The sequence below is a fragment of the Alcanivorax limicola genome (genome assembly GCF_019931215.1).
GTDB classification, from domain to species: Bacteria; Pseudomonadota; Gammaproteobacteria; order Pseudomonadales; family Alcanivoracaceae; genus Isoalcanivorax; species Isoalcanivorax limicola.
Map to the genome: position 1 here is coordinate 516,679 of NZ_JAIOUB010000003.1, position 56,819 is coordinate 573,497.

General features: G+C 62.2%; 50 protein-coding genes and 2 tRNA genes (2 of these 52 only partly in view). 29 read left to right on the forward strand and 23 right to left on the reverse strand.

All coding sequences use genetic code 11. The features are described 5' to 3' along the window. From purC to K8B33_RS12490, 4 genes are all read left to right on the forward strand, one after another. Positions 1-328: the 3' end of a phosphoribosylaminoimidazolesuccinocarboxamide synthase gene (purC, locus tag K8B33_RS12475; RefSeq protein WP_223426964.1), read on the forward strand. Its footprint begins 389 nt before the window's first position; 328 of the gene's 717 nt are visible here — the last part of the coding sequence; its start codon lies beyond the left edge, outside the window; its stop codon occupies positions 326-328. A gap of 94 nt (positions 329-422) precedes the next feature. After that, entirely contained in the window at positions 423-1,598 is a 1,176-nt protein-coding gene (locus tag K8B33_RS12480; RefSeq protein WP_223426967.1) for a phosphoglycerate dehydrogenase, read from the forward strand. Positions 1,599-1,693: 95 nt separating this feature from the next. Next, positions 1,694-2,230, forward strand: coding sequence for a hypothetical protein (locus K8B33_RS12485; RefSeq protein ID WP_223426970.1), 537 nt, complete (start codon positions 1,694-1,696; stop codon positions 2,228-2,230). Positions 2,231-2,720: 490 nt separating this feature from the next. Next, complete coding sequence (locus K8B33_RS12490; RefSeq protein WP_223426973.1) at positions 2,721-3,422, forward strand: GntR family transcriptional regulator; 702 nt, start codon at positions 2,721-2,723, stop codon at positions 3,420-3,422. Between the two features lie 17 nt (positions 3,423-3,439). Here the strand turns inward: K8B33_RS12490 and cysZ are convergent, their stop codons facing one another. Next, positions 3,440-4,225 (reverse strand): sulfate transporter CysZ, encoded by a 786-nt coding sequence (cysZ, locus tag K8B33_RS12495; protein ID WP_223426975.1) that lies wholly within the window; start codon positions 4,223-4,225, stop codon positions 3,440-3,442. Positions 4,226-4,614: 389 nt separating this feature from the next. Between cysZ and smc the strand changes: the two genes are divergently transcribed. Genes smc through K8B33_RS12520 form a run of 5 tightly spaced genes read left to right on the forward strand, consistent with a single transcriptional unit; the run spans position 4,615 to position 12,692 of the window. Continuing rightward, the gene (gene smc / locus K8B33_RS12500) at positions 4,615-8,109 is read left to right on the forward strand and encodes a chromosome segregation protein SMC (protein ID WP_223427149.1); all 3,495 of its coding nucleotides are present in this window, start codon (positions 4,615-4,617) and stop codon (positions 8,107-8,109) included. Between the two features lie 55 nt (positions 8,110-8,164). Beyond that, the gene (gene zipA, locus K8B33_RS12505; RefSeq protein WP_223426984.1) at positions 8,165-9,295 is read left to right on the forward strand and encodes a cell division protein ZipA; all 1,131 of its coding nucleotides are present in this window, start codon (positions 8,165-8,167) and stop codon (positions 9,293-9,295) included. Between the two features lie 15 nt (positions 9,296-9,310). Further along, positions 9,311-11,638: an NAD-dependent DNA ligase LigA gene (gene ligA / locus K8B33_RS12510; RefSeq protein WP_223426993.1), complete on the forward strand. Its 2,328-nt coding sequence runs from the start codon at positions 9,311-9,313 to the stop codon at positions 11,636-11,638. Then, complete coding sequence (locus tag K8B33_RS12515) at positions 11,635-12,243, forward strand: transglycosylase SLT domain-containing protein (RefSeq protein ID WP_223426999.1); 609 nt, start codon at positions 11,635-11,637, stop codon at positions 12,241-12,243. The genes ligA and K8B33_RS12515 overlap by 4 nt, the downstream gene beginning before the upstream one ends. Before the next feature lie 20 nt (positions 12,244-12,263). Beyond that, positions 12,264-12,692, forward strand: coding sequence for a hypothetical protein (locus K8B33_RS12520; RefSeq protein WP_223427152.1), 429 nt, complete (start codon positions 12,264-12,266; stop codon positions 12,690-12,692). A gap of 142 nt (positions 12,693-12,834) precedes the next feature. On the opposite strand, the gene metE is transcribed toward K8B33_RS12520, so the two are convergent. Then, positions 12,835-15,135, reverse strand: coding sequence for a 5-methyltetrahydropteroyltriglutamate--homocysteine S-methyltransferase (gene metE, locus K8B33_RS12525; RefSeq protein WP_223427000.1), 2,301 nt, complete (start codon positions 15,133-15,135; stop codon positions 12,835-12,837). 103 nt (positions 15,136-15,238) lie between these two features. On the opposite strand from metE, the gene K8B33_RS12530 reads away from it, so the two are divergent. After that, a complete protein-coding gene (locus tag K8B33_RS12530; protein ID WP_223427001.1) occupies positions 15,239-16,156 on the forward strand; it encodes a LysR family transcriptional regulator in 918 nt (305 codons plus the stop codon). A gap of 126 nt (positions 16,157-16,282) precedes the next feature. Here K8B33_RS12530 and K8B33_RS12535 read toward each other — a convergent pair whose 3' ends face one another. Continuing rightward, the gene (locus K8B33_RS12535) at positions 16,283-16,873 is read right to left on the reverse strand and encodes a TetR/AcrR family transcriptional regulator (RefSeq protein WP_223427003.1); all 591 of its coding nucleotides are present in this window, start codon (positions 16,871-16,873) and stop codon (positions 16,283-16,285) included. 49 nt (positions 16,874-16,922) lie between these two features. Between K8B33_RS12535 and K8B33_RS12540 the strand changes: the two genes are divergently transcribed. Further along, on the forward strand, positions 16,923-17,762 hold the full coding sequence (locus K8B33_RS12540) for an enoyl-CoA hydratase/isomerase family protein (protein ID WP_223427005.1): 840 nt from the start codon (positions 16,923-16,925) through the stop codon (positions 17,760-17,762). Between the two features lie 10 nt (positions 17,763-17,772). Here K8B33_RS12540 and K8B33_RS12545 read toward each other — a convergent pair whose 3' ends face one another. Beyond that, a complete protein-coding gene (locus K8B33_RS12545) occupies positions 17,773-18,624 on the reverse strand; it encodes an REP-associated tyrosine transposase (protein WP_223427008.1) in 852 nt (283 codons plus the stop codon). Positions 18,625-18,908: 284 nt separating this feature from the next. Here K8B33_RS12545 and K8B33_RS12550 point away from each other — a divergent pair, with 284 nt between their 5' ends. The 3 genes from K8B33_RS12550 (at position 18,909) to K8B33_RS12560 (ending at position 23,162) form a co-directional block, all read left to right on the forward strand. Next, the gene (locus K8B33_RS12550) at positions 18,909-19,961 is read left to right on the forward strand and encodes an OmpA family protein (protein ID WP_223427010.1); all 1,053 of its coding nucleotides are present in this window, start codon (positions 18,909-18,911) and stop codon (positions 19,959-19,961) included. Continuing rightward, the gene (locus tag K8B33_RS12555; protein WP_223427011.1) at positions 19,958-21,622 is read left to right on the forward strand and encodes an Lcl C-terminal domain-containing protein; all 1,665 of its coding nucleotides are present in this window, start codon (positions 19,958-19,960) and stop codon (positions 21,620-21,622) included. Before K8B33_RS12550 ends, K8B33_RS12555 begins: the two co-directional genes overlap by 4 nt. 166 nt (positions 21,623-21,788) lie before the next feature. Further along, positions 21,789-23,162 carry a hypothetical protein gene (locus K8B33_RS12560; RefSeq protein ID WP_223427012.1) on the forward strand — a complete coding sequence of 458 codons (1,374 nt, stop codon included), beginning with the start codon at positions 21,789-21,791 and terminating at the stop codon, positions 23,160-23,162. Between the two features lie 17 nt (positions 23,163-23,179). Here K8B33_RS12560 and K8B33_RS12565 read toward each other — a convergent pair whose 3' ends face one another. The 5 genes from K8B33_RS12565 to K8B33_RS12585 all read right to left on the reverse strand — a co-directional run bounded on the left by K8B33_RS12565 (position 23,180) and on the right by K8B33_RS12585 (position 29,498). After that, on the reverse strand, positions 23,180-24,400 hold the full coding sequence (locus K8B33_RS12565; RefSeq protein ID WP_223427013.1) for a fibronectin type III domain-containing protein: 1,221 nt from the start codon (positions 24,398-24,400) through the stop codon (positions 23,180-23,182). 178 nt (positions 24,401-24,578) lie between these two features. Beyond that, complete coding sequence (locus K8B33_RS12570) at positions 24,579-26,048, reverse strand: aldehyde dehydrogenase (protein WP_223427014.1); 1,470 nt, start codon at positions 26,046-26,048, stop codon at positions 24,579-24,581. Between the two features lie 152 nt (positions 26,049-26,200). Beyond that, positions 26,201-28,120 carry a sensor histidine kinase gene (locus tag K8B33_RS12575; RefSeq protein ID WP_223427015.1) on the reverse strand — a complete coding sequence of 640 codons (1,920 nt, stop codon included), beginning with the start codon at positions 28,118-28,120 and terminating at the stop codon, positions 26,201-26,203. 2 nt (positions 28,121-28,122) lie between these two features. Next, a complete protein-coding gene (locus K8B33_RS12580) occupies positions 28,123-28,761 on the reverse strand; it encodes a LuxR C-terminal-related transcriptional regulator (protein ID WP_223427017.1) in 639 nt (212 codons plus the stop codon). 77 nt (positions 28,762-28,838) lie between these two features. Further along, positions 28,839-29,498: a glutathione S-transferase family protein gene (locus K8B33_RS12585; protein ID WP_223427018.1), complete on the reverse strand. Its 660-nt coding sequence runs from the start codon at positions 29,496-29,498 to the stop codon at positions 28,839-28,841. Between the two features lie 151 nt (positions 29,499-29,649). Here K8B33_RS12585 and K8B33_RS12590 point away from each other — a divergent pair. From K8B33_RS12590 to K8B33_RS12600, 3 genes are all read left to right on the forward strand, one after another. After that, positions 29,650-29,725 (forward strand) — tRNA-Glu (locus K8B33_RS12590). Position 29,726: 1 nt separating this feature from the next. Then, a tRNA-Gly gene (locus K8B33_RS12595) sits at positions 29,727-29,801 on the forward strand. 152 nt (positions 29,802-29,953) lie between these two features. After that, positions 29,954-31,072 carry an alkane 1-monooxygenase gene (locus K8B33_RS12600; protein WP_223427019.1) on the forward strand — a complete coding sequence of 373 codons (1,119 nt, stop codon included), beginning with the start codon at positions 29,954-29,956 and terminating at the stop codon, positions 31,070-31,072. A 19-nt stretch (positions 31,073-31,091) separates the two neighbouring features. On the opposite strand, the gene K8B33_RS12605 is transcribed toward K8B33_RS12600, so the two are convergent. After that, positions 31,092-31,766 (reverse strand): TetR/AcrR family transcriptional regulator, encoded by a 675-nt coding sequence (locus K8B33_RS12605; protein ID WP_223427020.1) that lies wholly within the window; start codon positions 31,764-31,766, stop codon positions 31,092-31,094. Positions 31,767-31,900: 134 nt separating this feature from the next. On the opposite strand from K8B33_RS12605, the gene K8B33_RS12610 reads away from it, so the two are divergent. Further along, positions 31,901-33,421: a flavin-containing monooxygenase gene (locus K8B33_RS12610; protein WP_223427021.1), complete on the forward strand. Its 1,521-nt coding sequence runs from the start codon at positions 31,901-31,903 to the stop codon at positions 33,419-33,421. A gap of 124 nt (positions 33,422-33,545) precedes the next feature. Further along, positions 33,546-33,794 carry a YheU family protein gene (locus tag K8B33_RS12615; protein WP_223427022.1) on the forward strand — a complete coding sequence of 83 codons (249 nt, stop codon included), beginning with the start codon at positions 33,546-33,548 and terminating at the stop codon, positions 33,792-33,794. A 60-nt stretch (positions 33,795-33,854) separates the two neighbouring features. On the opposite strand, the gene K8B33_RS12620 is transcribed toward K8B33_RS12615, so the two are convergent. From K8B33_RS12620 to K8B33_RS12630, 3 genes are read right to left on the reverse strand one after another with little or no spacing between them, the layout of a single operon-like run. After that, positions 33,855-34,244, reverse strand: a complete 390-nt coding sequence (locus K8B33_RS12620) for an MAPEG family protein (protein WP_223427027.1) — start codon at positions 34,242-34,244, stop codon at positions 33,855-33,857. Continuing rightward, a complete protein-coding gene (gene mnmC, locus K8B33_RS12625) occupies positions 34,241-36,181 on the reverse strand; it encodes a bifunctional tRNA (5-methylaminomethyl-2-thiouridine)(34)-methyltransferase MnmD/FAD-dependent 5-carboxymethylaminomethyl-2-thiouridine(34) oxidoreductase MnmC (protein WP_223427028.1) in 1,941 nt (646 codons plus the stop codon). Before mnmC ends, K8B33_RS12620 begins: the two co-directional genes overlap by 4 nt. Further along, on the reverse strand, positions 36,178-36,867 hold the full coding sequence (locus K8B33_RS12630) for a hypothetical protein (protein WP_223427029.1): 690 nt from the start codon (positions 36,865-36,867) through the stop codon (positions 36,178-36,180). Before K8B33_RS12630 ends, mnmC begins: the two co-directional genes overlap by 4 nt. 349 nt (positions 36,868-37,216) lie before the next feature. Between K8B33_RS12630 and K8B33_RS12635 the strand changes: the two genes are divergently transcribed. Beyond that, entirely contained in the window at positions 37,217-37,702 is a 486-nt protein-coding gene (locus K8B33_RS12635) for a hypothetical protein (protein WP_223427030.1), read from the forward strand. Between the two features lie 96 nt (positions 37,703-37,798). Here the strand turns inward: K8B33_RS12635 and K8B33_RS12640 are convergent, their stop codons facing one another. Both K8B33_RS12640 and K8B33_RS12645 read right to left on the reverse strand, forming a co-directional pair. Continuing rightward, the gene (locus K8B33_RS12640; protein ID WP_223427031.1) at positions 37,799-40,930 is read right to left on the reverse strand and encodes an error-prone DNA polymerase; all 3,132 of its coding nucleotides are present in this window, start codon (positions 40,928-40,930) and stop codon (positions 37,799-37,801) included. 242 nt (positions 40,931-41,172) lie between these two features. After that, positions 41,173-42,207, reverse strand: coding sequence for a hypothetical protein (locus K8B33_RS12645; protein ID WP_223427033.1), 1,035 nt, complete (start codon positions 42,205-42,207; stop codon positions 41,173-41,175). 171 nt (positions 42,208-42,378) lie between these two features. On the opposite strand from K8B33_RS12645, the gene K8B33_RS12650 reads away from it, so the two are divergent. Together K8B33_RS12650 and K8B33_RS12655 are read left to right on the forward strand one after the other, a co-directional pair. Continuing rightward, positions 42,379-43,719: a DUF2157 domain-containing protein gene (locus K8B33_RS12650; protein ID WP_223427035.1), complete on the forward strand. Its 1,341-nt coding sequence runs from the start codon at positions 42,379-42,381 to the stop codon at positions 43,717-43,719. After that, complete coding sequence (locus K8B33_RS12655; RefSeq protein ID WP_223427037.1) at positions 43,716-44,423, forward strand: GDYXXLXY domain-containing protein; 708 nt, start codon at positions 43,716-43,718, stop codon at positions 44,421-44,423. The genes K8B33_RS12650 and K8B33_RS12655 overlap by 4 nt, the downstream gene beginning before the upstream one ends. Here the strand turns inward: K8B33_RS12655 and K8B33_RS12660 are convergent. Both K8B33_RS12660 and K8B33_RS12665 read right to left on the reverse strand, forming a co-directional pair. Next, complete coding sequence (locus tag K8B33_RS12660; protein ID WP_223427039.1) at positions 44,403-45,098, reverse strand: pirin family protein; 696 nt, start codon at positions 45,096-45,098, stop codon at positions 44,403-44,405. The genes K8B33_RS12655 and K8B33_RS12660 overlap by 21 nt on opposite strands. 1 nt (position 45,099) lies before the next feature. Beyond that, complete coding sequence (locus K8B33_RS12665) at positions 45,100-46,086, reverse strand: helix-turn-helix domain-containing protein (protein WP_223427040.1); 987 nt, start codon at positions 46,084-46,086, stop codon at positions 45,100-45,102. A gap of 118 nt (positions 46,087-46,204) precedes the next feature. Between K8B33_RS12665 and K8B33_RS12670 the strand changes: the two genes are divergently transcribed. After that, positions 46,205-47,155 (forward strand): sterol desaturase family protein, encoded by a 951-nt coding sequence (locus K8B33_RS12670; RefSeq protein WP_223427041.1) that lies wholly within the window; start codon positions 46,205-46,207, stop codon positions 47,153-47,155. Positions 47,156-47,168: 13 nt separating this feature from the next. Here the strand turns inward: K8B33_RS12670 and K8B33_RS12675 are convergent, their stop codons facing one another. Next, positions 47,169-48,398 (reverse strand): saccharopine dehydrogenase family protein, encoded by a 1,230-nt coding sequence (locus K8B33_RS12675; RefSeq protein WP_223427046.1) that lies wholly within the window; start codon positions 48,396-48,398, stop codon positions 47,169-47,171. A 108-nt stretch (positions 48,399-48,506) separates the two neighbouring features. On the opposite strand from K8B33_RS12675, the gene K8B33_RS12680 reads away from it, so the two are divergent. Continuing rightward, positions 48,507-48,950 (forward strand): PaaI family thioesterase, encoded by a 444-nt coding sequence (locus K8B33_RS12680; RefSeq protein WP_223427049.1) that lies wholly within the window; start codon positions 48,507-48,509, stop codon positions 48,948-48,950. 592 nt (positions 48,951-49,542) lie between these two features. Here the strand turns inward: K8B33_RS12680 and K8B33_RS12685 are convergent. From K8B33_RS12685 to K8B33_RS12705, 5 genes are all read right to left on the reverse strand, one after another. Continuing rightward, complete coding sequence (locus K8B33_RS12685) at positions 49,543-51,141, reverse strand: Y-family DNA polymerase (RefSeq protein WP_223427051.1); 1,599 nt, start codon at positions 51,139-51,141, stop codon at positions 49,543-49,545. 1 nt (position 51,142) lies between these two features. Further along, positions 51,143-52,174 (reverse strand): hypothetical protein, encoded by a 1,032-nt coding sequence (locus tag K8B33_RS12690; protein WP_223427053.1) that lies wholly within the window; start codon positions 52,172-52,174, stop codon positions 51,143-51,145. Positions 52,175-52,243: 69 nt separating this feature from the next. Beyond that, the gene (locus tag K8B33_RS12695) at positions 52,244-52,717 is read right to left on the reverse strand and encodes a CYTH domain-containing protein (protein WP_223427054.1); all 474 of its coding nucleotides are present in this window, start codon (positions 52,715-52,717) and stop codon (positions 52,244-52,246) included. A gap of 36 nt (positions 52,718-52,753) precedes the next feature. Further along, positions 52,754-53,173, reverse strand: a complete 420-nt coding sequence (locus tag K8B33_RS12700) for a DUF4279 domain-containing protein (RefSeq protein ID WP_223427055.1) — start codon at positions 53,171-53,173, stop codon at positions 52,754-52,756. Next, complete coding sequence (locus K8B33_RS12705) at positions 53,170-53,700, reverse strand: lipocalin family protein (protein WP_223427056.1); 531 nt, start codon at positions 53,698-53,700, stop codon at positions 53,170-53,172. The genes K8B33_RS12700 and K8B33_RS12705 overlap by 4 nt, the downstream gene beginning before the upstream one ends. Before the next feature lie 354 nt (positions 53,701-54,054). Here K8B33_RS12705 and ccmA point away from each other — a divergent pair, with 354 nt between their 5' ends. The 5 genes in view from ccmA to ccmE are tightly spaced (at most 24 nt apart) and all read left to right on the forward strand, a layout consistent with a single transcriptional unit that may run on beyond the window. Next, entirely contained in the window at positions 54,055-54,705 is a 651-nt protein-coding gene (gene ccmA, locus K8B33_RS12710; protein ID WP_223427057.1) for a cytochrome c biogenesis heme-transporting ATPase CcmA, read from the forward strand. Further along, a complete protein-coding gene (gene ccmB / locus K8B33_RS12715) occupies positions 54,702-55,370 on the forward strand; it encodes a heme exporter protein CcmB (protein WP_223427058.1) in 669 nt (222 codons plus the stop codon). Before ccmA ends, ccmB begins: the two co-directional genes overlap by 4 nt. A gap of 24 nt (positions 55,371-55,394) precedes the next feature. Continuing rightward, the gene (ccmC, locus tag K8B33_RS12720) at positions 55,395-56,357 is read left to right on the forward strand and encodes a heme ABC transporter permease CcmC (protein WP_396020981.1); all 963 of its coding nucleotides are present in this window, start codon (positions 55,395-55,397) and stop codon (positions 56,355-56,357) included. Then, the gene (gene ccmD / locus K8B33_RS12725; protein WP_223427061.1) at positions 56,357-56,545 is read left to right on the forward strand and encodes a heme exporter protein CcmD; all 189 of its coding nucleotides are present in this window, start codon (positions 56,357-56,359) and stop codon (positions 56,543-56,545) included. The genes ccmC and ccmD overlap by 1 nt, the downstream gene beginning before the upstream one ends. Then, on the forward strand, positions 56,542-56,819 hold the 5' portion of the coding sequence (gene ccmE, locus K8B33_RS12730) for a cytochrome c maturation protein CcmE (protein ID WP_223427063.1). It continues 199 nt past the right edge of the window; only the first 278 of its 477 coding nucleotides appear in the window; the start codon lies at positions 56,542-56,544; its stop codon lies off the right edge, out of view. Before ccmD ends, ccmE begins: the two co-directional genes overlap by 4 nt.

A 56,819-nucleotide genomic window follows, 5' to 3' on the forward strand; every position in this document is an offset into this window, starting at 1 on the left:
GATGATCAACGAATACCACGTGCGCAGCTTCGGCTGGGCCGAGCCGGGCCAGATCGAGCAGATGAAAGTGCTGACCTTCAAGGTCAACGACATCCTCAAGCAGCTGTTTCTCGACGGCGGCATGTTGCTGGTGGACTACAAGCTCGAATTCGGTGTGGCCGACGGTGAAATCCTGCTGGGCGACGAGTTCAGCCCAGACGGCTGCCGCCTGTGGGATGCCGAGACCCGCGAAAAAATGGACAAGGATCGCTTCCGCCAGGGCCTGGGCGGCGTGGTCGAAGCCTATGAGCAGGTCGGGCAACGCCTGGGCATGACGTTCGAATATTGATTGACCTGCCTGCCTGTTCATCGTCTGCCGGCTTGCATTGCCGGCAGAATGGTGACAAAACAGTCAACGGATTATGACTGAGCAGGGAGAGCCAATGTTTCACATCCAGACCCTCAACCAGATCGCCGTGTGCGGTCTGGAGCGTTTTCCCCGCGAACATTACGAAGTCGCCAGTGAGTTCAGGCAGCCTGATGCGGTGCTGCTGCGAAGTCACGTGCTGGGCGCCGACGCCATCACCCCTGACCTGAAAGCGGTTGCCCGAGCCGGTGCCGGCGTCAACAACATTGATGTGCCGGCCTTCACCGAAGCCGGTATTCCGGTTTTCAACACACCCGGTGCCAATGCCAATGCGGTCAAGGAACTGGTCCTGGCTGCCTTGCTGCTGGGCTCCCGTGGCGTGATGGAAGGCATTACCTGGGTGCGCGGGCTTGCCGAGCCGGATTCCGCTGCGTTTCACACTATTGTTGAGGCCGGCAAGAAGCAGTTTCGTGGCCAGGAACTGGCCGGGCGCACATTGGGTGTGGTCGGCCTTGGCGCTATCGGCTCTCGCGTTGCGGAGATGGCGCTGGCCCTGGGCATGCGGGTGGTGGGCTATGACCCGGCGCTGTCTGTGGAGGCGGCCTGGCGCCTGCCAAACCGGGTGGGTCGCATGGACGGCCTGGCCGCGCTGATGGCGCGCTCCGACTACATCACCCTGCACTTGCCACTGTTGCCGGCCACCCGGCACCTGATTGGCGCCGAGGCGCTCAGCGTGCTGCGGCCGGGGGCCTGTCTGCTGAACTTCGCCCGTGATGGCATTGTGGATGATGCAGCAGCCGTGGACGCCCTGAAGGCCGGTCGACTGCGCACCTACCTGACAGACTTCCCCGGCCCCCACTTGCAGGGCGTACCCGGTGTGATTGCCACACCGCATCTGGGCGCCAGCACCGGGGAATCCGAAGAGAATTGCGCCCGCATGGCTGCGGACCAGCTGATTGATTTTCTGGAGCACGGCAATATCGTCAATGCGGTGAACTTCCCGACGCTGGTGCTGGAGCGTAACGGGCCGCATCGTCTGGCGATCAGTAACCGCAATGTGCCGAAAATGCTGGGGCAGGTGCTGTCAGTGCTGGCCGATGCCGAGCTGAACGTGATTGATATGCTCAACAAGAGCCGGGATGACATCGCCTACAATCTGCTGGATCTGGAGGTCGCACCGTCAGCGGCGGTGCTGGATGCCATTGCATCGGTGGCGGGCGTTATCAATGTGCGACTGCTCCCGGCCAGCTGATCGGCGCTTGTCTTCCGGAGGGGGCTTGCCCACAATACAGGGCTCATAAGCACTGACAATACCAGACAATAACAACAAGAAAGAGGTTTTCCTCCGTGACCCTTATACGTACGTTACGTACCTGCCTGTTCGCCCTGTTGCTGGCGCCGGCTGCTCTGCTGATGCCCGGGCAGGCCCGTGCCGATTTGCTGGTGGGCGCCGGATTTCTCAATGGCCTGGTCGGCCCCAATGTCGAATGGGCCTGGCGCCGCACTACCGCCTGGGTGTTGCCCGGCGCGCATATAGGCAGCCAGGGGTTCCAGGATGACGATCTGCGCTGGGCTATCGGCATGCGCCGACGCATGGATGGCGGCACGACGGTTACCAGTGGCTTCTTCAGTGGTCTGCTGGCGGGGGACCTGGGTGGCGAAAAGAGCTACGAACGCCTGGGACTGGGTGCCGAGTTGGGCCACCAGTGGGTCAGCAACCACTTGCGCCTGACCGTCAGCGGCGGTATGGCAGTGTTACAGCCGCTGAATTGTTCGGATTATCGTCGCAGCAGCCAGTGCGAGACGGCGGCCGCCCGCGAGAGCCACAAACTGGATGCAGAGCCGCAGCTCACCCTGGGGGTGACGCTGAGCCTGCGTCGCTGAATTAACCCTTCACATGCGATGCGCGCTGTGCCCCCTTCAGGCGCATCGGGCCATGTTCTGCGTGGAGTTTTGCACAGCATCTGAGCATATTTCATGAATGTTTCAACTTGCCCTCGTAACCCTTTGATTTTCTCGGCCAAATACTTAACTCATTGAAAAATATGCTGTTTATTGATTGGGTACTTTTTCAGCATTTTGCGGGGAGTGCCCCCATGACAGGGCTGTGATGGGTTGCCCACACTATTACGCACAGAGTTATCCACAGATTCTGTGGGTAACTTTTCTGATTCCGCGCTTGATATCCCGCCTGCTTTCTCTCTTGCCTGTTCGGCCCGGCTTTTGCAGAGATCTTCCTTGTGCCCCGTCATGTCACGAAAGGTCATCACGGTGCCCGGGGCGCAACACAGAGGCCACTGTTCGCTGCCATGGTTTGTAGTATAGTCGGACAGGAATTGCCCCCAACATACTGAATTGTTAAACAAAAGAAGGGATGCAGGTGAGCTTCAAGGCCAATGACAGTTTGTCAGAACAGATCGCTCAGCATCTGGGGCGACAGATCATACGCGGAGAAATGCTGCCCGGGGACAGAATCCAGGAGCTGCGCATCGCCGCAGAGCTGGAGGTCAGCCGTGGCTCTGTCCGGGAAGCACTGCTGATCCTGCAGCGCCGCCACCTTATCGACATTCTGCCGCGCCGCGGCGCGGTGGTGAAAGACCTCTCCGAAGCCCATGTCCGCAGCCTCTACGAGATCATGCAGGTGCTGCTGGGGCTGGTGATCCGCAAAGCGATCAAGGTCATGAAGGAAGACGATCTTGACCCGTTCATTGAACTGATCCATCAGTTGCAGGAGCAGGTGGAGGAGCGCGAGACGGACCAGTTCTTCGACAGCAGCTTCCGCTTTTTTGAGCTGGCTTACCCCTTCGCCCGCAACGATTTCGTGCAGGACATTCTGGATAACCTGCAGCCGGCGATTCAGCGAGCTTTCTATATGGCGCTGCATATCGACCAGGACGAAATGAAAGAGTGCCTGGCATTCTTCAAGGCGATCATTGAGACCATCTTTCGGCGGGATGTCCGCTCGGCGCTGGAAATTATCCGGGAGTTTGCCGAGCATCAGTCATCGCTGGTGCAGGAATCCATCGTCCGGGCGCGGCAGATCGAGGCCGCCTGGGGTAATCGGCGCAAGAAATAGCGCCTGCCTGTAATCCGTCAGGGTGCGCGCCGGTCTTCGTGGCGGCCGTGCTCGAGCCACAACAATGTGCCCCCGATCACGGCGATGGGCATGATCACCAGGTTGATCAGTGGCAGCATGGTCAGGCCGAGCACCATGGCGCCAAAACTGGTTACCAGCGCGCGTTTGCCCCTGAGTTGCGCCAGCGTTTCGCTGAACGGCACCAGCCGATTGTCAGCACCGTAATCAATGTACTGCACCCCCAGCATCCAGCCTGACCAGAGAAACCAGATCACCGGGGCGATCAGGTTCAACCCCGGGATCAGTGACAGGACCCCCACCAGCACCAGTAACAGCAACGCGCGCCAGAGCCAGTACCAGGTCTTGCGCACTTCGCGTTTGGTGGTGCGCCAGGCCATGGCAACCAGGCCCTCATCCGGGGGCGTGCTCAGCCCCAGAGGGCCATGCTGTCGCTGGTCTGTGGCGCTGGCCAGAAAGCCCATGAACGGCGCCGCCACCAGTTGCACCACATAGGTAAAGGTACTGGCCATCAGTGCCAGCAGCACCAGCCAGATCAGCAATTGCAGCAGGCCAGCGAGCAGGCTGATCAGCGGATTCAGGAAGGCCAGCCAGCCCTCAAGGGCCCAGCCGGCGAGCAGTGCGCCGACCCAGCCGGCCAGGGTGCTGCCGGCCCACCAGTAGGCAGTGCCGAACAGCAATGCGTTGGCGAGCACGGGCAGGATCACCCAGGGCCGCAGCCCCGGGCTGAGCGCCAGCCGTGCCGAGCGGCGCAGGATGTCCAGTGCATCTCCCGGAGCGCTCATGGCCGGGCGCTCATGACCGACCACTCATGACCGGGCACTCATCAATGCTTGCTCCGAGCTGCGCCGATACGGCAGGGTCCGGGGCGCAGGTGGCGCGGGGTGTGCAGGCGACAGGCAGTAAGTGCAAGAAGCATCCTCAAGCAGGCCGTGGAACAGGTGCAGCGCGGCGCTGGGCGGGCTGGCCTGATGGCAGTGCGACATTAGTGTGCGGGCGTGATTTTATATACACTAGCCGTTTTTCGGGGCGGCATGAACAGCTGGCTGCGCCCGACGGGTTTCATGCCGCGTTGGCCGCAGGCCTGCCATGGGCCCGGGACAGATTGATCTCATTGTTCTTTACCCCCAAAGCGCCGCCGGACAGCGGTGCCATGACCAGGTCCATCACAGCTATGCGACTGAAAAGTATCAAGCTTGCGGGTTTCAAATCCTTCGTTGACCCGACAACGGCACTGTTTCCCGAGAATCTGACCGCTGTTGTCGGTCCCAACGGTTGCGGCAAATCCAATATCATCGACGCGGTGCGCTGGGTGATGGGGGAGTCCTCTGCCAAGCACTTGCGTGGCGAGTCGATGACCGATGTCATCTTCAATGGCTCCAACGCCCGCAAACCGGTGGCCCAGGCGTCCATCGAGCTGGTGTTCGACAACAGTGAAGGCAAGATTGGCGGCGAATACGCGCGCTTCTCCGAAATTGCCGTGCGCCGCATGGTCAGCCGCGACGGCCAGTCCGCCTATTTCCTCAATGGCAGCAAATGCCGCCGCAAGGACATCACCGATATTTTCCTGGGCACCGGCCTGGGCCCGCGCAGCTACGCCATCATCGAGCAGGGCATGATCTCGCGCCTGATCGAAGCGAAGCCGGAAGAGCTGCGGGTCTATATCGAAGAGGCCGCCGGTATTTCCCGGTACAAGGAGCGCCGTCGGGAAACCGAGAACCGCATGCGCCGCACGCGGGAAAATCTGGAGCGCCTGACGGATATCCGCGATGAGCTGGGCCGTCAGCTGGAGCGTCTCTCGCGCCAGGCGGCCGCAGCGGAAAAGTACAAGCAATACAAGGAAGAAGAGCGTCAGCTGGGCGCCCAGGTGCGGGCCCTGCGCTGGCGCGCGCTCAATACGCAGGTCGAGCAGATCGAGCATGTCATGCGCGAGTTGGAAGTGGCCGTGGAAGCGCGGATCGCTGAACAGCGTCACGTGGATGCCGAACTGGAACGTCTGCGCGACAGCCACACGGACGTGCAGGACCGCTTCAACAAGGTCCAGCAGGAGTATTACGGGCTGGGCGCCGAAGTGGCGCGGCTCGAGCAGAGTATTCAGCATCAGCGTGAGCGCAAGCAGCAGCTCAATGAAGAACTGATGCAGGTGGAGCAGAACTGGCGCGAGGCCAGCAGTCACCTGAGCACCGACGCAGAACGCATTGCCGAGCTGGACGAAAAGCTGGCGGAAGTGGAACCGCAACTGGAAATGCTGCGCGAGCAGGAAGCGGAAGCCGCCGAAGCGCTGGCTATGGCCGAAGAAGCCATGCAAACCTGGCAGCAGGAGTGGGAAACCTTCAACCACAGTTCGTCGGAATCCCGCCGCCGTGCCGAGGTGGAACAATCCCGCATCCAGCATCTGGAAACCTCTATCGAACGCTTGTCCGATCGCACGGACCGCCTCAGCAAAGAGCAGGGCAGTCTGGATGCCGGTCCGCTGGCAGAAGAGATGCGTCAGTTCGAAGCGCAGCAGTCGGAATTGCGCGAGCAGGTCGAAGAAGCCGAAATGCGCGCCGAGACAGTGCAGGAGCAGATCAGCACGATTCGCCGGGAAAACGGTGATCGCGGCCGGCAACTGGACACGGACCGCGAGCAGTTGCAGAAGATGACCAGCCGTCAGGCCACGCTGAACGCGTTGCAACAGGCGGCCATGGGGGATGACGGCAGCGTCGGCGAGTGGCTGTCACGTCATGATCTGGATCAGAGCCCGCGACTGGCGGACCAACTGAGCGTTGAGCCCGGCTGGGAACGCGCTGTTGAAGTGGTGCTCGGTGACGCCTTGCAAGGGCTGTGTGTCAACGGTCTGGATCAGGTGGAAAGCTGGCTGGGCGATCTGACCCAGGGCCGTATCTGTCTGTTGACGCCGACATCGGCTGCCAGCAGCGGCGCCCAGGGGCGGACACTGGCAGCCCTGGTCAACGGTCCGGCACCAGCGCAGCTGGGGCAGGTCTATGCGGTGGATACCCTCAGCGATGCGCTGGCACTGCGCAGCCGACTCGCCGCTGGCGAATCCGCCGTCACCCGCGACGGTATCCAGGTGGGCCCGGACTGGTTGCGTGTGGCGCGCGAACAGGATCAGGAAGCTGGTGTACTGGCTCGCCGCCGCGAGCTGGACGAGCTGGATGACAAGATCCCTGAACTGGAAGCCCGTGTCGCCGCCACCCGCGAGGCGCTGGAGGCAGGGCGCGAACAGATTCAGATGCTGGAACAGGAACGCGAAGAAAGTCAGCGTCAGGCCAGCCGCATCAATCGCGAGCTGGGCGAGCTCAATGCCCAGATCAGCGCCAGACAGGTGCGTCTCGAACAGATCACCATGCGCCGTGAACGCCTCAGCCGAGAGCTTGAGGAAAGCCGCGAGCAGCGTGCCCAGGAACAGGAGCAGGTCAAGGAAGCGCGCGCCATTCTGGCAGAAGCGCTGGACGCCATGGAGCAGGACAGCGGTCAGCGCGAGCAGCTGTTGTCGCGCCGTGACAGCACCCGTGGCCAACTGGATGAATGTCGACAGAAAGCCCGCCAGCAGCGCGATCTGGCGCACCAGCTGGCGATGGAAGTGCAGGGCGCCCGTACCCAGGCCGATTCGTTGCGGCAGGGGTTGGCGCGGCTGGACACCCAGGTGGCCATGCTGACCGAGCGCAAGGCGCAACTGGAGAAGCAGCTCGACGAAGGCGATGATCCGGGTATCGAGCTCAAGGCGCAGCTGGAAGAAAAACTGGAGATGCGGCTGGAGTCAGAGCATCGCCTGCAGGAAGTGCGACGCGAACTGGAAACCATCGACCACGAAGTGCGCAATCTGGATGGCCAGCGGCAGCAGTTCGAAAGCCAGGCGCAGGAAGTGCGCTCGGCGCTGGACAGCAAGCGCATGCAGTGGCAGGAAATCAAGGTGCGCCGCACCACGGTGCAGGAACAGTTGCAGGAATTGCAGTTTGATCTGGATACCGTGCTGGCGAATCTGCCGGAAGACGCCAGTGAAGAACACTGGAACAGCGAACTGGAAGCGATTGCGGCGCGGATCGGGCGTCTTGGCCAGATCAACCTGGCAGCGATTGACGAGTACAAGAGCCAGGCGGAGCGCAAGGAGTACCTGGATCGCCAGAACGAGGATCTGGAAGATGCATTGCGCACCCTGGAAAACGCGATTCGCAAGATTGACCGCGAGACGCGGACACGCTTCAAGGAATACTTCGACCGCATCAACAAAGGCCTGCAGGAGTTGTTCCCCAAAGTCTTTGGTGGCGGCCATGCTTACCTGGAACTCACCGGCGAAGATCTGCTGGATACCGGGGTAGCGATCATGGCGCGGCCGCCGGGCAAGCGTAACAGCACCATTCATCTGCTTTCCGGCGGTGAAAAGGCGCTGACCGCACTGTCGCTGGTTTTCTCAATTTTTCAATTGAACCCGGCGCCGTTCTGTATGCTTGACGAGGTTGACGCACCGCTGGATGACGCCAACGTGGGCCGCTTCTGCAAGCTTGTGAATGAAATGTCCGAAGTGGTGCAGTTCATCTATATCACGCATAACAAGATCACCATGGAAATGGCGCACGCACTGATGGGTGTGACCATGCATGAGCCGGGCGTGTCGCGGCTGGTGTCGGTGGATGTGGATCAGGCTGCTGAAATGGCAGCCATGTAATGGCTCGTGCAATGGGAAGTGATTGGGGTAATCAAGACATGGAAGAGGCAATGATATGGGCCTGAATCTGGAGACCCTGGTTGGCATTCTGGTCATTCTGATCCTGCTGATCATGGCAGACGGATTGCGACGGATGCTGCGTGAGCGGCAGGACAGCCTGCGCATGAAGATCGAACCGCGTCGGCGCGACAACGATGACGAGCCCCGCCCGGAACACAACCCTGAGCTGCCTTCCGGTGGCGCTCGCGTGGTCCAGCGTATGCTGGCCCAGCGTGCCGAAGCCGAAGCTGCCGAGGCTGCCGCGCAGCGCTCGGCGGAACGCGAGGCAACGGAAGACGATGCCGACGCACAGCACGAAACACGTGGCGCCAGCACACCGCCGCTGATGATGGAGCCGGAAGAAGGCCGTCAGGCGCCGGTGCATCGCGCCAGCCAGCAGAAGCTGTTTGGTGAAACCGCAGCGGATGATGACGACGATGAGGCGTTGCCGCCCATGAGCGCCCGCCGCGATGAGGACGAGCAGCGCGAGATCAGCGCCGCAAGACCGGCGAGCGCTGCACCCAGAGCACGCCCTGCGACGCCGTCTGCCTCCAAAGCGCCGTCCGCGCGCAAAACAGAGCCCGCCCCGTCACCGGCTCCCCGCAATGAAGCCGCCCGGGCCAGCGCATCAACGCGTCCTCCCGCACAGCCCGTCGAGCGCAAGCCGGAACCGGTAGCCGAGCCTGCGCCCGAACCGCGTATCGCCCCCGAGTTGATGGAAGTCATTGTGGTGCACCTGATTGCCCAGCGCGGTGAGCGTTTTGACGGGCGCGAGTTGCTGCAACAATTACTGGAAAACGGCCTACGTTTCGGGGACATGAATATCTTCCATTGTCACCGCAACGAAAATGGCCGCGACGTGCTGCAATTCAGCATGGCCAACGCGGTGGAGCCGGGCACCTTCGACATCGATACCATGGAAAGTGAGCGCTTTGCCGGCGTCACGTTTTTCCTGAAGTTGCCCGGGCCGGGCCGGCCGATGGGTGCGCTGGAGCGTATGCTGGAAACCGTACGCAAGCTGGCGGATGCGCTGCACGGCGAGTTGAAAGACGAGCAACGCAGCGTACTGACACCGCAAACCATGGAGCATCTGCGTCAGCGCGTGCAGGAATTCGAACGTCGCCTGCGCGTGCACCAGGGCGCCTGAGGCGAGCGAACGACCATGCCCCTTGTTTCCCCGGATCAGGCAGAAAGAGCCCGGCAGTTACGTGACCAACTCAATGACTGGAGCTACCGCTACTACGTCCTTGATGATCCGGCGGTGCCGGATGCCGAGTACGATCGCCTGTATCGCGAACTCGATACGCTTGAGAAAAAATACCCTGCACTGATCACCTCAGACTCGCCCACCCAACGGGTGGGCGATGTGCCCCTGGCTGGCTTTCCCGAAGTGCTGCACGAAGTGCCCATGCTGTCGTTGGGTAACGCCTTCGATGACGACGACCTGATTGATTTCGACCGCCGCATTCGTGAGCGCCTGGACAGAACTGATCCGGTGACGTATGTCGCGGAACCCAAGCTGGATGGCCTGGCAGTCAGTCTGGTGTACGCGCACGGTGAGCTGGTGCGTGGCGCCACCCGGGGTGACGGCCAGACCGGCGAGGAAATCACCAGCAATATCCGCACGCTGCGCAGCGTGCCGCTGCGACTGCGCGGCAAGGCCCCGGCGCTGGTGGAAATTCGCGGCGAAGTGGTCATGCCCCATGACGGTTTTGCTGCACTCAATGCCCGCCAGATGGAAGCCGGGCTGAAGCCGTTTGCCAATCCCCGCAATGCAGCGGCGGGCAGCCTGCGCCAGCTTGATGCACGTATTGCGGCGCAGCGGCCGCTGACCTTTTTTGCCTACAGTGTGGCGCGCCTTGAAGGGCTGGCCTGGCCCTCCCGACACAGTGATCTGCTGGCGTGGGTGCGCGACTGGGGCCTTCCTGTGAATAGCGAAGTGACCGGCTGTACCGGTGTTGATGAACTGCTGCGGTTTTATCGCGACATCATGCAGCGCCGCGCGGATCTGGGGTATGACATTGATGGCGTGGTCTACAAGGTGGACCGGCTGGACTGGCAGAATGAGCTGGGCTTTGTGTCCCGGGCGCCGCGTTGGGCAGTGGCGCACAAGTTTCCGGCGCAGGAGGAAATTACCCTCCTGCGAGAGGTGGAGTTTCAGGTGGGTCGCACCGGTGCCATCACGCCGGTGGCGCGCCTCGAGCCGGTGCAGGTGGGTGGTGTGACGGTCAGCAACGCCACGCTGCACAACATGGATGAAATCGCCAGACTGGATCTGCGCATTGGTGACAGTGTGGTGATTTACCGCGCCGGTGATGTGATCCCCAAGGTGGTCAGCGTGGTCACCGAGCGCCGCCCCGCGAACGCCGAGCCGGTGGTCATGCCCGAACATTGCCCGGTGTGCGGCAGCGAAGTGTTTACTCCCGAGGGCGAAGTGATTGCCCGCTGCACGGGCGGCCTGATTTGCGGCGCGCAGCAGAAAGAAGCGATCAAGCATTTTGCCTCACGTCGCGCCATGGATATTGACGGTCTCGGTGACAAGCTGGTGGAGGCTCTGGTGGACCAGGGGCTGATCCACACCATGGCAGATCTGTACCAGTTGCAGGCTGAGCAGGTGGCGGGCCTCGAGCGGATGGGAGAGAAGTCTGCTGAGAACCTGATCGCGGCGCTGGAAAAAAGCAAACGCATGCCCTTGTCCCGTTTTCTGTTCGCGCTGGGCATCCTGCAGATTGGCGAAGAGACGGCCAAGGCGTTGGCCGTGGCGTTCGGAGATCTTTCCGCGATTCGTGAAGCCGATGAACTGTTGTTGTTGGCGGTGCCTGACGTCGGGCAGAAAGTGGCCGGTTCCATCGCGGCGTTTTTTCACGAGCCGCACAATCAAGAGGTGATAGACAAGCTGTTGTCGCTGGGTCTGCTGGCAGGAGAGCAAAACCTGCCAGCGGCTGAATTTGCTGCGCGTCTGGATATGGTGCATCTGCTCAGCGCCGCCAAAGCGCTCGGCGCCCCCCTCGACGGGCTCGGGCAGGTGTCACTGGAAAAGCTGGCAAATGTTTGCCCGACGTTAACGGGATTGAGTGAGATCAGCGACGACAGGTTGGCAGAGGCAGGTTTGCCTGCCAGCGCTATCAGTGCCGTGCGGACATTGCTTGCGGATGACGCCTGGCGCGAGCGTCTGGCGCATTGTCAGACGCAGATCGATGCATTGCGCGCGCGTGCACCCCAGGCCCCGGCAGGCGGTCGTCCGCTTGCGGGTGAGACCCTGGTGCTCACGGGCACACTAACGCGCCTCACCCGGGACCAGGCGAAGGCACTGCTGGAGCAATTGGGTGCCAAGGTGGCGGGTTCTGTATCGAAAAAGACCAGCCGGGTGATTGCCGGCGACGCTGCGGGCAGCAAATTGAAAAAGGCGGAAGAGCTTGGCATTCCGGTGCTCGATGAAGACGCGCTGCTTGCCTTGCTGGCCGAACATGGGTTAACTCCTGACTCATGATAAAACATCTGCCGATCTCTCCCGTACTGCTGTTGACGTTCATGGCGCTCCTGACCACCGGTTGCGCCATGCGTCCACCGGCCAATGTGGACAATGCCTGCGATATCTTTGATGAGCGCAGCAGCTTGTTCAACAGCTGGCAGCGGCAGGCGCGCAAGGCAGAGCGTGAATACGGGGTGGCCGTACCGATTCTGATGGCGACCATTTATCAGGAATCACGGTTTCAGCCCCGGGCGCGTCCGGCCCGGCGAAAATTACTGGGCTTCATCCCCTGGCGGCGACCGTCCAATGCCTACGGCTATGCCCAGGCACTGAATTCCACCTGGGCCTGGTACAAGGATGATGCAGATCGCGTCTGGTGGGCACGCCGTACCCGCTTCAAGGACGCGGTGCACTTTGTTGGCTGGTACCACGATCAGTCCCATCGTCAGAACGGGATTGCCAAGACCGATGCCTACAACCTTTATCTGGCCTACTATTCCGGCCACGCCGGTTATCGACGTGGTACTTACCGTAATAATCGCACCATCATGAATGCGGCGGCGCGCGTGTCTTCCATGGCGGAGACCTATGAGCGACAACTGCGCCAGTGCGGCCGGTTGTAAGCGGAGTCTGAATGAGACGCATGGAATCCGAGTCAATTGTCTACGGGTGCATCAAGCATCTGCCCTTCGGCGACACCCTGCAGCGCCGCACCAGCTGTGTGCACAATCGCCGGGTAATTCGCCAGTTGCCGCAAGCGGATGAGTGGCCATTTCTGTGCCGCGAAATGTTTGCCGTGCCGGGCGATGACCTGATGGGCGGGACCTTCCAGACCCAGGTCATCCACTTCGGCATGTCCTACCAGGCGGTGGAATACGAGTGGGAACACTGGATTCACAAGTTCGAGGCGTTGCTGAAACAGATGTACTGGGTCAGCGCTGTAGTCCATCTGGAAACCGAGCTCGCCGGGCACCACACCTTTGTCTGGGAGTGTGCGGATGTCTGCCACGAGCCGGGCGAGGAACCCTTGCGCGTGCGTTGCGAGTGGGCACGGGAAGGCGCCATCGCCTGAACCCCAGCACTGGCGAGCACTGGGGGTCAGGTCTCACATTTCACGGACCGATGAGAAATGTGAGACCCGACCCCCGGTTTTTCCGGACCGATGAGAAATGTGAGACCTGACCCCCGGTTTTTGAGACCTGACCCCCGGTTTTTCAGGCGGCGCTGCGCAGTTGCCGCGCCGCTTCCACCATGGCCAGCAGGGCCTCTTCGGTTTCCGGCCAGCCGCGCGTCTTCAGCCCGCAATCGGGATTGACCCAGAGCCGTTCTGCCGGCAACTGCCGTGCTGCCTTTTGCATCAGGTTCACCATCCAGTCCACCTCGGGAATGTTCGGCGAGTGAATGTCGTACACGCCCGGGCCGATGTCGTTGGGATAGTGGAATTTCTCAAACGCTTCCAGCAACTCCATGTTCGAGCGGGATGTCTCGATGGTGATCACGTCCGCGTCCAGTGCGGCAATCGCTTCGATGATGTCGTTGAACTCTGAATAGCACATGTGCGTGTGAATCTGGGTGCTGTCCTGCACGCCGGTGGTGCTCAGGCGGAAACAGGCCACAGCCCAGTCCAGGTAGGCGCCCCAGTCCGCGCGGCGCAGGGGCAGGCCTTCGCGGAACGCGGGTTCGTCGATCTGGATAACATGGATGCCGGCGGCCTCCAGGTCGTTCACTTCATCGCGCAACGCCAGTGCCAGTTGTTCGCAGGTGCGCTGGCGCGGCTGGTCATCACGCACGAAGGACCATTGCAGGATCGTCACCGGGCCGGTGAGCATGCCCTTGACCGGCTTGTCGGTGAGCGACTGCGCAAACGCTGTCCACGCTACTGTCATCGGCGCGGGGCGCGATACGTCGCCAAAGATGACCGGCGGCTTCACGCAACGTGAGCCGTAGCTCTGCACCCAGCCGTTTTGGGTGAAGGCAAAGCCGTCGAGCAGCTCGCCGAAATACTCCACCATGTCGTTGCGTTCCGGTTCGCCGTGTACGAGCACGTCCAGTCCGGCCTGTTCCTGGAAGCGGATGCAGCGGGTGACTTCGGCGCGAATGGCTTCGTTGTAGCCGTTGTCATCCAGCGCGCCTTTCTTCCAGTCCCGGCGCAGTGCGCGGATCTCCCGCGTCTGCGGGAAGGAGCCGATGGTGGTGGTGGGGTAAGCAGGCAGCTTCAATGCGGCCTGTTGCAGGGCGATGCGTTCGGCGAAGGGCGTGCGCTGCTGGCTGATCTCACCGATGCGACGAAAGCGCTCTTGCACGGCGGGATTGTGGATGCGTGGCGAGGCACGTCGTGCAGCCAGCGCCTCGCGCTGGGCGTGCAGCGCCTCGGCGCAGACATCCGGATCGGTCAGTGCCTGGCCCAGCAGCGCCAGTTCATCCAGCTTCTGATGCGCAAAGCTGAGCCAGCTCTTCAGTTCGTCATCCAGTTTTTTCTCGTGCGCCAGATCCACCGGCACATGCAGCAGCGAGCAGGACGGTGCCAGCCACAGGCGCTCGCCCAGCGCCTCGGCGGCGGGTTTCAGCGTGTTCAGCGCGGCGTCGAGATCGGTGCGCCAGATATTGCGGCCGTTGATGATCCCGGCGGACAGCACCTGATCGTCGCGCAGACGCGGCAGTACCGCCGCCAGTTGCTCCGGCGCGCGCACCAGGTCCAGGTGCAGACCCGCCACCGGCAACGCCAGGGTGGTGAACAGGTTGTCGTCCAGGCCGCCGAAATAGGTCGCCAGCAGCAGTTTCACCGGGCTGGCGGCGAGTTGTTCATAGACGCGCACGAAAGCCCGCTGCCAGGCCTCCGGCAGGTCCAGCACCAGAATCGGCTCGTCGATCTGCACCCAGGTCACGCCCTGAGCCGCCAGGCGCTTGAGCACCTCGCGGTACACCGGGATCAGCCGCGCCAGCAGGTCCAGTTTGGCTGCGTCGGCGGCCCCGTCATACGCGTCGCCCTTGCCCAGATACAGCCAGGTCAGCGGGCCGGGGATCACCGGCCGCGCCTGATGCCCCTGCTGCTGTGCCTCGCTGACCTGCTGGAACAGCTCCTCGCGGGCAATGCGGAAGGTCTGTTCCGGATGCAGCTCCGGCACGATGTAGTGGTAGTTGGTATCAAACCACTTGGTCATCTCGCAGGCGGCCGCCGGTTCGCCGCTGGGCGCCCGGCCACGGGCCATGCGAAACAGGGTGTCCAGGCCGACCGGCTGATCTTCGGGCTGGTTGAAGCGCGGCGGCACCGCACCGAGCAGAGTGGTCCATTCCAGAATCTGGTCATACCAGGCGAAATCGCCCACCGGCACGGTGTCCAGCCCGGCCTCGGCCTGGGCGGCCCAGTGGCGGGCACGCAGTTCGCGGCCCACATGGGCCAGTTCGGAGGCTTGCAGGGTGCCAGCCCAGTAGGCCTCCTGGGCCTTCTTCAGTTCGCGGTGGGCGCCGATACGGGGGAAGCCCAGGTTGTGCAGGGTCGGGCGTTGGCTGCTCATGTGCGGTCTTTTCCATGGTTGATGAACGATGGCCGCTATTGTGCTAGGTATGCTTGTTGAGTAAAAATCAACATACGCATCCATACTATGAGATTTGTTCATCATGATAGAGATTCGCCACCTGGAGACCCTGACCGCCATTCGCGAGGGCGGCAGTCTGGTGGAGGCCGCCGAGCGGCTGCATGTCACCCAGTCTGCCCTGTCGCACCAGTTGCGCGACCTGGAGGACCGTCTGGGGCTGCAACTGCTGAACCGGCGCACCCGCCCGGTGCGGTTTACCACGGCCGGGCTGCGCCTCCTTGCCCTGGCCGACGAGGTGCTGCCGCGCTTGCGCGGCACCGAACGCGAGCTGAAGCGACTGGCTGCGGGGCAGACCGGGCGGCTGCATCTGGCTATCGAATGCCATTCCTGTTTCCAGTGGCTGATGCCGACGCTGGATGTGTTTCGCGGCCAATGGCCGGAAGTGCAACTGGACCTGTCGGCGGGCTTTTCGTTTGCGCCGCTGCCGGCGCTGGTGCGCGGTGATCTGGATCTGGTGATTACGTCGGACCCGATCGAGATGGAGGCGGTGAGTTATATCCCGCTGTTCCGCTATGAATTGGTGCTGGCGGTGGCCCGCGATGCGCCGCTGGCGGCGGCACGCTTTGTGCGCCCGGCACAACTCGCTGACCAGACCCTGATCACCTACCCGGTGGAGCGGGATCGGCTGGATGTGTTTACGGCCTTTCTTGATCCGGCGGGCGTCGAACCGGCTGCACTACGCACGGCCGAACTGACGCCGATGATGGCGCAGCTGGTCGCCAGCGGCCGCGGTGTCGCGGCGTTGCCGAACTGGGCGTTGACGGAATATTTGTCACAGAAACTGCTGGCGACGTGTCGCCTGGGCGAGGACGGCGTGTGGCGCACGCTCTATGCGGCGGTGCGTGTGGAAGAAGAGCAGGCCGCCTACATCCAGGATTTTCTCGCCATGGCGCGGGAGCTGTGCTTTCGCGATCTCAGCGGCATTCGCATGCCGCGCTGAGCATTAGTGGGGGTCAGGTCTCACATTTCCCATCGGATAAGGAGTGGATCTTTATCTTCGTCCATCAACTGTCGGGGCGGCATCCCGTGTGAAATGTGAGACCTGACCCCTGCTTTTCTGCCTTTGTTACCAGCAATCCTGCAATACGGCATCCATCGCAGTAATGACCCAGTCAGCGGCGTCGTACATCGGTCTGCCGCCGCGCAACTCATCAAGCACGGCAGCGAGGGGCAGGCCTGCCAGCGCATAGTTGAGTCGTGCCAGATCGCCTTTGCCTTTGGGCCAGAGGCGTTTGGCGAAATCCTTGGCGACGCGGAGGTGATCGGCGGCCAGGGCTTCGGCGCGTTTGCGCACGGCGGCCGGCCAGGGCTCGCCGAGCAGGTCTTCACGCCGCCAGGCCATCAGTACCAGTGCTTCGGCCCGATGCGTTCGAGTGCGGTTAATAAAATGATGCACCGCCGCATGGGCTGCTGTACGGGGATCCTCATGTTCCAGCAAAACCGCTTCAAGGCCGCTCTGGAAGCGTTCCGCGCAGCGCAGCCACAGGGCGACCAACAACGCATCCCGTGACGGAAAGCGATGGTACAAGGACCCGCTGGGTGCGTTCAGTTGCTCGCATACCCGAGTCATGGTGAGTGCGCGCATGCCGTCCCGCTCCAGCACCTCAAGTGCAGCGTCCAGCACGACGTCGATGGTGAACTTGCCTGGTCGTCCCATGGGTGATAATTATAGAGACTAATCTCTAATATGAAAAGAGGACCCTGTGATGAATGAAAAAACCTATGCTGACCTGATCCGGGAGTGTGAGGCGGACACGCACCGCTATGTGGAGGTGTCCAGCGACGGCAGGGTAGCTACCGTGACCCTGAACAATCCCGAGCGACTCAATTCCCTGACGCCGGTGCTGTGCTATCAGCTGCAGCAGGCGTTGCGTCCCTTGATGGATGCACCCGACGTGCGCGTCATCATTCTTACCGGCGCTGATCCGGCGTTCTGCGCGGGGGGCGATCTGGATTTTATCCTGATGGCAGAAGAATCCCTGCGGCGCGGGGATGAAGGCGCCGTAACAGTCTGGCGCTGGATTCGTCGCCAGTTTGGTGGCGTGGCGCGGTTGCTGGCACAGAGCGACAAGTATGTGATCTCGGCCCTGAACGGACCCGCCGCTGGCGTGGGGCTATCGTTTGCGTTTGCCTCGGATTATCTATTGGCCTCCGAGCGCGCCAGACTGGTGCTGGCATTCGCCGCCATTGGTCTGGTGCCGGAAGTCGGATGCAACTGGCAGTTGACGCGCCGACTCGGCTACCAGAAAGCGATGGAGCTGTTCATCGCCGGAGAACGACTGTCTGCCGAGCGTTCACTGGAACTGGGATTGGTGAATCGCGTAGTGCCGCACGACCGCCTCCTCGACGAGGCACGCGCCTGGGCAAACCGGGTCTGCGCATTACCGGCCAACGTGGTGGAAATGGCCAAGGTACAGATGCGCAAGGTGGTCGACATGCCCTGGGATCAGGCCATTGTGATGGAAGAATTTGCGGAACCGATCTGCTTTACACCGCAGAGCCACCGTGACGCAGTCCGCGCGATTCAAGCAGCGATAAAGCGCTAGATCGTCAGGGTCAGGTCTCACATTTTCCACGAAGCGCCTTTACGGCCCGACTGACAGAACTGCGGCTCACGCCGAAGTATTCCCCAATCGTCGCGAGCGTATAGTGACCATCAAGCCAGGCCCGCGCCATGGCATCCTTCCGGTCGTCATGGTGTGTCTCATAGCAGCTCAACGGCTTGATGGGAGTGAGCTGTTGAGCGCGAGGAATCTCTGTCAGCGGATGTTCAGCGTCGAGTGCGGCATGCATGTGTTCAATGAAGGCGTCGGAACCGAGGTAAATCTGATTTTTGAGCTGTACCCAGGGCGCGGGCTGTTTTTTGCCGTCGCGTACGAACTGTTTGTAGCGCCGGGTAGCTTCGCCCAAACGGCTGCCGAAGTGCGCTAAAACCCAATCCCTGGTCAGGCAGGGATGCAGCGGTGCCAGGCCCGCCGTCGCCCGATAGCTGCTCCACCGCCATTCGCCAGCCTCCTGCACCATCCCTGCCCGTACCGGATTGAGCACAATGTATCGTGCCAGCTCCAGGAGGTAACTTTCTTTTTCCACGAGAATGGATTTGTAGCGCCCTTGAAAAAGATGCCCGGCACGCTGATGTCGGCGGTTGAAATATTGGGAGTAAATGCCATTGAGCTGACGCATGCCGGAGGACAGGGTGGCCGAGCCTGTTTCCACAAGCAGGTGGTAGTGATTATCCATCAGGCACCAGGCGTGACAGTGCCAGCGGCAACGTTTACAGACCTCGGTGAGTATATTCAGAAAGCGGTGTCTGTCTGCGGAGTCGTTGTATATGTCGGCCCGAGCATTGCCGCGCGCGGTGACATGATAGAGCGCCCCGGCGAACTCGATACGAAGTGGTCTGGCCATCTGCTTCGGTACCCATGCTGATCAACCCGTTAGCAGTGTGCCATCAGTGCGGCGAGGTGTTTGTCAGCCAGAGATGGAAAGATAGGTAAGCGGAAGCTTACTTTTTGCCTGCCTGCCTGCCTGCCTGCCTGCCTGCAATGTGAAATGTGAGACCTGACCCCGTCCTCATAGCGCGTTGAAAACCTGACATGTCCCTTGTTCGAGGGACATGTCACCCCGAGCGTTACTGCGCATAATGACGCTGATCATAAAAAATGCATGATTCAGGCTTGGGGTGTTTGCTGATGTTTCGCTTTTTCCTGACAGGTTGCCTGCTGGCAGCGATGCTGCCGGCACAGGCCGGGCAGGGGTTTTATCTGGGAGGTGCTCTGGGTTGGGCGATGACCGATATTGACAGTGCCACCGTGATGGAGCGCATGGCCGCCGCCGGTATTCCCGGCACTGCGCAGGTGGAGGATGAGGATCGCCTGGCAGGCAAGGTGCTGGCTGGATACGGCTGGCGTTATCTGTTGCTGGAAGGGGCCTATGTGCATCTGGATACCCCCGACAGTGATTTTCAGAACGTCGGCGCGATCAGCGTTGACGATCTGGGGGATGTGGCGCCAGCCTCGGGTAACGGCGCGGAAGTGGCGCTGCTGGCACGATACCCTTTTACCGATCACATGAGTCTATGGTTGCGCGGCGGTCTGTTTCACTGGGAATACAGCCTGCGTGCGCAGACGCGCAAGCGCTTTACCGGCACCGACCCGACTTGGGGCGCCGGGCTGGAATGGCGCAGCCCTGGCCCTTGGCGCATGCGGCTTGGCTGGGACCGCTATCAGGTCGGTCCGGATGACACCGATCTGATCAGCCTGGCGCTCGTGCGTTATGTCGGTCGTGGTCCGGCTGCAACAGATCAACGGGTGGCCGAACCCTTGCCCGAACCAGCGCCTGTTGCTTCTCCCATGTCACCCCCGTCCGCTCCGGAGCCCGATACGGCGCCTGACACCCATGCTTTCCCGTTCACCATCGGTGTGCTGACCTTTCATTTTGGTGAGCGCGAGCCGACCACGACCGAACTGGACCAGATCGTCACCTATCTGGATCGTCATTCCGAGGCGAGGGTGATCGTGCGGGGCCATACCGACAATCAGGGACCGGAGGAATACAACGAGCAGCTTGCGCTGGGGCGGGCCAGAGCGGTAGCGGCGCTGCTGATGGGGCAAGGCATCGCGGCGGAGCGCTTGCGGGTCAGCGGTGCAGGCAGTCGCGAGCCGCTGGCCGACAACGACACGCCGGAAGGCCGGGCATTGAACCGCCGGGTCGACATCACCTTGCCGGGAGGAGACGAGCAATGAATCGTAACGCACTCGGTACCACCACATCGCGCGTCTTCGGAGCCTTGCTTGCGTTGGCGTTGGCGTTGACGCTGGCGGGCTGCGGCGCAGAGTCTCGTGTGGGCATCTCCCCGGGAGACATGGCAGGGGAGCCGCCGGAGAATGTGCAGGCGCAGGCGGGCGACAGCAAGGTGGCCATCCGCTGGGATTCCGTCAGTGATGCCACCGGATACCACCTCTACTACGCCACAGAAAGCATTGATGACATCGATAACCACGGCAGCATTCCCGGTGCGGAACTGGTGCTGGATGTGACAAGCCCTTACACAGTGACCGGGTTGGAAAACGGTACGATCTACTATTTCCGAGTCACGGCGTTAAACGGACAGGCCGAGAGCGCGGGCAGCGAACAGGTCACGGCGACACCGCAGCCGTTTATGCCGGTGGGGGGGCTGAATGATACCGGTGTTGTTACGTGTGCACCCAGCTCCGGGGCGAGTCTTCCCTGCTATAGTGCGGCGGTTGCCAGTTACCCCGGGCAGGACGCGGTTCACGGCCGGGATGCCCAGGCGCGTGATGATCAGAACTTTCAGAAAATCGGTGCGGGCGCGGCGGGCTTCGACTTTACTCGCCTTTGCGGCAGCGGTGCGACCGCCGGTTTTGGCGAATGCCCGGAGAACCCGACGCCGGGTGATGGGCCTAACGACTGGGCCTGCACCCGCGACAACGTGACCGGGCTGATCTGGGAGGTCAAACTCGATGACGCCGGGCAGTTGCGTCATGGCGGGCATACCTACACCTGGTACAACACCGACCCGGACACGAACGGCGGGGATGCTGGCAGGCTCGACGGCGGCACTTGCGCGGGCAGCGCCTGCGATACTCAGGCTTATGTGGCCGCCATCAATGCGCTGAATGAGGGGAACGGCCTGTGCGGTGTGAGAGATTGGCGTCTGCCTGACCGGGTGGCATTGCAGTCTGTTGTTCATTACGGGCGCAGCAGCGGCCCGGCACTGGATACGGAATACTTTCCGAACATGATGGTGAACCAGTACTGGTCGGCAGCGACGCTGGCCTCCCGCTCTGATCTGGCGCGGGCCATCCTCAACTGGACAGGCGCCTACAACTCTCACAGCAAGGACGGTGCTGCTCATGGTGTGCGTCTGGTGGCGGGTGGGGAGCCATTGGTCGGTGGTGCGACAACCTGCGCTGGTACGGAGAATTCGCATATGCTGGCGAGCACGCCGACGGCGGATTTCGTTGACCATGGTGACGGTACGGTGACCCATACGCCCACCGGACTGATGTGGAAACGGTGCGTTGAAGGGCAAACCTGGAACAGTAGCAATAACACCTGCGGCGGTGGTGGAGGTTCCTTTAACTGGCAGCAGGCTTTGCAACGGGCCCAGACGGTCAATGCATCCGATTCAGGTGCGGGTTTTGCGGGTCACAACGACTGGCGATTACCCAATGTGAAGGAGCTGCTTTCAATTACGGAACAGCGTTGTGCGGGCGGGGTGGTTAACGCAGTCGTCTTCCCCGGGCTTACCGGATCTGTCTGGACGTCCACGCCCTACAGCGCGAATGACAACAACGCGTGGAAGATTGACGTCGGGGCCAATGTGACCCGGAGCCTCATTGATGGCAATAACCGGACGTTGCTGGTGCGGGCGGCGCAGTAAGCGGCCCGGCCCGTGCTATCCCCGGGCCGGTTCCGGCGGCGTGCCGCAAAGTCTGTTTTTGATGTTCACGGGGTGTTAACAACGCCTCACCGTGCCATCCAAGGGTGTGTCAGAATCACGTCGGTTCATAATTGCAGACGCACTCGGGATGGGGAAGATGATGGGAATGACGCTTCGCAATGGAGTCATGCTCGGGATAGTGGGCGCCGCACTGGCCCTGGGGGCTTGCCAGCAGCGGCTGGTCGGTGGCGCAGACAGCGCGGCAGATCGCCTGAACCCCGGGGAAACCCGGCGTGGCGAGTTGACCTCGCGCAGTCACTACAACGTCAACGACGGCAGCCGCTTCCAGCGTTTTGCCGTGCCGTTGGAGGCGGGGCAGGTTGCGCGCTTCGAGGTGACGGGGGCGTTGCAGGGCAGCCTCTCGCTACAGGGGCCGGACGGTGAGTTTCTGGCGGCGAGCCAGGTGGGGGCTGACCCGGTTGCTCTCAGTCATCGTGCCGACGAGACGGGCCTTTACCTGTTGGGCGTCAGTGGCCAGGACCACCGCAGCTACGGGCCTTTTCGTGTCAGCAGTCGCTTGCTGACGGTCGCACAGGGTGGGCCGCTTGAGGCGGGCGACGAGCGTGCCGGCTGGCTTGATGGCGCGGTAGATACCTACTCCCTGGCCGTGACAGAACCCGGCCTTTACCAGATCACCATGCGCTCCGAGGCACTGGATGCTTATCTGACCCTGCGTGGCACGACGGACGACGGTGAACCGTTACACCAGGAAGACGATGACAGCGCCGGTGGGCTGGATGCGCGACTGACCGCCTATCTGGCGCCGGGGCGCTACGAGATCGATGCGGGCTGGACCCAGCAGCATAGCCGGGGCCTGTACACCCTGGCCGTGACGACACTGCCGGTGCCTGAAGGCGTCTCGCTGCGACAGAGCGGCCCGCTGCGGCCGGGCGAGACCGTCGAGGGCTGGATGGCCGGGGCCGCGCTGACCTACACCCTGGTGGTGGATGCACTGTCCCGGGTGCAGATCGACATGACCTCGCCGCTGCTGGACCCCTATCTGGAACTGGCCGGCAACGGCGTGGCGCACGCCGACGACGATGGTGGCGAGGACCTCAATGCCCGGATTGATGCGCTGCTGGCTCCCGGCACCTATCAGGTGATGGCCAGCGACATCAGCGGCCAGGAAGGCCTGTTCGAACTCAGTGCCACGGTGGCACCGTTTGTGCTGGCCGAGGCGGTGAACGGTCTGCCGTCGCTCCGCCCGGGTGTCGACAGCAGCCATCGCCTGATCGCTGACGCCGATCACTATCGCCTGATCGTCCCCGAGCCGGGCCGCTATATTGTGGAAATGCGGTCGCAGGAACTGGATGCTTTTCTGGAGCTGTACGGGGACGCTGGTGCCTGGCATGACGATGATGGCGGCACCGGTACCGATGCACGCCTCAACGTCGACCTGCCTGCGGGTGAGTACCTGCTGATTGCCCGAGCCTTCAGCCCCGAGCAGGGCGCCTACCAGTTACAGGTGCGCAGGCAGTAGCCTTTTATCGATGTGATTTACGGTTCCCGGATGGCGCACAGCGGGGCGCGATACCAGGGCATTCTGTCGTCGCCTGTGTGGAAGACGCCAGCGCTCCAGCGTGTGCCGTCGTCGCTCGGGTAGCTCTGCTCCAGGCGCAATGAGGCACTGTATGCGCCGTGGCCCCGGTGTGCGCCCGCCAGCACGACCGAGTTCTCGTCGTAGAGTATCGAGTTGCAAGCGGATGTGTCGTGATCGTAGGCGCCCCCGTCAATGAGCGGGCCACCGCTGCCCCCTCTCCTGTAGCCCAGCGGTTGCAGGGCACAGAACCCGTGCAACGTGACAGTGCGCGTCACGGCGCTGTCGTTGGCCAGTCGGAAGGACCATCGACCATTCCGGGTGAAGGCAGGCTCCGAACCGTTAATCCTGACGTTCGGGCTGGTGGATCCGGTGTCGTGGGAAACACCTGCACCCAGCATGACGCGCCCGCTGCTCTCTGCGCAATCGAGGTTTTCCGAGCGCGTTTCGCCCGCTGCCAGAGTGATCTCACGGCTCAGGGTTTCGAGATCGTCCGGTGGCTCAATGCAAATGGCATAGGCCCTGATCTCTCGGTCACTGCCACTGTCATTGAGCGCCTTGATCGCCCAGACATTATGGATATTACCGCCACCGAGATCGACCTGAGTCGGCCATGACTCCTGAACATGCAAGCCAGGCCGTGTGTCGCTGTCCACGTTCATGACGCGCAGGCCGCCGCTGACCGGAATGCGCTGCGCACCGCAGGACGCGCCCAGCATGTCGTAATCCCCTGCGGGCAAGGTGCTGTCGTTCGTTTCAATCGAGTAGCCGGAAAGTGGTGGGGCCGGTAGCGCGGTGACCTCGTCACTGGGCTCGCTTTCCCGGCCCTCGGCGACGGCTGTCACCACAAACACGACATTCTGGTGATTCTCGAGCTCGGTAACGGTGTGCGGGCTGGTGACCGAGGGCTGCCAACCGGCGTCGCCGGCACCAGGGTTCTCCATATCAAGGCCTGTCGCGGCGGGAGCCCAGTAAAGGTTATAGCTGTCGGCGTCGTCCACCGGATCCCATTCAACGGTGACCTCGGCATTGCCCGGGGTGGCGGAAAGGCCCTCAGGGGCGTCCACGGAGATGTGGTGGTCGGACGACGATGAACCGCCGCCACAGGCCGCAAGCAGGGCAGTTGCAGCAAGGCTGGCGGCGAGCGTTCCGGCCGGCAGGGCGAGGTGTCTGCGTGACATAGGGTCTCTCCATAGCAATCGTCCGGACATGTTATGGGGGGGAGCGGGGGATTGGTACCACACAAACGAGGTAACACGCGAGGGCCCGGTGCCACAGGCGGCCGCAGTGATGGTCAGTTGCTGGCCGGTATCGCACTGGACCTCGAGCGCGGCGATGGCCGCGCCTGAGCGCGCAGCTTCAGCGAATCATCTTCCTGATCAGATTCACCTTGTCCTTGTAAGGTGCATAACGAAACTTGATGTCGAACAGCGTGGTGGCCTTGAGAATACCGCGCTGGTGCGAGAAGACATCGAACGAATTCTTGCCGTGATAGGCGCCCATGCCGCTTTCCCCCACACCGCCAAACGGCAGGTTCGGGTTGGCCACGTGCATCACGGTATTGTTGATGCAGCCGCCGCCAAACTGCGTGCTGTCGAGCACTTGCCGTTCCACCTGTTCGCTGGCCGTGAACAGGTACAGGGCCAGCGGATGCTCTGGCAGTTTTTTCAGATTGCCTACCAGCTCCTCGATAGAACGGTAGGTGAGCAGCGGCAGCACCGGCCCGAAGATTTCCTCCTGCATGATCAGATCATCCATCGTCACATCCTTGAGCAAGGTCGGCGCGATGTATTTCTGTGCGCGGTCGGTCTGGCCACCGGCGAGCACCTTGCCGGTGTCGATCAGGCCCGCCACACGATCAAAATGACGTTCATTGATCATGCGCCCCAGATCCGGGCTCTGGCTCGGATCGTCGCCATAGAATTCTTTCAGGGTGGCGACCAGGGTCTGCTCGAACGCTTCCTTGATGTCTTCGTGTACATGGACATGATCCGGCGCCACGCAGGTCTGCCCGACATTGAGCATCTTGCCGGCCAGGATACGGCGGGCCGCCACTTTCAGGTTGGCATCCTTGTGCACGATGGTGGGGCTCTTGCCGCCCAGTTCCAGCGTGACTTTGGTCAGATGTTTCGCGGCAGCGGCCATGACAATGCGGCCCACGCGGGGGCTGCCGGTAAAGAAGATATGATCGAAACGCTGTTCCAGCAGCACGTTGGTCACTTCAGTGCTGCCCTTGAAGACGCACACATACTCCTCGCTGAAACACCGCTTGATGATCTTCTCGACCACATCGGCCACGGTAGGGTTCAGCGATGACGGTTTCAGCACGGCGGTATTGCCGGCGGCGATGCTGCCGATCAGTGGCTGGATCAGCAGCAGGAACGGGTAGTTGTAAGGCCCGAGCAGAAAGGTCACGCCCTGCGGTGTCGATTCAATTCGGCTGCGGCCGGGTTGCGCCCACATGGACGTGCTGACACGGCGCGGCTTCATCCAGCCTTTCAGGTGTTTGAGCGTGTGCTTGAGATCTTCGATGGCTGTGCTGATCTCGATATAGGCTTCGAATGGCGGGCGGCCGATGTCGGCTTTCAGAGCGTCCTGTATGTCACTCTGGTATTCAACGATGGCGTCTTTCAACGTGCGCAGTTGTTGCATTCGAAAGGCCAGGCTTCGCGTGGCGCCGGATTCAAAGTAACGCCGTTGCCGGGCAACAGCCTCTGCGGCCCAGTCTTCTGTCTGGCTTGAGATATGGCTCTCCGGTAATGCGCCCACGCTTGGCCTCCTGATGGTGTATGTGTATGCAGCAGCGGAAGTGACCCACGAGTGTTCCATGGGGAGCGGGCGCACTCTAGCGGTGGGGGGGAGCCTGATTGACCGAAAGCATCAGCCGGAGGCACAGAAAGTGACGGTTCGCGCCGTAACTATACAAAAAGTTATCAGGCGTCTAGACGGTTTGATAAAAAAGACACGCCTCAGAACGCAGTTTAATGCGGTATTGGTTGGTGGTGTGTTGGGTGCGTGCCGGGGATGCGCAATGTGAAGCGGGTGCCGACGGTGTCAGGTTGCCAGCTGGCCTGGGCCTGGATCGCGGCAGCGCGGCTGAGAATATTGGTCAGCCCTCGGCCGTGCCTCTCAACAGACGAGGTCTCGGCAGTAGACGAACGCTCGGCAGTAGACAAGTTCTGGGGCGAGAACGGCGTGCCGTTGTCGGTGAGTTCGATGAGTACGTCGCCGTGATCCATCCGGGTGCTGAAATGCAGGGTGTCGGCGCGGTTGTGCTTGAGAATATTGGTGATGGCTTCCTGAAGAATGCTCAGCACATGGCGAATGTGCTCTGCGGTCAGCGTGTGCTGTGCCGGCAGGGCGTCCATGCTCCAGTGCAGCGTCAGTCCGGCGGCTTCGAGTCGGGGCTGCAAGCGATAACGCAGTGTTGCCAGCGAGGTGGTCAGGTCGTTACCGACCGGGGTCAGTGAGTCCAGGGTCTGCCTGAGCTCGTCGATGCCCTCCTGCAGTGTTCGGGTCAGGGTGTCGTCCTCGCCGCGATGCTGCTGTGCGATGTGCAGGGCGTTGGTCAGGGTGGCGCCCAGGCCATCGTGCATGTCGCGCATCAGCCGCTGCCGTTCCAGCGCCAGCAGTTCCCGCTGTTCCACTTCGCGCAGCTTGCGGTAGCTGGCGTCCAGCTCCTGTTCACGACGGGCCAGCGTGTCCGCAAGGATGCGGCGATGATGCTCCAGGGCGTCCACCCCTTGCCGGTAGCGGCGGTACAGAATCTGGCTGAACAGCAGGCAGAAGGTGATTTCCCAGTACACCAGCAGATAAGGATGTTCCAGATTGATCTGGTATTGCATCAGCAGCAGGTCATGGGCGGCCAGCGGCAAACCGATCAGATTACAGGTGGCCAGCACTTGCGCCGAGCGGATGCCGCTGCGCCAGGCCAGAACTGCCACCAGCGTGAAAGCCCCTGACGAGAGCAACAGGGCGATACCGTAGGTGGCCCCTGCCAGGGCGACAATCTGCTCGGACGCCTGAAACAGCGGCAGGCTGGTGAGCAACGCCAGCAGGAGGGAGCCTCCCAGGGTGTATTCCAGCCAGGGCAGCCGGCGCTGGCACAAGCGCAGATTGAACAGCAGGCTGACCAGAACCAGCCCCAGCAGGGCGTTGACCGTCAGCCAGCCGAACCAGTCTGACGGCATCAGGCGGGTATCCAGGGGCCCGGAGAAATGCAGGCCACGCAGGGCAAACAGCAGGGCGGCTGCCAGAAACAGGCGTGACAGGGTGCGGTCTTCTCGTGAGTGGCGCAGGCTGAGCCCGAAGGCGGCAAGCGTGAGGAAGACCAGCGCGATGGCGCCGGGCAGTACCGCTTGCAGCCACAGACGTGTTCGGTAGCGCCAGATCAGGGCGTCTGTATCGTCCAGATAAACCCGGCTCAGGCCGCCGCCCAACCCGGTGACCGAATCCATCCTGATCAACAGTTCGCCGGGGGCGGCACGGCCATCCAGGGGTGTCAGCGGCAGCCAGACGGGCCGATTGAAACCGTTCCATACCAGGTCGCCCGATGAGCGCCACAAGAGGACGCCATCGCCATAGATCGCGACCTGCCCCACGGTCTGCCAGCGGGGCAGGTAGAGGGTGGGGTTGTCGTGGGGCGCGGGGACGGGCAGCCGATACCAGGTGGTGGTGATGCCCTCACCCTGGCCGTCCCGAGGCAGGGCGACATCGGGTAGCGAGACCCGCTGCCAGCCGGTGTCGGGGAGGACGTCGATTCGGGGCGGTGGCGCCATGAAGTGCGGGCTGTCCGCAGTGAGGGTCAGGCGCTCGGCCTGATGCACGGCGTTGGCGGCGTGCGTGCCGGCGCAGAGCAGGCACAGGCTGGCCCACCACAGTAACCGCGCGCCCGGGGCCATGCTCAGTCTGGCCTGCCCAGCAGATTCAGCCGCCAGGCCTCGCTGACGGCACCGGCGCGCGAGTTCACCCCGAGCTTCTGATAAATGCGGCGGATATACGTCTGTACGGTCCAGGGGGAGACGCCCAGGCGCTGGGCGATGTCCGCCATCGCATGGCCCTGGCTGATCAGCGCCAGGACATTCCGCTCCTGTGCTGACAGTGCGGTCTCGGGTTGCGGGGTTTCCGGGGCGATTTCAACCAGCAGATGCCGCGCAATCATGGGGCTGATCGGGCTGCCGCCCTGGTGCAGCATGCGAATATGGGCAGCGACCTGTGGGGGCAGGGCGTCCTTGAGCAGATAACCGGTGGCGCCAGCGCGCACGCTGTCCAGCACCGGCTGGGCCTCGTCAAACAGGGTGGCCACCATGATGGCGCAATCCGGCCAGCGCCTGCGGGCGGCCTGAATGACGCTGATGCCGGAGCCGTCAGGCAGCCCCAGATCCACCAGCAGCACGTCGTGGGCGGGTCCGTCCAGCAAGGTGTTGGCCTGGGCGCAGTTCCCGGCTTCGGCGGTTAACCGGATATCGTCGGTGGCCTCCACAGCCCGGCGCACCGCATGCCGGAACTGCGGATCATCTTCCACCATGGCCAGACTGATCACGTCTGGTCCCCCCAATGGTTGTTATCAGTGTTGCCCTAGCATACCTGCCCTTGGGGGGATAAGGCAGAGTGCAGGCGTCAGCCGCCGCGCAGCTTGGCCACGAAGCTGTTTTCACGCTCCAGCAGGGCGCTGAAGCTGGGCCGGGAGAGCACCTTGTCCACATGCGCGGCCAGCGACGGGTACTGCTGCGGATCGAGATGCTCGCCGCCGTGGGCAAAGTTGGCGAACTGGGACGCCACGGCGATATCGGCGATGGAGAGCTGCGGACCAGCCAGCCATTCCCGGCCCTTGATCTGGCTTTCCAGGTAAGCGAAGTGCGGCGGCAGTTTTTCGGTGAGGGCGCGCGCGATGCGTTCTTCATCGCTGGGCTTGCCCATCAACTTCATGATCACCCGGTTGCGGAATACGGTGAAGGTGGTCAGCGGGGCCAGCTCGTAGTCGGCGTATTTCTCCAGCCACAGGGCATGGGCGTAATCCGCCGCGTCCACGGGATAGAGCGCGGGTGTCTCCGGGAAGGCGCGCTCCAGGTAGGCGCAGATCACGGCCGAGTCGGCCAGCAGCCGGCCATCGTGCTCCATGGCGGGGATGCGGCGCAGGGGGTTGATGTCGCTGTAGTCTTCCGGCGCATTGAAGGGATCGACATGCACCGATTCGAAGGGAATGTCCTTTTCGCCCAGAAACACACGGGTCTTGCGGACGAAGGGCGACAGCGCCGCGCCATAGAGTTTGATTGCCATGATGAGCCTCATCTGTTCATGATGCGGCTTATCAGAACAAGGTGCCGGGCAGGGGTCAATGGCAGCAACCGTCGAACGATTTTTCCCTTGACGTCATCGCCGCGCCTGTTATGCTTTGCGCCGCTTTCGGGGATGCCCGGCAGTGATCAGCGTCCCCTTCGTCTAGAGGCCTAGGACACCGCCCTTTCACGGCGGTAACAGGGGTTCGAATCCCCTAGGGGACGCCATGCGGGAATAGCTCAGTGGTAGAGCACAACCTTGCCAAGGTTGGGGTCGCGAGTTCGAATCTCGTTTCCCGCTCCAGATTCGCAGAGAAAGCCGGCTCATTGAGCCGGCTTTTTTTGTGCCTGACGTCCGCACCTGACGTTACATAAAGCTACCCGCCCACGCATTGCCAGCCGTGACGACCCGGCGCTATTCTGTCTGTATAAAAAATATACAGTCGGAGGTGTGTCATGGCCGAGGCAATGCTGCAACAGGACTGGACCGACAAGCGCCGCTATCTGTGGCTGCTGAGCACGCTCACCATGCTATTGCCCCTGGGCGCCATCGGCCTGGTGAATCTCACCGGGCATCCGGTGTTCTGGTGGTTTGGCCCCCTTTTTGTCTTTATCGTCATCCCGATACTTGATGTGATGCTCGGCGAGGAAACCGAGAACCCGCCAGAGTCCGTGGTGCCACGCCTGGAGCAGGAGCGCTATTACCGCATTGCTGTCTGGGTGGCGGTGGTGTTTCAGTACTGGGCGTTTCTGGTGGCCGCGCAGGTTATCGCGACAGCGAGCTTGCCCTGGTACAGCTATCTCGGCCTGGCCATTACCACGGGCACGGCCATGGGGATTGCCATCAATACCGCCCATGAGCTGGGCCACAAGACCAACGGCTTCGAACGCTGGCTGGCCAAGCTGGCGCTGGCGCCGGTGTTTTACGGGCATTTTTTTGTGGAGCACAACCGCGGGCATCATGTGCGTGTGTCGACCCCGGAAGATCCTGCCTCGTCCCGTTTTGGTGAAAGTTTCTACCGGTTTCTGCCGCGCACGGTCTTTGGCAGCTTGCGTTCGGCCTGGGAGCTGGAGGCAAAGCGGCTGGAAAAAGAGGACAAGTCTGTCTGGCATATCGAGAACCACAATCTCCAGGCCTGGGGGCTCTCAATACTGCTGTGGGGCGCGCTACTGGTGGCGTGGGGATGGGTGGTGCTGCCGTTCCTGCTGATTCAGTCAGTGTTCGGTTTCCAGTTGCTGGAAGTGGTGAATTACCTGGAGCATTACGGCCTGCTGAGGCAGAAGAAAGACAATGGCCGTTACGAACCCTGTCGCCCCGAGCACTCGTGGAACAGCAATCGTCGGGTGACCAATATCTTCCTCTATCAGTTGCAGCGGCATTCCGATCATCACGCCTATCCGACCCGCTCCTATCAATCGTTGCGGCATTTTGACGAGGCACCACAGTTGCCCGGCGGCTATGCGTCGATGATCGTGCTGGCGTGGATTCCGCCACTGTGGTTTCACGTGATGGACAAGCGCGTTATCGCGCACTACAAGGGCGATATGAATCGTATCAACATGGCCAGCGACTGAATGGCCAGCGATTGAATGATCACTGGCTGAGTTGATTGTTGACCGATATCAGAATGAAACGGGCGGCTTGCACCACGTCGGCAACCGGTTCCCGGTAGCCATTGAGCATCCAGCGCATGGCCATGTTGACCATGGCGCCAATCAGCCCGGTCGCCAACAGATAATCCCGGGTGTCGTGATGCCGGCGCTCCGGATGCAAGCCCCGGAATACCGCGACCAGGAAGTTGGCGAAGTCGTCCATGACGCGCCGATACTGTGCATCCATCTGCGGATTGACCCCCATGATTTCGACCATGATGACGCGGGCCGAATGGGGGTTGTCGAGCAGAAATTCGAAGTAGGCGGTGAGGGCCGCCTCGGCCATCGCGTCCGGTTCGCCGCTGCGGTAAGCAATGGCGCGGCTCACCAGCTGTCGTAGCTGGCTGGTGGTCAGTTCATAAATTTCACTGAGCAGGGCGTCGCTGTTGCTGAAGGACTCATAGAAATAGCGTTCGGTGAGCCCGGCCTCCGCACAAATGGCACGCACCGACGTGCCGTGAAAGCCGACGCTGCCAAAGATCGTCGTGCCGGCCCGAAGCAGTTTTTCCCGGCGCTCGGCACGGCGCTTTTCAATGCTGACGCCGCGATAGGCACGGCCACGGGCCGTCGCCTTGGGCTTTGCGGCAGGTTTGGAAGCGCTGGGGGTCTGTGTCATGGCGCCATGTTGACATGGCTTATTGTCAGAAGTAAAGTGACATCATTCATTGTCACTTTGGCTGACTGTCACTTTTAGCTAATGTCACGTTTGCTTGCAGGCGAGTGCGCCCCCGGCGCCCGGAGGATCGAAGCATGAACACCAAAAAGACCAGCCCGGAATTCGATGTCGCCATCATCGGCAGCGGCTTTGCCGGCCTGTGCATGGCGATCAAGCTCAAGGAGCAGGGCCGCGATAATTTCGTGATTCTGGAGCGGGCTCAGGATGTCGGTGGCACCTGGCGCGACAACCATTACCCTGGCGCCGCCTGTGATGTGCCTTCGCACCTGTATTCCTTCTCTTTTGCACCAAACCCGGACTGGTCGCGGAAATACCCGACTCAGCCGGAGCTGTATGCCTATTTGCGCAAGATCGCCGCCGATTATGACCTGCTGCGCCACATTCGTTTCGACAACACGCTCGAGGCGGCGCAGTACGATGAAGAGCACCACGTCTGGGCGGTACGCACCAGCCAGGGCAGTCTTACCACGCGCGCACTGGTGATGGGCAATGGCGGTCTGGCCGAGCCGAAGCTCCCGGAGATTCCCGGTGTTGCGCAGTTCAAGGGCAAGACCTTCCACTCGTCTCGCTGGGATCACGATTACGATCTGAGTGGCAAGCGCGTCGCGGTAATCGGTACCGGCGCGTCAGCGATCCAGCTGGTGCCGGAAGTGGCCAAAGTGGCGGGGCAGCTGGACGTCTACCAGCGCACGCCCAACTGGATCATTCCGCGCCCGGATCGCGGCTATTCTGGGCTGGAAAAGGTGCTGTTTCGCCGGATTCCGGCCAGCCGCCGACTGCATCGCAATGCCATCTACTGGAGCCACGAGGCCCGCGTGATGGGTCTGGTGCTGCACCCGGCGCTGATGAAAGTGTTCCAGAAAGTGGCCGAGCGGCACATCCGCAAGCAGGTCAGGGACCCGGCGCTGCGCGATCAGGTGACCCCGGATTACACCATTGGCTGCAAGCGTATTCTGATCTCCAACGACTGGTATCCGGCGTTGCAGAAGCCCCATGTCAGCCTGGTCACAGACGGCATTCGCGAGATCCGCGCCCACAGTATCGTGGCGGCGGATGGCCGGGAGCGCGAGATCGACGCCATCATCTACAGCACCGGCTTCTATGCCACCGAGAACCCCATTGCCGCGGTGGTCACCGGACGCGACGGCAAGACCCTGGCGGACATCTGGCAGGATGGCGAAGAGGCGTATCTGGGCACCCTGGTCAACGGGTTTCCGAACCTGTTTCTGATCGTGGGTCCCAACACGGGTCTGGGGCACAGCTCCATGGTGTTCATGATCGAGACCCAGGCCAGCTATATCCTGCGTCTGCTTGGCGAGATGGAGGCACAGGTTTCCCGGACGCTGGAAGTGCGCGAGTCCGTGCAGCAGGGCTACAACGCGCGGCTGCAGGCCCGTCTGGGCAATTCCATCTGGTCCACCGGGTGTGACAGCTGGTACAAGCACAAGAGCGGCAAGATCACCGCGCTATGGCCGGGCTTCACGTTCCAGTTCTGGCTGCGGGCGCGCCGTTTCGACGCCAGCGACTACCTGTTTGATGGTGTGTCCGGCGACGGGTATGTGGCCGCAGATGAGCCAGGGCGCGCTACTGTGTGAGCAGGGCGCGAATGCAGCGCGTTTTTGCGGCTGTGATGTGCGATAATCAGCGCCATATTTTGCTGACAGATGACGCATAGATGACGGTAACGACGAAGAAACGGGGCGCGGGAGTGACCGGGCTGTGATTGTACCCTGGGAAGAAATCGGCGCTGACACCCTGCAGAACCTGATCGAGGAGTTCGTATCCCGTGATGGCACCGACTACGGCGAGCAGGAGGTGGCACTGGAACGCCGCGCCGAGCAGGTGCGCCAGCTGCTACGCCGTGGCGAGGCCGTGATCTGGTTCGACGACGCCACCGAGTCCGTTACCATCATGTCGAAGCAGCAGCTGAATGACATGACCCCGCCGGAAGATCCGCTCTTTCCCTGACGGGCAGGCGGATCAGCCGAGTCGCGGGGCCTTGCTGCCGTCACTGGCAAACAGTCACTGTCAAACAAGCAAGTGTATCGCCATCCCCACCATGACCAGCCAGCTCAACACGATGCCCGCCTGACGTCCCTTGTTGACGGCGCTTGGCCGGGTCATGCCCGCCGCATGCAACAGTCGCCCCAGAAAGAAGACGCCGCCATAGAGATGCAGAGCGGTGCCAGAGGCTCCTGTGAGCTCCAGAACGGCAAGACCGATCAACACCAGTGGTACGTATTCGGCGGCATTGCCGTGGGCACGGATGGCCTGGGTCAGCGTTCTGTTGCCGCCGTCACCGAGGGAGACCTTGCCGCCCAGGCGTTGGCGCACGACATTGGCGGCCAGCGCCGTCATCAGCAGCAGGAACAGGCCGGTGTACAAGGCGGTAACGGGTAGCAGTAGTGCGGTAGTCATGGTGTCCACTCCGGTTGTTTTTTGCGTTGTCTGAGAATAAAGCGTTCTGGCGCCAGCGCACGCACCAGCTCTTCGTCCACCGGGCGGGGCTCGTCATTGACAAGCGCCGCAATCAATTCGGCGCACAGGGTGCTGCCCGTAATGCCACGGCTGCCATGGGCTACACTCATATACACCCCCTGAAGCATCCGGTGCGGATTGCCCGTGGCGTCGGGCACCGGCCCGGCCACGGGCAGGAAATCGGTGCTCTGGCAGCGCAGGCCAACGCGCTGCCCGCTGATGTGGATCTTCTCGCCACCCAGGGCATGCCAGTATGCCGGGAGCTGTTGCTGCAGCTCCGTCAGGTTGCGCTGGTCATCATCCGGGTCGACCTCGATATCATGGCGCCGCAGATCGAACGTCGCGCCGACGCAATGCAGGCCCCGAATCGCCGGCGTCAGATAGCCGCTGTGACAGATGGCCTGTTGCCACTGCCGGCTGGCCTCGGTGGCCTGACAATAACTCACCTGTCCACGGATCAGCTTCAGGGGCAGCCAGTGCAGGCCCACCAGATCGCGAGCGGCACCGGCGTTGGCCAGGACGACGATGTCCGCCTGGCTGGAGGTGCCGGAATCATGACGCACTATCCAGCCGCCCCCATCGACGGGGGTCAGCGCACACACGGCGTGCTGCTGCAAACGGATCAAGGGGTGGTCCAGCAGGTGGGCGCACCAGTCCGGCGGCGAAATATAGCCGCCCCGCAGCAGGTTGATCCCCCGGCCATCGGACGTAGGTTGTAACAGTGAGGCAGGCCAGTGACCGCTGTGCAGGGCAGCCTGCTGCTTGTCCTGATGGCGCGCTTCCGCCGGATATTGCGCGACACCGGTCAGCGCGCCCTGGTCGCAGTGGGCCGGGAAACCATGACGGTTGAGCCAGTGCAAGGTGTGCAGATAGCTGCTCTGGTAGAAGCGATTCTGCGCCGTGGCGTGGGCGCTGGGGGTGGTATAGACCACACCGGCCAGATTGCCCGAGGCGCCGCTGGCGATACCGGCGGGGTCGAACACCGTGACCTGCCAGCCGCGCTCGGCGAGCGCTCGGGCGCAGGTTGCACCGGCGAGCCCGGCGCCGACAATGGCGGCCTGACCCGGGCGTGCGGATTGTGGCTGCCATGGTGGCTGTGATGGTGGCTGGGAGTGTGGCTGCGAGTGTGGTGTATCAGCGCTGTCCGAACAGCTGCCTGGGCCGACGAAGTGCCCGGTCAGCATTTCCCGTTTTCGTCCGAAGCCGGGCACCCGCTGCATCGCAAAGCCCGCGGCAATCAAACCGCGCCGGACAAACCCGGCGGCGCTAAAGGTAGCAATGCTGGCGCCAGGCGCGCTCAGTCGCGCCAGTTGCTGAAAGAGCGGCGGGCACCACATGTCCGGGTTGCGGGCTGGTGCAAAGCCATCCAGAAACCAGGCATCGACACGGGCGTGGGTCTCTGACAACGCTGTCACGGCATCGGCGAAGATCAGGGTCAGCAGGATGCGGCCGCCCGAGAGCGAGAGCCGGTGGAAGCCGGGCGTCAGAGGCGGGTAGTGCGCAGCGAGTTCAGCTGCCAGCGCGGCAGAAGCGGGCCAGTGCTGCAAGGCACGGCGCAAGTCCTCATGACCCAGGGGATGCTTTTCCACAGATAGAAAATGCAGCGTCGCGTCTGCCGGTGCATCCTTCAGAAAGGCCTGTGCTGCGCAGAGAAAATTGAGCCCGGTGCCGAAGCCGGTTTCGCCGATGACAAAGCGGCCCCGTGCCGGCAGAGCACGAAAGCGCGCATTGAGCCGGTTGCCTTGCAGGAAGACATGCTGCGTTTCTGCGGGCCCGTCATCGCGGGAAAAATAGGGGTCGCCGAACTCCGGCGCGACGGGAACATTGGCCTGCCAGTCGAGCCGGGCAGGCGTGATCGGGGGAAAACGCTCGCTCATTCTTCAGCGATGACGTCAGTGTTCGCGGCGGCAAACTCCAGTAATGCGGTGCGCATATCAGCGTCCAGCGCAGTGCCGCGCTGGTCTCGCTCGCTGTCGGACAGGTCGGTGACCGTGACGGTGGCTGTTGCGCTCAGGAATATCGGCGGCAGGGCGGTGACGGTCAGCACGGTGAGGGCATCGGCGCTGGCGTAATGCTGCAGCAGGTGGCCGACGGCCAGGGGGTGACTGATCCGGGCGGCGACATCCATCCGCTCTTCGCTGATCGTCACCTCCCGGGCGCCCCGTTGCACGGCACGCTCGCCAAGGCTCTGGCGCTGCTGGCCATATTGGCCTGCCACGCGTCGCGTGGGCGCCATGTCTTCCCACCCCGACGGGATCGGAAACAGATGAATGTCCAGCCGTTGCTCGCGGCCGTCTTCCTGCGCCCGCACGTAGCGCAGCAGGCGCAATGCGCGTTCATCCATCTGCATTTCGCCCTGGAAGGTGAACGCGCCGAGCGTGGCCGGTGCCTGCCAGGCATCCAGATCCACATCCACCGGAGGCATTTCCCAGGGAATCTGTTCGTTCATGCGCTCCTGGTCGCTCAGGTATTCCCGAGCGCAGCCGGACAGGCCCAGTGAAGCAACAAGCAGGGCGACAGAGAGCAGTGCAACAGGCAAGCAGCGATAGGCAGGGCGAGTCATCAGGGTGCGGTCCTCGTGTGATCACCGGGACTGGAATGTCAGCAGTGCATTGTAGCCGAGGGCCGCGTTGTCAGTCATGCAGTGCTCAGAATTTGTGCCGCGACAGAGTGAGTGATGTCACCGTGATATCGCTTTTCCGGGCAAGACGGGTTCCGGTTTGTGCACTGACTGACCATTCATCCCTTTTGCTTACTTTTTATCATGAAGAGCATGCTTTCTGATCTTTTTTTCGTATAATGCCGGGCATAACTATTAGCCGCACCGATGAAAGGGTGTGGCAGTTCTCGTTTGATAGGCGCCGGGGGGCGTGATGACAATGATGATTTCATGTATGAGCGCAGGCGTTCGCATGACAGCCAGAGTGCTCGCTGCTCTCTTCAGTCTTTCAATCATGTGCCTGGCGCATGCTGAACAGCCTCCTGTAACCCCTTTGTCGCACCCGGCTTCCCTGCATCCGGCATTGAGCGCTGCCTTGTGCCGTGCGGCGGCCGAAGACAGCGCGCTGGCGCCGCAAATGGAAGCGATGCTGGAAAGTGGGCTGATCAGCTATGACCAGGTGGGTGACGTACTGAATCTGGATTGTCAGTCCCGCTCTCTGCTGGAGCGGGTTGTGGCGGGGCAGCATGCCGAAAATCTGGAGTATCTGGCCATTGATCTGGGGCTGGATATTGATCAGCCCCAGGTGCAGATGGGCGTTCAGCTTGTCTCTTTCATCGCCTTCCTGGAGGCCCGGGCAGTGCAGGCTGAGCCGGCGCTGAAGGCGTTCATCAATGAATATCTGGCGTATTTCCGTGACGCCGAGTTCAACCCGAATCTGGCGTTGAGCATGTATTGACCTGCGTTGAGTACTTTTGCCCCAGTTTGTTCTGCTTCTGCCTGATAGCAGCATGACATGACCCCAATGACTCATTGGGGTTTTTTTTGGCTCGCATCAATGAAAATCCCGAGAGTGACTTTTCAGGTCGGCGAGGGCGGCACTCATGTCCTCCACGGCGCCCGCAATCAGATGGATGATGCCCTCCGGCGTCTTTTCCACGACCCCCTTCACGATTAACAGCTGGCCGCCGAGCAGCGCCCGGCGAAAACGCTCCTGAATGGTTTGCCACAGCACCACATTGGTATTGCCGGTTTCGTCCTCCAACGTCATGAACATCACACCCGAGGCGGTGCCCGGGCGCTGACGGTTGGTGACCAGGCCCGCAACACGGACCAGTCTGCCGCTGTCGACACGGCGCAATTGCCGCGCACTGCGACAGCGGCGGAAAGCGTCCTGATGGCGCAGCAACGCCAGCGGGTGGCGCCCCAGGGTCAGGCCGAGGCTACGGTAATCACTGAGCAGCGATGCCACTTCAGACGGCGCATCCAGATGAATGTTGTCATGCAGGGCCGAGGCAGGCTCCGGCGCATCGGATGGGGCGCCGAACAGCGGCAGGGTTTCCTGCACCGCCTGTATTTCCCAGTGGCCCTGATGGCGATGGCCGGTCATGCGCGCCAGGGCATTGGCGGCGACCAGCGCTTCACGCTCGCGCTTGCCCAGCCGGGCACGCAGGCACAGGTCGGCGACATCGGTAAAGCGCGCCTGTTGTCGTGCTGCGGCAATGCGGGTCGCGGCGTCCTCATCGAAACCGCTGATCTGGCGCAAGCCGAGCCGCAGGGCCGGTTGCATGCCGTAGGCCTGCCTTGCGCTGTCCTCCAGCGTGTAATCCCAGTCGCTGCGGTCCACGCACACGGGACGAATCTCGATGCCATGCTGACGCGCATCCTGGATCAACTGGGACGGGGAGTAGAACCCCATGGGCAAACTGTTCAGTAACCCGCAGTAGAAGGCGCTGGTGTGATGGCGTTTCAGCCAGGCGGAGACATACACCAGCAGGGCGAAGCTGGCGGCATGGGATTCCGGGAAGCCATAGCCGCCAAAGCCTTTCATCTGTTCGAAAATGCGCGTGGCGTAGTCATCGCTGTAGCCGTTGGCGCGCATGCCGTTGATGACCTTGTCGCGAAACTGCATCAACTCGCCGCTCTTGCCCCAGCGGGCCATGGCGCGGCGTAGCTGGTCTGCTTCGCCGCCGCTGAAGCCTGCGGCCACCATGGTCAGCTGAATGACCTGCTCCTGGAAAATCGGGATGCCTAACGTGCGGGAGAGCACATCGCGAATGCGCTGGTCCGGGTAGTCCACCGGCTCCAGGCCATCCCGGCGGCGCAGGTAAGGGTGCACCATGTCACCCTGAATCGGGCCGGGGCGAACGATGGCCACCTCGATCACCAGATCGTAGAACTGGCGTGGCTTCAGGCGAGGCAGCATGTTCATCTGTGCCCGGGACTCCACCTGGAACACGCCGACGCTGTCGCCTTTGCAGAGCATGTCGTAGGTGTGCGGTTCTTCCCTGGGGATGCCTTGCAGGGTCAGCGGTGGCGTGTTCGGGCGACTCATGTAGCCATTAATCGTATAGCCATTAATCAGATCGAGCATCTTGCGAATGGCCGTGAGCATGCCCAGTGCCAGCACATCCACTTTCATCAGGCCCAGCGCTTCCAGATCGTCCTTGTCCCACTGGATGATGGTGCGATCCGGCATGGCGGCATTTTCCACCGGCACCAGTGTGGCCACCGGGTCGCGGCTGATGACAAAGCCCCCCACATGCTGGGACAGGTGCCGGGGGAAGCCGAGCAGTGACAGCACCAGGTGGCGATACTGGCGCGCCAGCCGCGTGTCGTGCAGGCCGGCTTCGCGGAACCGTTCGGCCAGGGTTTCCGGTTTGTCCCACCAGGCCAACTGTTTGCTGAGCAGATCCAGGCGGTGACGGTCGAAGCCCAGTGCGCGGCCGACATCACGCACGGCAGAGCGCATGCGATAGCTGATCACGGTAGCCGCCAGTGCGGCGCGCTCACGGCCGTACTTGGTGTAGATGTACTGGATGACTTCTTCGCGCCGCTCGTGCTCGAAATCCACATCGATATCGGGGGGCTCGTTGCGTTCACGGTTGATGAAGCGCTCGAACAGCAGGCTGCTGTGGGCCGGGTCTACCTCGGTGATGAACAGGCAATAGCAGACGGCGGAGTTTGCCGCCGAGCCCCGTCCCTGGCAGAGAATATTGCGGCTGCGGGCAAAGGCAACGATGTCCTGCACGGTGAGAAAATAATATTCATATTGCAGCTCGCGGATTATGGCGAGCTCTTTCTCGATCTGTTGCTGCACGCTGGCCGGTACGCCGTCGGGCCAGCGCCTGGCAGCACCGTCTTCGGTCAGCTGGCGCAGGTGGGCGGCGGGTGTCAGCCCGTCAGGGACCACCTCGGTCGGATATTGATAGCGCAACTCACGCAAGGAAAACCGGCAGCGTGCGGCGATGTGCAGGCTTTCGGCCAGCAGGGCTGGCGGGTAAAGCGCCTGCAGCCGCTGCACCGGGCGCAGGTGCCGTTCGGCATTGGCGAAACGCTGGCGGCCCAGCGCCTGCACGGTGGTGTGGTGGCGCAGGGCGGTAACCACATCCAGCAAGGGCTGGCGTGCAGCGCTGTGCATGTGCACGTCGTTACTGGCCACCATGGGCAGTTGGCAGGTGTCTGCCAGCGTGCGCAGGTACTCGTACTGGCACACGTCGTCGCCGTCTTGCAGCAGTTCGCAGGCAATCCAGAGCCGGTCGTTGAACAGGGGCATCAGGCGCGTGAGCTGGTCCCGGTCGGTATCCGTGTCCCAGCCAGGCAGCCACAGGCACAGCAGGCGCTGGCTGTGCTCGGCGAGCAGGGACCAATCGGCCTGGTAGGTGCCTTTGGCGCTGTGGCGCCGGGCCCGGGTAATGAGGGTGGAGAGGTCTGCGTACGCCGCGCGGTCCGGCACCAGCAACACCAGCCGGGTGCCGTCGTCCAGGGTCAGCGCGCTGCCGATGATCAGCGCCAGGTCGGCGGCGAGGGCGGCCTGATGTGCCCGGACCACGCCGGCCAGTGAGCATTCATCGGTGATGGCCAGCGCCTGGTAGCCGAGGCTGGCGGCCTGCCAGACCAGCTCGTCCGGCTGACTGGCGCCGGTGAGAAAGGTAAAGGAGGAGGTAACGTGCAGCTCGGCGAACATGCTCTGCTCCCGCCGGAAACCCGGCGATAACCGAGCGATAATCGGGCGATAAAAGGGTCCGGGGAGCAAAGCGCCGTCCCTGGCGCCGGCCCGACAGCGGGGACTGAGGGCCTGGGAGATGGATCACGGCGGAAACCTGAAGAGGTGTTGCAGTACCTGAACAGCTGCCGTGTGCTCACCGGACAGCCAGAATACTGTTCGTATGGACAGTGTGTCAAGCAGGCATGCGTTCAGTCCTCCCGTTACAGCAGGGCCAGGGTGGAATCGGCGTGCCAGAAGGGCGACAGGCGGCGACGCAGGGTCTCTTCGAGAATGCCTTTTTCCTTTAGCAACGCGATGATGTCCGGGGCGTAATGCATGATCTCGTCGTTGACCATTTTCTTGGTCACGCCCATTTCGCCCACCAGCTTGTCCAGCGTGGTGTCGCCATATTTGTGGAAAAAGAAATCCACGCCGGCGTCCAGCAGGTTGCCGAAGTAACGGGTTTCGCGAAATTGCTTCCAGGCTTCCAGCCCGGTGACCATGACATCTTCCAGCTCGTCGCGGGTGATGTAACGGCGCAGGCTGGCGACTTTCTCTTCCTTGATCTCGTCCCAGAAGTCGAGAATGCCCTGGCGCAGCTCGCCGCTCTCCACAGCGCTTTCCAGCCGCTTCTCACTTTGCCGGATGATGCTGCGGGTATTGTGGGCGATATATTTCTTGATGCTGGTTTCGGCGGATTTTTCCAGACCCGGGGCGGCCCTGCTCACCGCAGATTTGCCGAGCTTGAGCAGGGAGCTGGCGCCAGGAATATTGCCGGCCATGTTGCCCGCCATATTAGTCCCCTGGGAGACGAAACCCTGGATGCCGCGATACAGCATGTCGGAAATCAGATTGAGCGTCAGCGGGCTGCCGCCGATCTCACTGATCAGGCGCTGGCGCAGTGCTTTCATTTCCAGTGCCACGTCCAGCAGTTCGGCGACTTCCTGATCCGTGATCAGATCTTCGAAGCTGTTCTTGTCGTGGCCCGGGTGGTTATACAGGCGATCGGCGATTTCGCCGATCAGCTCGGGAATGGCGCCAGAAATCTCCATCTCGATGGCATAGCGGCGGGCGGTAACGCGCACTTTTTCCGCGCTGACCACCTCATTGAGCTTGAGGGTCTTGGCAAGCTTGAAGAACTGATTCACCTCTTCCTTGACCAGTTTCTTGAATTCCTTCTCGTCCAACTGGGCAATGATCCAGGCAATCTGGGCGTTGAGGAGCTGTTCTGCTTTATCCCGCTGCGCGTCCGTCATGATTCGGTGGTCCCTTTTCCTGTGTGATGTTCGGGAGCTTAGAGGCTCTGCCCGGTTTGTGCCTTGGCCGCAGTGACGTTGCCGCCGGGTTGCGTCAGGCACTGGCGCTGGCTGGCATTGCATAGCATGCTTGCATACACAGCGGGAAACAGGGAAGCAGCCGATTTGCGCATGATACGGTTTTTCAGAGGTGAGCTGACGGAAGAGGTCCGGGACTGGGTCAATGATGGCCTGATCAGTGCCGCGCAGGGTGAGTCCATTCTGGCGCGCTATGACCGCTCTCTGTCGGAAACAGACCAACCCTCACTGGGCTATCGCGTGCTCTCGGCGCTGGCCATCCTGTTCGCCGGCGCGGCCTTGCTCCTGCTGCTGTCGCATAACTGGGATCAGATGTCCCGGGCCGGCCGTATGCTCAGCCTGATTGCCGCCACCGGATTGCTGAACGGGCTGGGGGTGCGCCAGTGGGTGCGCGGGCAGCGGGATCAGGCGGTGCTCTGGTTCTTTGCTGGCGGCATTGTCTACGGCGCCAGCATCATGCTGATCGCGCAAATCTATCACCTGGGTGAGCACTTTCCGGACGGCCTGTTGTTCTGGGCACTGGGCATATTGCCCCTGGCGTTGCTCACTGCCAGCCGTCTCTTGCATGTTTTGCAGTTGGCATTGGTGACAGTCTGGATGCTGACGCAATGGCGCTACGGCTTGCCGTGGTTGTTGCCATTATTTGCCGGCGCGGCCTTGTACCAGGTCCTGTACCGCAGCCGTTCTGCCGTATTGCTGCACGGCGCGCTGCTGCTGTTACTGGTCTGGTTGAACGGTCTGTATGCCTGGTGGTACGGCTATTTCCACAACTGGATCGGCGGCGCTGGCAGCGTGCATCTGGTGCTGACATTGTTGCTGCTGTTCCTGATGCACACGGTGGCGCTGACGCAGTTGGCGCATCCTTCGCGGGGCCGCCGGGAGGACGCGCGCAGTGTCAGCAACTGGTGGCTGCGACTACTGGTGCCGTTACTGTTTCTGTTCAGCTATAGCCGCACCTGGGCGGATTTCATCGATGACTGGATAGCATTGGGCGGCGTGCTGGTGGTGCCACTATTGCTGACGATGGTATTGGTGGCCCTGATGGCAAGTCGTATGCCTGCCTCCCGGCGCTGGCAGCTGCTGGCAACGGGCGGTGCGCTGACATTGGTGCTGGCGGTGATTCATTACCTGCCGCAAAGCATGTCGCTGGCGGTCCCGCTGGCGGTGCTGGTGAATCTGCTGTTACTGGTGATGGGCATTGCGCTGATACATCAGGGGTTGCGTGAGCGTCGGGCGCGGCGTTTCCATCTGGGCATCGTATTGCTGCTGGCGTTGGGTCTGCTGCGCTACGTCTCGCTGATCGGTGATTACCTCAGCAGTGCGTTGATGTTTGCCATTGCCGGCGGTGTGCTGTTCGCGGCGGCGCGCTACTGGAAACGCCAGGTGGCGCGGCCTGGTAATACAGAGTCGTCCAGAACCGGGGAGGCGTCATGAGTCAGTCACAGCATCGCCTTCGGGATATGGCGGATAACGTGGAGCATGCGGCGGTGGACCTGAGAAACCGGGCACTTTCCGACAAACCGATGAACTGGCGTGCCTGGTTGCTGATCCTGGTGGTACTGGGGCAGTTGCTGGTGCTGGCCGGTGTCTATCTCGGCGCCCGCTATCCGCTCTGGGTCGGGGAGGAAGTGACGCTCGAGGTGGTGCCGGTGGACCCCCGCGATATGTTCCGGGGCAACTATGCGCGGCTGGAGTATGCCATTTCCGTCGTGCCCGCTGCGCTGCTTGATGCCGATGATGTCGGGCGCCCGCTGCGGCGCAGTGAGCGGGTGTATGTGTCGCTGGCGCGCGGTGACGACGGCTTCTGGCATGCCACAGGGCTGTCCCGTGCGCGGCCGGACGACGGGATATTTCTGCGCGGTCGGATTGCCTGGCATCACAGCGAGGTGTACCGGTTACGTTACGGCATCGAGGCCTGGTTCGCGCCGAAAGAGAAAGCACTGGCACTGGAGCGGGATCTCGTCAGCGGCGGCGTCGCGCGCATCCGGGTAGCGCCGGGCGGGCGCGCAGCATTGGCGGAGCTGGAGGCGGACGGTTCTGAGGTAAACGGTTCTGAGGTAAACGGTTCTGAGCTGGACAGTTCTGGGCTAGACAGTTCTGAGCTGGAAAGCCCCGGCTCAGCGGCCGACCCCGGATAGCAACAGGTAGCTGTCGGGCGCGAGATGGATCGACACATCGTGCGCCTGGAACAGGGTGTCTGCCGCCATGCGCGCTTGTCCGGTGACGCCCGCGCTGTGTTCCGTGACATGCGCCGTGCCGCGCACGAGATAGCCCAGACAAGGGCCGCTCACCGTGGCCGCCAGTGTGTCATCTTCCCCTGTAATCATGACATCCAGCCAGGTCATACCGGCGGCGGGCGAGGCTTCCCCATACACCCGTGTACGACACCCGGGCTGCGGCTGATGGACCCGGTAATCCGTTGCGACGGGTGACTGTGCCGGCTGGAACCAGATCTGAATCATGTGATTGAAACTGCCGTCGGGATTGACTTCATTGTGCGCAAAGCCGGTGGTGCCTGCCCGCTGTACCTGCACGTCTCCCGCTGACAGCACGTGCCCGTCGCCGACGCTGCCGCGATGCAGCAATCGTCCGCGTATCAGGCAGGTAACGATATCGATGTCCCGATGGTGGTGTTCGCCGGTGCTGCCGTGGGGGCGAAAGAACGCATCGGCCAGGTAGACCAGATGGCCCAGCCCCTCGCTGGTATCCGCCAGGCGCTTGCCGGTGAACTGTGTCGGGCTCATGACATAGAGCCGCTCTTTCAGGCCTGCGAAGCCGGTCAGCGGCAAGTCATCACGGGTGATGATGTGCATGTCAGCGCCTCAGTTTGCCTGGTGTGGTGCCGGTCCAGCGGCGGAAGGCGCGATTGAACGCGCTTTGTTCGGAAAATCCCAGCAACAGGGCCACATCGCTGAGCGACAGGGACGTGTCGGCAAGATACTCCCGCGCCAGCTGGGTGCGCGCCCGATCCAGAAACTGTTGCCAGCTGATGCCGTGGGTGGTCAGGCGACGCTGCAAGGTGCGTGGTGAGACATGCAGTGCTTTGGCTGCTGCGGGCAGTGTTGCCCGGCCCTCGGCCAGCAAGCGGGGCAGCAACTGTTGCAGGGCGCGATCGAACGCATCGTTGTCCGGCAATGCCTGCAACAGCGCCTGGGCCTGGCGGTCCAGCAGGGCGCGCAGGGCCGGGTCCCGGTGGGGCATGGGGATGCCCAGATATTCAGCGGGGAAACGCACGCGCACATGACTGTTGCCGAACTCCACCGGGCAGTCGAAGAATGCCTGGTAGGCCTGTTCGTCCCCGGGCCGCTGTGGCGTGCCGGTAAACGTCACCAGCGAAGGCGGCGGCGGATTTTCTACCTGCCGGCGCAGGAAGGTGATCAGCGCGGCGATGGCAACACCGTCGCCCATCTGCCCCAGGAATCCGGTGGCGCCTTGCCAGCGGATTTCCACTTCATGGCCGGTGGCCATGATCTGGGCAATGTTGATGCCATAGAAAAGCTTTTCATAACGCTGATAGGCGAGCATGGCCTCGCCCAGCGTTTCCGTGGCCAACACCAGATAACCGAGCACACCGACATGATGGGGCTGCACACCAGCGCCGATGTCCAGCTCCGGGGCGATAGCGGCCGGGCGTAGCGCCACGGCCTTTTCCAGGAGTGCCCGCCACTGCTGGCCCGGAATGATGTCATCCGGTGCGCGCCAGGCCAGCGCGGCGCGGATTTCCGGGGCCGGCAGGTTCTCGCGATCCAGCCAGTCGGTCAGCAATCCGGTCCAGGCACCGGTCAGGCGTAATACGCTCATGTTGAGTCTGGTCTCCAACGGTGTGGCGTTGATAGTCAAAAATAAGTCGTGACTTGTCAATATGCTGGTGCAGGCTTGACCAACAATGGGGGTCACCCTGTTATCGGTAGGAGCCACCATGTCTTTTGTCGAAATGATCCATACCATGCTGGCCGACAGCGGCCTGCTGGCCCTGTGGGAACAGATGCCGGCATGGCTGGCGCTGGACCTGCGGCAACTGGTGTTCGTGCTGGCGACGCCGCTGTTTATCGGTGTGGCGCTGTGGGAGTACCGGCGGATTCGCCATGACGACACGCTGATCAGTGTGCCGGAAGCCGTGCGCAATTTCCTGCTGGGTGCGGGGTATCAGGTGACGGAGCTGTTGTTCGCCGGGCTGATTGCGTTTCCGGTCTATACGCTGGCCTATCATTATCGTTTGTTCGATGTGGCACTCAGCTGGCAGGCCTTGCTGGCGACGTTTATCGGTGTCGAGTTCTGCTTCTACTGGATGCATCGCAGCAGTCACCGGGTGCGTTGGTTCTGGGCCGCGCATGTAGTGCATCACTCATCGCAGCGGATGAATTTCTCCACGGCAATGCGTCAGAACGCTACCAATATCTTTAACGGGGGCTGGTTGTTCTATGTGCCACTGGCGTTTCTCGGCCTGAACCCGGTCTGGATCGGCGTGGTCTTTGCGCTGTCACTGGTGTACCAGTTTTTCATTCATACGACACTGGTGGACAAGCTGCACCCGGCGATCGAGTGGGTGTTCAACACCCCCAGCCATCACCGCATGCACCACGGCAAGAATCCGGGGTGTATTGATCGTAATTACGGCGGGGTGTTGATTGTCTGGGATCGCTTGTTCGGCACCTTTGTGGAAGAGCATGACAAGCACGCCATCGAGTACGGCATTACCCGGCCACCGCCACGGGATGATCTGATCACCCTGTGGACGCATGAATACCAGGACATGTTCCGGGATATGCGCCAGCCCGGGAGCCTCTGGCGCCGCCTGCAACATCTGTGGCGCGCGCCAGAGTGGGAGCGGGAGCGGGAACAGCAACAGCCGCGTGAGCAGAAACTGTAACGCTAGTCCTGCACTATTCCTGCACTTCGAACGTCAGATCGGCGGCACTGCTGAGACGAGACAGCAGGGCGTCGCCCATCAGGGATGCCGGTGTCCAGAAACCACCGGGGACATCGTCGGCAATATCTTTTGCCAATGACACAGCCGCCTGGCCAAGAAGTTTAGCGGTGGAGCCGTAACCCGGATCACCGGCACCGGTGACGCGTACCTGAAGCCTGGCACCGCTCTCTGTTTTGCCGACAAAACGCAGATCATAGAAGCCGGCTTTCTGGGCGGCGGGGCTGGGGCCTTCGCCCGGCTTGGGCACAACAAATTTTTCCAGCACCCAACGTGACGGCGCCAGCGCCGCAGCGGCCAGAAAGGCGCCGGTGCCGGTGGTCAGGCCCAGTGCTTTCATGCGGCCGGAGAATCCTTTGCCGGTCAACATAGCTTCGTCATAGCGGAAGTTGTCGCCGTAGGCATTGCCCATCAACGCATTACTGCGGTGCACGATGCGCGTATTGATGCCCGCCATCACGAAAGGCCCGGCCCAGGCATCGAAATCTGCATCGAAGGTGGGTGTGGACACATTGGCCTGGCGCACGGTAAAGCCGTGATCCGGCGGGCACAGGGCATAGGGGTTGGACAGTTGCTTGCGCAGCGCGCTGTCGCTGGCGGCTTCTCGCGCCACGTTCATCATGCTCGCAACGGTGCCGCCGGACGCGCCACCCTTGGCCGCCTTGACGCGCATTTTCACTTCCGTACAGGGCGCACCGAAACGGGCCTGTGCCTGTTGCTGAAGGAAGAAAACACCGAAGTCAGACGGAATCGAATCAAAGCCGCAGCAATGCACAATGCGCGCGCCTGATGCCTTGGCGGCGCCTTCGTAGCGGCTGATCATGCGAGGAATCCACTGCACCTCGCCGGTGAGGTCGCAATAGTGAGTGCCGGTGTCGGCACAGACCTTGACCAGCGGTTCGCCATACAGGGCATAGGGCCCCACCGTGGAAACGACCACGCGGGTCTGCTGGCACAGCTGGCGCAGGCTGTCTTCGTCTGCGGCGTCAGCGACGATCACCGGCAGGGTAACAGCCTTGCTGCCCAGCTCACTGCGCACTTGCTCGAGTTTTTCCCGGGAGCGGCCTGCCAGGGCCCATTTCAGGTCACCGTCGGTGCCGAAGGTATCTGTCAGATAACGGACAAGAATCTGGCCGACAAAGCTGGTGGCGCCGAACACCACCAGATCAAGTTGTGCTGTGCTCATGGGAACTCCTGTTGGTTTACCGTGCAGGCATGGTACGCCAGATGATGCGGTCTTTCCTGCCTTGCCGCACTATGCTGATAGCATGATGATCAGGAGAGGGAAACGGGAATGAGTGATACACCTGAGACGTTCACACCAGAGAAGTCCACGCCTGACGGGTTCACCCCCTTGTTTCGCAGCAGTCCGTTTACCGATCTGATCGGGCCGCTCTACAACATGCAGACGGCGTCAGGATTGATCCTCGGTCTGCGTATCGAAGAGAAACACTGCAATGCCCGCGGGCTGATGCACGGCGGTGTGTTCAGCAGCCTGGCGGATATTGCGCTGGGTTATAACGCGGCATTTTCCTCTGAGCCACCGACTCCCATGGTGACCGCAAGCCTGACTATCGACTATGCCGGTAGTGCGCGTCTGGGTGACTGGATTGAAGTCGAGACAGATGTGCAGAAAGTGGGCCGCAGCATGGCCTTCGCCAATTGCTATTTCCGCGTCGACGGCGAGCGCGTGGCGCGCGCCAGCGCTGTATTCAATGTGCTGGCGGCCAAGGCTTGATGAGTGGGTTTGAATTCAAAAAAGGTTCATCGCGGATGAGCGGGAATGTTTGTTTGTGGTGTTTTCCATTCTTTGTTGGTTGGGTGGTTATGGCCCTCGGGGGGCGGTAAAGGTTTTCAGGACACGCCGTAAACCCCCTCCGGGGCCGGCCCGCCATCACAGATGTCGTGCGTTCGACTGCGCGCGACGCATGCGTCGCAACACGCTTGTCTCACCCCTGGGGGCTTGGTTTCGGCATCCTGCCTCAAACAGTCCTGAAAACCTTTCCCGCCCCCCGAGGGCCGTCACGTCCAGTCCGATTAACAAGCTGGAAGCCAACTAACGGTTTTGTTCCTCCAGAAAGTCGATAACAGCTACCGAACTTAGAATCTCCTGCCAGCGTTGAGCCGGGGTATGCCCTGGAGGGACCTCTTTGGCCATGGATGGCCAAAGCGCGAGCGACCAGGGACGGCTTGAGCGGTCCCGGAAGGGCATGCCCCGGCTCAACGCGTACTCGATGGAGGGTGACCAACTCTGCTGGAGAACAACCCGCATCCCGGCTGGCACGCAAGCGGCCTTTACCGGCAAATATTCCCGCTCATCCGCGATGAACCTAAAAAATACCCTGCACAAACCACTGCACGTCTTTTTGTGCCGCTGTCTGGTTCGGGAGGCCGTATCGCAGTCTGAACAACCAGCACAGGCTGCCGCTGGCGGGGTGATGGGCCAGGTAATAATCTCGTCCATGAGTACCGCCCGCATGAGTACCGCCCGCTACCGCATCGGCCTGCCACCACTGGGTCGCCAGTCGCCGGTCCGGCAATAACGGCAGCAACCGGCTGCCGCGCCAGCATAATCCGTTTTGACCCTTCTGCTGCACCGGTTCTGGTGGATCGAATAACCACAGGGGCTGCCGGGACCAGGGGGCTTCCACGCGGGTGTGCTCGGCGTCCGATCCGGTGTCTGTCATGTGCGCCAGCGGGTCGTCTTCGCTCTGCGCCAGTTCCGGCAAATGATCGTCCCTGCTGCGCAGACGGCTGAGCTGCAATTGCGGCAGGCTGGCCAGCTTTTCCAGCAGGGCGAGGCCATTGCTGCGCGCACCGGGTTCATGCAGCAGTGTCTGGCTCTCCGCTTCGGCGGCGCGCGGGCGGGCGCAGGTGAGGGTCAGTTTCAGCACCGGCGCACGCAAACGATGCTGCTCCAGGCGCCGTTCGCTGAGCGTCAGCCAGAGATCCGCGTCGGCGCCGGGTGTGGCGCGACGCACAATCAGGCTTTCGGCCTCGCCCTGATGATCCTGCAACTGCCAGCGAATGGCGCGGGTCGCCTGGTGACGCCAGTGCAGGTAGTCGCTCAACGCCTGCAATTGTTGCTGCATGACGGGTAACAGATGCTGGCTGTGACTGACGGCATCGCTGAATTCCGTGCTGACATGAAATCGCTCTGGCGCGGCCAGGGGCTCGCGCGGGTCCGGGCGTTCGCCCAGCAGTTGCTCACACCACAGCAACAGCGCCTTGCCGAAACGTTTGCCCAGTGCTTGCCGGGGTAATGCCAGCAGGTCCCCCAGTGTGCGAAAGCCCGGTGCTTGCAGGGCCTGCCGTAACGGTTGGGCCAGTGCCAGCGTGGTGATGTGCTGTTGTTGCAGTGCGCTACAAAAGGCAGCGCGGTAGCGGCTGATGTCGCGGGTGCTTTCAGCGGCTTGCAGGGTCTGCAGGCTGAGGGCGGCCGGTGCATGACTGAGCTGCCAGGCGGCCAGCGGCGTATGGCCCAGACCCGTGCGCCAGACATGACCGCTGGCGGCAAGTCGGGTATGCAGGGCCACCAGCAGATTTTCGCTGCCCTGAAACAGGCGCAGGCTGCCGCCGATATCCAGCAGCAGCCCCACATCCCCTTGCAGATCATCGGGCGGCCGCGCTGCATACAGGCTGACGCCAGGGGTAAAGCACATCAGCTGCCAGCCCAGTTGTTGCAGGTATTGCTGTTCCAGCACCGGGTCCCGTTCCGTCAGTTGCAGGTTATCTGCCAGCGCATGCGCTGTGGCCAGCTTCATGCCGGGCATGACACCCAGCGCCTGGCTTTGGGCGCAACAGCAGTGAATGCGCTGCTGCACGACAATGGCGCGGGGGTACGTGTTGTCGGCCGGCGGCTGGCGGATTTCCAGTGGCCACTGCGGCAGGCGGATGGCGCACCACAGGGGCAAGGGCGTGCGGGCCACCTTACTGTTCCTCTATGGGGGATATGGGTATGGGGGATATGGGGGATATGGAAGAGACCCGGGTAGAGGAGGGCCGGCGTCGGGTGGAATGTGTCTTGGCGGGCGCAGCGGCAGAGCGCTCGTCTGGCACGGGCATCATGTCGGGCTGCGCTGTGTCGGCCGACGATGGCAGGTCCAGATCCGGAACAGGCGCCGGCTGATGTTTGCCCGGCGTGCCGAGGCGGTAGATGACCGGTTCGGGCTCGGGGGGCACAGCAGGGGGCCGGGTGTGAGCAGTGAGTGCCGGGGTGGCCGCTGTTTGTGCCAGCGGCGGCGGCAGGCCTGCGGCGCGGCCCACCGGGTGCTGCAGGGCGTCCGGCAGCCAGGGCAGGGTGATCTGCTGGCCCGCCCAGCCGCCGGGCTGTTTGAGCACCGTCAGGCGTGCTTCGTGGAGTGGCTGGCCCGGCGATGTTGGCTGCGGCTGCCAGTGCAGGCGCAGCGGCGCCGGAGAGCTCTGATGGGCGAAGCGCGGGTCGCGAATCAGCGTCAGCCAGCAGCGGCCCTGCTGTGCGGCCAGGTGCAGGCGGCGTAGCTGGCGCGGGTCTTTCAGATTGGCAGGTGCCCAGAACACCAGGGCGCTGACACTGTCCGAGGCGGCGGCTTCCAGGCAGGCGCGCAGCAAATGGCGGGTTTCACCGCTGCTGCGAAGGATCAGCAACCGCGTGATATCGAGCCCGGCCCGGCGCAGGGCCGCAGCATTGGGCCGGGCCGGCGGATTGGCCAGGATGATCATGCCCTTGTCGGTGCTGAGGTCGGTACCGCTGTTGTTGCTGGCCAGAGCCGGTAGCAGCAAACGCAACAGCCCGGGATGGTCGGCGGGGCTGAGTAATTCGGTGAGGCCGTGGGCGGGCCAGCCACCGTGATGCAGGGCGTGATCCAGCGCGCTGAAACCGGTGTGCCGCACCGGGGGCGCGGCGTCGGGCAAGGCGTCGCGTCCGCGCCAGATGTCGGCACGGTGAAGCAGTTCATGGAGGGTCGCGGTCTGGCTCGTCATGACGCCAGAATACTGTCTTTATGGACAGTATTTCAAGCCGTGTTCAGGGGCTATGTTCAGGGATTATGTTCAGGGGCCGGCGGCCCAGTCGCGGTAAGGAGTCTGGCTGAGCTGGCTGTTGTAATAGCGCGGGTCGCCGGTGACTTCCTGGCCGAGCCACGGGGGGCGTTCGAAGGCGTCATCTTCATGGCGCAGCTCGATTTCAGCGACGATCAGGCCTTCGTTGTCGCCATGGAACACATCCACTTCCCAGACGTGCTCTCCGGCTGGCAGCCGATAACGGGTTTTCTCGATGCGTCCGGCGGGGCACAGCGCCAGCATGTCGCGGGCGTCTGCCACGGGCACCGCATATTCAAACTCTGCCCGGCGGGCGCCATCGTTGCGACCCTTGACGGTGAGCCAGGCCTGCTCGCCCTGAATGCGCACTCGCACGGTGGTTTCCGGTGTGTGGCTCAGATAGCCCTGGTGTAGCGCCAGGCCGGGCTGGTTTTCCAGCATGGCGGTAGTGCGGACCAGGAATTTGCGCTCGATTTCCACGCCCATGGGCTGTTTTCTCTCTACGTTGCGAGTAATCAGGCGTCAGTCATCCGACGTTGCCGGGCTGGCGTCGAGCCCCAGCTGATCGAATGTCAGTGTCAGCGACAGCGCCCGATAGCGGTTCATCAGATCGCCGGGCAGGTAAAAGGCCGGGTCATCCATGAAAAAATACTGGGATACGCCGATGCCGCAGCGGTAAGTCTGACGCAGGGTGGTCAGGTTGTCGCCCAGCGCTTCCAGTTTGATCAACAGGGCCTCGAAGTGCTCCCGGTGGCTGGCCTGCTGGTCCAGATTGCTGGCCAGTATCCAGCGGTTCTCCATGCGCCGCGCTTCAGGTGTCAGTGCACTGTAAGACTCCCCCTGGCGCCAGATATCGTCCGGGGTGACGCCAGCAACCCGGGTGATGATGGCGGGATCTTCGTCAAAGCCGAACACGGCAAAATAGACGTGATGTTCGATCATTGCGGGCGCAGCTCACGATTGATGTGCAGTTCATCCACGGCAAACCCCAACGCGGTGGCGTGCTCTTCCAGCAGGGCATAGTCGCGGGCGCTGATGTCCGGGGTGCGCGCGAGAAACCATAAATAGTCGCGATTGGGCGCGCCGACCATGGCCAGCTGGTAGTTCTCATCCAGATACAGAATCCAGTAGTCCCCTTCGGTGAGACGCGGCAGCAGGCGGCTGATCCAGGTATCGAAGCGCACTCGCAGGCGTGCCGGTTCACTGCTGTCGACGACTTCGGCGATCCCGGTGGCCTGGCGAGGCTCATCATCTACGCGCTGGCAGCTGTTGATGACCTGCAAGCGCCGGTCGTCCAGCAGCACATAATCGGCAGTGGAGTCGTAGCAGCCACGCTGGAAGAATTGCGGCAGGCGGGCGATCTCGTACCAGGTGCCGGTGTAGCGCTGCAAATCCACATCCTCGACGACCGGCAGCGGGGCGTGTGAGCGACTGCAGGCGCTGAGCCCGGCCAGTATCGTCAGGGTCATTATTATCGTGGCCTTTGCCGGCCAGGGCAGGTATCGCATTGTTGTTCTCGGTTAGTTCTCAGTGAGTTCTCAGTCCCCAAACTTCACTGTACCAGCTTATGCTTGTGTGCGTGGAGGGGCACGGGGGAGGGACACGGGGGAGGGACACGGGCGAAGGGGCTACACCGCAATAACAGCATGCTATACTGCGCAGCCGCTGCGCCCTGGCAGGCTTTGTGAGGCCTTGATCAGGCCAGAATCGGCACCGGACGGCCTCCCTGAACAACAGACATCACGCAGCATGCATCACGCTACGGGCGACTGGTGCGGCCCATACTGATCCGCTACAGACAAGGCGTGCAGGAGACAAGCTGAGTGAGCGACCCGAATGACAGGCACCGCAACCCCCCTCTGCTGCAGGTGGATGCGTTGGGTTGTGAGCGTGATGAGCGCAGTCTGTTTGTCGGGTTGAGCTTTACCGCCAGCGCCGGTGATATCTGGCAAGTGGCCGGGCCCAATGGCGCGGGCAAGACCACCTTGCTGCGCATTCTGGCCGGGCTGTTCGGGTTCTATGAGGGCCGCCTGCATTGGCAGCTGCCAGCCACGCTGCGTGAAAGCATGCTGTATCTGGGCCACCGCCCCGGGCTGCGCGAGGAACTGACACCGCTGGAAAACCTGACCTGGCTCAGTGCACTGCACGGCCAGAAGCAGGATGCTGCATTGATGGCAGCGTTGTCAGCGGTAGGTCTGGGCGGGTTCGAGACGCTGCCGGTGGCGCACTTGTCCGCCGGCCAGAAGCGTCGTGTGGCCCTGGCCCGGCTGTGGTTGCCGGGCAAACCGGTATGGATTCTGGATGAGCCGTTTACCGCCATTGACGCCGAGGGCGTCGCCCTGGTGGAGGCGCAGCTGCGCCGCCACGCTGCGGCGGGCGGGCTGGTGATCTACACCTCGCACCATCAGCTGGCGGCGGATACGCGGCAAATCATGCTGGGGGCGCACATGCCGGGTTCAGGAGCGCCTGCATGAGAGGATTCAATGCAACACTGCAACGGGAAGTGCTGCTGGCGATGCGCTCACCGGCGGAAGTGATCAACCCGTTGTTCTTTTTTGTGGTGGTGGTCAGCCTGTTTCCGCTGGCCGTCTCGCCGACCCCTGATCTGTTACGGGAAATGGCACCGGGCGTGATCTGGGTGGCCGCGCTGCTGGCGGTGATGTTGTCGCTGGACGGGCTGTTCCGTACCGATGAGGAAACCGGCGTGCTGGATCAACTGCTGGTGGCACCGGTGGAGCTGTATTTCACGGTGCTGGCGAAGATTGTGGCCCACTGGTTGCTGGTGGGGCTGCCGCTGGTGCTGGTGGCGCCGGTGCTCGGTTATATGTTGCAACTGCCGGTATCGGTGCTCGGCACCCTGATGTGGGGGCTGTTGCTGGGCACGCCGTCATTGATGGTGATTGGTGCCATTGGCGCATCGCTCACGGTAGGTTTGCGTCGGGGGAGTATGCTGTTGGCACTGCTGGTGCTGCCGCTGTATATCCCGGTGCTGGTATTTGGCGCGGGCAGCCTTGGCCGGGCGCTGGAAGCACTGCCGGTGAATCCGGTCTTGGCGGTGCTGGGCGCTGTGCTGGCACTGGCGCTGAGCCTGGGGCCTTTTGCGATAGCACTGGGGCTGCGTATTTCCACTGGCGACTGATGTCGGACCAAGAGTTAGAACGTTATGCAGGATTCGCGCGCAGAACACAGATCACAGGCCTCCGTTAACATGGCGCTGCCGGGGCATTTTTATCTGATCAGCCTGGTCACGCTGCTGGCGGCCGTGCTGACCTGGTTTATCTGGTCGGCGCCGGTGCTGCCGCGCAGTATCTGGCTCGGCGGTGGCTGGGTTTTCGGTGTGGTGTTTTATTTTGGTGCGCTGCGTTATCCGGACCTGTACTGGCGCACATTAGAGCGCTGGTATCACGAACTGGGCTCACCACGGTACTTCTATCGCCTCAGTGGCCTGTGGTTACCGTGGCTGGTGGCGATTGCGGTGGTGCTGTGCCTCACCGGCCTGGTCTGGGGGCTGGCCTTCGCGCCGCCCCATCACGAGCAAGGCAACAGTTATCGCATCATCTATTTGCATGTGCCCGCATCCAGCGCAGCGCTGATGGGCTATATGGCCATGGGCGTCGCGGGCCTGGTAGCGCTGGTCTGGCGCTTGAAAATGGCTGAAATCATGATCAAGGCCATCGCCCCGTTTGGCGCCGTGATGGCGGCCGTTTCCCTGATCAGCGGTGCTATCTGGGGCCGGCCCACATGGGGCACCTACTGGATATGGGATGCACGCCTTACCTCCATGCTGATCCTGCTGTTCCTGTACCTGGGTGTGATCGCCCTGCAGAACGCGATCCGTGATCCGCGCCAGGCGGGGCGCGCGGCGAGCCTGCTCAGTGTGGTGGGGGTGATCAATGTGGTGATCGTGCGTTATTCCGTGGACTGGTGGCAGAGCCTGCATCAGGGCAGCTCCATGAGCATGTTCGGGACGGCGGGCAGCGCCATTCATCCCAGCATGCTGGCGCCACTGCTGTTGTCCATGTTCGGCATCTACTTCCTGTATGCGGTCACGGTGCTGGTGCGCGCCCGCACGGAAATTCTCTGGCGTGAGCGCAAGAGTCAGTGGGTGCGCGAGGAGGTGAGCTGATGTATTTCGATTCTTTCGCCGCACTCTGGCAGATGGGCGTGCATGGCCCGTTTGTCTGGAGTGCGTTCGGTATCGGTGTAGCCCTGATTCTGCTGAATGTGGGCGTTGCGGTGTCTCGTGGTCGTCGGGTTCGCCGTGATCTGAAAAACATTATTCGACGACAGAAGATGATGCAGGAGAGGCAATGAATCCGGTACGCAAACAACGTCTGCTGATTACGCTCGGCGCTCTGGCGGGCCTGGCACTGGCGACAGGGTTGTTGCTGTATGCGATATCCGCAAATATCAATCTGTTCTACACACCGCAGCAGGTCGCCGAGGGCGAGGCACCGGTGGGGCAGCGCATGCGTGTAGGAGGGCTGGTGGTCGAGGGATCGGTGCGCCGTGATCAGGAGACCCTGGAAAATGCCTTCGATCTGACTGATGGCTTGGGCACCTTTACGGTTTACTACGTCGGCATCCT

Coding starts and splice junctions, on each gene's coding strand:
- K8B33_RS12480 (WP_223426967.1), top strand. CDS start 423: ATGTTTCACATCCAGACCCTCAACCAGATCGCCGTGTGCGGTCTGGAG.
- K8B33_RS12490 (WP_223426973.1), top strand. CDS start 2,721: ATGCAGGTGAGCTTCAAGGCCAATGACAGTTTGTCAGAACAGATCGCT.
- cysZ (WP_223426975.1), bottom strand. CDS start 4,225: ATGAGCGCTCCGGGAGATGCACTGGACATCCTGCGCCGCTCGGCACGG.
- smc (WP_223427149.1), top strand. CDS start 4,615: ATGCGACTGAAAAGTATCAAGCTTGCGGGTTTCAAATCCTTCGTTGAC.
- zipA (WP_223426984.1), top strand. CDS start 8,165: ATGGGCCTGAATCTGGAGACCCTGGTTGGCATTCTGGTCATTCTGATC.
- ligA (WP_223426993.1), top strand. CDS start 9,311: ATGCCCCTTGTTTCCCCGGATCAGGCAGAAAGAGCCCGGCAGTTACGT.
- K8B33_RS12515 (WP_223426999.1), top strand. CDS start 11,635: ATGATAAAACATCTGCCGATCTCTCCCGTACTGCTGTTGACGTTCATG.
- K8B33_RS12520 (WP_223427152.1), top strand. CDS start 12,264: ATGGAATCCGAGTCAATTGTCTACGGGTGCATCAAGCATCTGCCCTTC.
- metE (WP_223427000.1), bottom strand. CDS start 15,135: ATGAGCAGCCAACGCCCGACCCTGCACAACCTGGGCTTCCCCCGTATC.
- K8B33_RS12530 (WP_223427001.1), top strand. CDS start 15,239: ATGATAGAGATTCGCCACCTGGAGACCCTGACCGCCATTCGCGAGGGC.
- K8B33_RS12535 (WP_223427003.1), bottom strand. CDS start 16,873: ATGGGACGACCAGGCAAGTTCACCATCGACGTCGTGCTGGACGCTGCA.
- K8B33_RS12540 (WP_223427005.1), top strand. CDS start 16,923: ATGAATGAAAAAACCTATGCTGACCTGATCCGGGAGTGTGAGGCGGAC.
- K8B33_RS12545 (WP_223427008.1), bottom strand. CDS start 18,624: ATGGCCAGACCACTTCGTATCGAGTTCGCCGGGGCGCTCTATCATGTC.
- K8B33_RS12550 (WP_223427010.1), top strand. CDS start 18,909: ATGTTTCGCTTTTTCCTGACAGGTTGCCTGCTGGCAGCGATGCTGCCG.
- K8B33_RS12555 (WP_223427011.1), top strand. CDS start 19,958: ATGAATCGTAACGCACTCGGTACCACCACATCGCGCGTCTTCGGAGCC.
- K8B33_RS12560 (WP_223427012.1), top strand. CDS start 21,789: ATGACGCTTCGCAATGGAGTCATGCTCGGGATAGTGGGCGCCGCACTG.
- K8B33_RS12565 (WP_223427013.1), bottom strand. CDS start 24,400: ATGTCACGCAGACACCTCGCCCTGCCGGCCGGAACGCTCGCCGCCAGC.
- K8B33_RS12570 (WP_223427014.1), bottom strand. CDS start 26,048: ATGGAACACTCGTGGGTCACTTCCGCTGCTGCATACACATACACCATC.
- K8B33_RS12575 (WP_223427015.1), bottom strand. CDS start 28,120: ATGGCCCCGGGCGCGCGGTTACTGTGGTGGGCCAGCCTGTGCCTGCTC.
- K8B33_RS12585 (WP_223427018.1), bottom strand. CDS start 29,498: ATGGCAATCAAACTCTATGGCGCGGCGCTGTCGCCCTTCGTCCGCAAG.
- K8B33_RS12600 (WP_223427019.1), top strand. CDS start 29,954: ATGGCCGAGGCAATGCTGCAACAGGACTGGACCGACAAGCGCCGCTAT.
- K8B33_RS12605 (WP_223427020.1), bottom strand. CDS start 31,766: ATGACACAGACCCCCAGCGCTTCCAAACCTGCCGCAAAGCCCAAGGCG.
- K8B33_RS12610 (WP_223427021.1), top strand. CDS start 31,901: ATGAACACCAAAAAGACCAGCCCGGAATTCGATGTCGCCATCATCGGC.
- K8B33_RS12620 (WP_223427027.1), bottom strand. CDS start 34,244: ATGACTACCGCACTACTGCTACCCGTTACCGCCTTGTACACCGGCCTG.
- mnmC (WP_223427028.1), bottom strand. CDS start 36,181: ATGAGCGAGCGTTTTCCCCCGATCACGCCTGCCCGGCTCGACTGGCAG.
- K8B33_RS12630 (WP_223427029.1), bottom strand. CDS start 36,867: ATGACTCGCCCTGCCTATCGCTGCTTGCCTGTTGCACTGCTCTCTGTC.
- K8B33_RS12635 (WP_223427030.1), top strand. CDS start 37,217: ATGACAGCCAGAGTGCTCGCTGCTCTCTTCAGTCTTTCAATCATGTGC.
- K8B33_RS12640 (WP_223427031.1), bottom strand. CDS start 40,930: ATGTTCGCCGAGCTGCACGTTACCTCCTCCTTTACCTTTCTCACCGGC.
- K8B33_RS12645 (WP_223427033.1), bottom strand. CDS start 42,207: ATGACGGACGCGCAGCGGGATAAAGCAGAACAGCTCCTCAACGCCCAG.
- K8B33_RS12650 (WP_223427035.1), top strand. CDS start 42,379: ATGATACGGTTTTTCAGAGGTGAGCTGACGGAAGAGGTCCGGGACTGG.
- K8B33_RS12655 (WP_223427037.1), top strand. CDS start 43,716: ATGAGTCAGTCACAGCATCGCCTTCGGGATATGGCGGATAACGTGGAG.
- K8B33_RS12660 (WP_223427039.1), bottom strand. CDS start 45,098: ATGCACATCATCACCCGTGATGACTTGCCGCTGACCGGCTTCGCAGGC.
- K8B33_RS12665 (WP_223427040.1), bottom strand. CDS start 46,086: ATGAGCGTATTACGCCTGACCGGTGCCTGGACCGGATTGCTGACCGAC.
- K8B33_RS12670 (WP_223427041.1), top strand. CDS start 46,205: ATGTCTTTTGTCGAAATGATCCATACCATGCTGGCCGACAGCGGCCTG.
- K8B33_RS12675 (WP_223427046.1), bottom strand. CDS start 48,398: ATGAGCACAGCACAACTTGATCTGGTGGTGTTCGGCGCCACCAGCTTT.
- K8B33_RS12680 (WP_223427049.1), top strand. CDS start 48,507: ATGAGTGATACACCTGAGACGTTCACACCAGAGAAGTCCACGCCTGAC.
- K8B33_RS12690 (WP_223427053.1), bottom strand. CDS start 52,174: ATGACGAGCCAGACCGCGACCCTCCATGAACTGCTTCACCGTGCCGAC.
- K8B33_RS12695 (WP_223427054.1), bottom strand. CDS start 52,717: ATGGGCGTGGAAATCGAGCGCAAATTCCTGGTCCGCACTACCGCCATG.
- K8B33_RS12700 (WP_223427055.1), bottom strand. CDS start 53,173: ATGATCGAACATCACGTCTATTTTGCCGTGTTCGGCTTTGACGAAGAT.
- K8B33_RS12705 (WP_223427056.1), bottom strand. CDS start 53,700: ATGACCCTGACGATACTGGCCGGGCTCAGCGCCTGCAGTCGCTCACAC.
- ccmB (WP_223427058.1), top strand. CDS start 54,702: ATGAGAGGATTCAATGCAACACTGCAACGGGAAGTGCTGCTGGCGATG.
- ccmC (WP_396020981.1), top strand. CDS start 55,395: ATGCAGGATTCGCGCGCAGAACACAGATCACAGGCCTCCGTTAACATG.
- ccmD (WP_223427061.1), top strand. CDS start 56,357: ATGTATTTCGATTCTTTCGCCGCACTCTGGCAGATGGGCGTGCATGGC.